This window comes from Streptomyces sp. NPDC024632 (genome assembly GCF_055559175.1).
In genome coordinates, this window is record NZ_JBVHLD010000018.1 from 1 (window position 1) to 56,042 (window position 56,042).

Genomic DNA, 56,042 nt, shown 5'->3' on the forward strand with positions numbered 1-56,042 from the left:
CGGTTACATTCCGAACCCGGAAGCTAAGCCTTTCAGCGCCGATGGTACTGCAGGGGGGACCCTGTGGGAGAGTAGGACACCGCCGAACAATCTTTCAGCTCGGGTCCTCCGAATTTAATTCGGAGGACCCGAGCTTTTTTGCGTTGTACCGTCGGATGATGCGGTACGAGATACGGCCGGTGGCACCGGCGGAGTGGCAGCGGATCCGGGCACTGCGGTTGGCAGCGCTCCAGGACCCGGTCAGCAGCATGGCCTTCGCGCGGACCTTCGAGGAGGAGGCCGTGCTGAGCGACACGGTCTGGCAGCGACGGGCGTCCGGTGCCGGATCCCAGCAGTTCGTCGCCATCGACCGTGACGCGGTCCGCAAACCCGACGAGACCGACGGACACCAGGGCGGCGCCTGGGTCGGCATGCTCACCGTCGTCGTGGAGCGCCCCGACTACTTCTCCGTCAACGCCGTCTATCTGATCCCCGAGACCCGCGGTACCGGTCTGGCCGAGCGCCTGTTCGCCGCCGCCATCGCCTGGGCCTGGGACCGTACCGACCGCGTGTACCTGTGGGTCCACCAGGACAACGGCCGTGCCGAGTCCTTCTACCAGCGCTTCGGCTTCATCCGCACCGGCGAGACGATGAAGTATCCGCTGAACCCGTCCGAGACGGAGTACGAGATGGTGCTCTTCAGGGACCGCTAGACCGCGCCGCCGGACGACGACGAATCCGGCACCGTACCGCTGCACGCCGCCGTACGGGATGCACGCCGCCGTACGCGTTGCGCGCCGCCTTACGCGATGCGCGCCAAGTCGTCCGCCAGCACGGCTCCCAGGAGGGCCTCGCCGCGTGTCCAGCGCTCGACCTCGTCGACGGCGTAGGCACCGAGCCGTTGGACCTCCGTGCCCTGGCAGCCCGCGATGTGGGGGGTGAGCAGGACGTTGCGGAGGCTGTGCAGCCGGTGGCCGCGGGGGAGTGGTTCGGGGTCGGTGACGTCGAGGTAGGCGTCGAGGCGGCCCGCGGCGCATTCGCGGGTGAGGGCCGCGGTGTCGACCAGCCGGCCGCGCGCGGTGTTGATGACGGAGGCGCCGTCGCGCATCAGGGCCAGGCGGCGGGCGTCGAGCAGGTGGTGGGTCTCGGGCAGATCGGGTGCGTGCACGGTCACGATGTCGGAGGTCGCGCACAGCTCGTCGAGGTCCACGAGTTCCGCGCCGAGAGCGGTGGCCTGGGCGGCGGAGACGTACGGGTCGGCGAGCAGGACGCGGAAGTCGGAGGGGGCGGCGATGAGCCGGGCGATCACGCCGCGGCCGATGCGGGAGGCACCGATGACGCCGACGACGGCGCCGTCCGCGCCGCGCCGGTCGCGGTAGCCGAGGAGTTGGCCGTCGGTGTACTCGGCGGCGGTGCCGAGCGCGCGGCGGGCGGCGAGGACGACCGTGGCCATAGTGAAGTCCACGACGGGACCGGCGTTGGCGTCGGCCGCCGACGAGACGGCGATGCCGCGCTGCCAGACCTCGGGCCCGACATGGCCTTTGACGGTGCCGGCGGCGTGGATGACGGCGCCGAGCCGGGGCGCGAGGGCCAGGACTGCGGAGTCGACGGCGGGCGCACCCCAGCCGGTGAGCAGCACGTCGGCGTCGGCGAGCGCCGCCCGCGCGGCGGGCGTCGTGGTGTCGGTGACGAGGGCGGGGTGGACGGCCGCGAGGGCGTCGAGCCGGGTGCGCAGGGGGGCCGGAAGTACCAGGTCGAGGATGTCCGGACGCATCGCCAGCACCAGATTCGGACGCTCCGCCATGTCTGCCCCTCACGTGTCCGCAGGTCTGCGTGGGTCTGTGCACGGTGACGTGCTCGTGTTCGTGGTCCTGCTCGTGTTCATGTTCGTCGTCGTGCGTGTGCGGCGCCGTGCGTGCGGGCCGCTGTGCGCGCACCACGGTGTAATCGGTTTCTTTCTCTGGCTCTGAGATTAGGGCCGACGCCATCAGAGGTCAACGTCTTGGGCTGCGGGAGGGGTTGACCTGTCGTAGTAACCGGTTTAGGTTCCGTCCCACCTTAAGCGTCGAGGAGGACGCGATGGCGATTGCCGAACAGGACGCCACCAGCCGCGCCGATGCGGCGGGCGCGTCCGAACGACGCGTGAGACGCGCGAAACGCCTGGCCCGTCGGGGCGGGGCGAACCGTGTGAAGCCCGAGCCCGGCTCGCGCCGCAAGCGGCTGCGCAGGGATGCCGCCCTCGTCCTGCTGATGGCGCCCGGCGTGGCGTACTTCCTGCTTTTCCACTACGGAGCGATGGTCGGGAACGTCATCGCGTTCAAGGACTACGTGCCCTTCGACGGGCTCTGGGCCAGCCAGTGGGTGGGCTTCGCGAACTTCCAGCGGATGTTCGGCGACCCGGACTTCTGGGCCGCGGTCGTCAACACCCTGTGGATAGCGCTGCTCCAGCTCGTCTTCTTCTTCCCCGTGCCGATCGCGCTGGCGATGCTGCTGCACAGCCTGACCCGCGACAGCGTGCGGCGGTTCGTGCAGAGCGTGGCGTATCTGCCGCACTTCCTGTCGTGGGTCATCGTGGTGGCCCTCTTCCAGCAGGTGCTCGGCGAGACCGGGCTGCTCAACAGCGTGCTCGGCGACGCCCACCTGCACACCGTGAACATCATCGGCAACCCCGACGCGTTCAAGCCGCTGGTCGTGGCCCAGGTGATCTGGAAGGACTGCGGCTGGGGCACGATCATCTTCCTCGCCGCGCTGTCACAGGTCGACGAGCAGCAGTACGAGGCCGCGGCGATCGACGGCGCGGGTCCGTGGCGGCGATTCTGGCACGTCACCCTGCCGTCGCTGCGGCCGATCATCGTTCTTCTGCTGATCATGAGGCTCGGCGACATCCTGTCGGTCGGCTTCGAGCAGATGCTGCTCCAACGGCCCGCGGTCGGGCCCGAGGCGGCCGAGATCATCGACACCTTCGTCTACTACAAGGGCATCATCGGCGGCGACTTCGGCTATGCCGCCGCGGCCGGTCTCTTCAAGGGCGTCGTGGGCGCCGTACTCGTCTTCACCGCCAACAAGGTCGCGCACCGGCTGGGCGAGCAGGGGGTCTACCGATGAGCGCCGTTCAGTCCGCCGGTCGCACGCCTCGTACCGGCCCGTTCCGTTCGGTCCGCCCGCGTCGTTCGAGTCGCCCGGTCCGTCCCGTCCGTCCTTCGTGGATGGAGAAGCCGAAGCCCGTCACTCAGGCGGCCAAGGCGCTGGCCCTGGTCGCCGTCGTCCTGCTGGTCACCGTCCCGTTCCTGATCATCGTGTCGACCAGCTTCGCGTCCAACAAGGACGTGGTCGCCAACGGCGGCTGGGTGCTGTGGCCGGAACACCCCACCCTGCGCGCCTACCGGGAGATCTTCGACGGCAGCATCGTCACCCACGCGCTGTGGGTGAGCGCTGGTGTGACGATCATCGGCACGGCCCTCAGCCTCGCCTGCACGATCGGTCTGGCGTACGCGCTCAGCCGTCCCCAGGTCTTCGGCGGCAAGCCGATCCTGCTGCTGATCCTGTTCACCTTCCTCTTCCCGCCCGGCATGATCCCCGGCTTCCTGCTGGTCAAGGGCCTGAACATGCTCGACAGCTACGAGTCGTTGATCGCGCCCGTCCTGATCAATGTGTTCAACCTCGTCGTACTGCGCGGCTTCTTCCAGTCGATCCCCGAGGAGCTGTACGAGGCGGCCCGGCTGGACGGCGCGGGCGAGTGGCTGATCCTGCGCAGGATCGTCCTCCCGCTGTCCAAGGCGGCCCTCGCGGTCGTCGGGCTCTTCTACGCGGTCTCGTACTGGAACGCCTGGTTCTACGCGTCGATCTACCTCAACTCCGACCACTGGCCGCTCCAACAGGTGCTGCGCACGTATGTCATCGGGGGCGCGCAGCTCGCGGACTCCGGGGGCAGCGAGGCGGGGATGGTCTCGTCGCCCCAGACGATCCAGATGGCGGTGCTGGTGGTGGCGACCGTGCCGATCCTCGTCGTCTACCCCTTCCTCCAGAAGTACTTCACCAAGGGCGTGCTGACCGGCGCCATCAAGAGCTGAGCCGTACGCGGGCCGAGCGGCCGCGTGGCCGCGTGGCCGCGGACCGTGCCGCCGTACCCGTATCACCGCACCCGCATCGCACCCGTACCCCTGAAAGGACTGACCGTGAGCACCTCGTCGTTCTCGCGGCGTACGCTGCTGCGCTCGATCGCCGCAAGTGGCGCCGCTCTGGCCGCCCCATCCGTTCTCGCCGCATGCTCGTCCTCCTCGTCCGGCGGCCACGATGTGAGCAACGCGGGCAAGAAGCTCGCACCCTGGCCGACGTACAAGCCGGTCAACGGGCCCGCGCCCGATCTGCCGGGGACGGCGGACGGGGTGCAGCCGGGTTATCTGACGTATCCCAAGAACCTGGTCAGCGCGGTCGCCGACAAGCCGGGCAACGGCGAGACGATCAAGGTGATGACGATCTCGTACGGGACGCCGCCGAAGCCCGCGTCGGAGAACAAGTTCTGGGCGGCGGTCAACAAGGCGCTGGGGGTGAACATCGAGTTCACGGTCGTGCCGGACTCCGACTACGACAACAAGATGGCCACCTTGATGGCGGGCAACGACCTGCCGGACGTCATCAACCTCGGCGGTGGTCACGTACTGCCCCGCGAGGCGCAATTCGTGCAGGCCAAGTGCGCGGACCTGAGCGAGTACCTGGCGGGCGACGCGGTCAAGGACTACCCGAATCTGGCGAACATCCCCACCTACGCGTGGGAGGACATGGGCCGGATCAGCGGGCGGATCCTCGGCATTCCGGTGCAGCGGTCCGCGCCCGGCACCACGCTGTGGATCAACAACGACATCTTCAGCGCGGCCGGCATGAAGGACGGCTGGACGTCGGACGACTTCATGGCCGTCGCCAAGGAGGCGACGCACGGCAAGAAGTACGCGCTGGGCGCGGCGCAGCAGACCGGCTTCGGCTTCGCGGTGCACACGATGGCGTTCGGCGCGCCGCAGGAGTGGAAGCTCGACGGCGGGCACTTCGTCGACGCGTACGGCACGGACGAGTACAAGGCGGGCCTGGAGTTCATGCTGAAGCTGCGGCAGGCGGGAACGTACCTGCCGAACGCGCTCAGCACCTCCACCGTCGACTGCAAGACGCTCTTCTACAACGGCACGGTCGCGTCGATGGGTGACGGCTTCGGGGCACTGACCACGAGCATCCCGAGCATCAAGGACGCTTTCGTCCTGGACGGCGCGGTGCCGTACACGCCGTCGGGCGGCGGCAAGCCCGGCATGGAGCGGGCGCGCGGGATCTTCGGCTACACGGTGCTGAAGAAGGCCGCGCCCGAGCGGATCAAGCTGATCCTGCGGGTGCTCGACTACTTGGCGGCGCCGTTCGGCACCAAGGAGTACGAGCTGACGCACTTCGGCATCGAGGGCACGCACTTCACGCGGGACGCGGAGGGCTCGCCGATACCGACGGACCTCGGTCTGGTGGAGAGCACCGTCAATCTTCCGATCAAGTACCTGTCCGACGCGCCGCAGGTGCTCTACCTGCCGGGGCGGCCGGACGACGTCAAGCGCAGCCACGCCTGGCAGGTGAAGATCGCGCCGATGCTCGTACGCAATCCGCGGTTCGGCCTCCAGTCGGAGACTTTCACCCGGTCGGGAGCCACCATCGGACAGTACCGGCTCGACACGATCGGCGCGATCGTGGCCGGGCGCAAGCCGCTGAGCGCGTGGGACGAGGCGGTGAAGAAGATGCGCGGCGACGGCCTGAACAAGATCGCCGACGAGTACGCGGCGGATTACGCGGCCAACCACTGACGCCCTGTGCCTGCCGCCCGGCCCCGCACTACTACGCTGGGCGGCAGCGCGGGGGGCGCCGGGCGCCGCGTCGAACGATGTGTCGAACGAAGCGTCGGGCGTGGGGCCCGGTCCTGCGCTGAGCCAGGCGCCGGGCCGTGGGTCGGTCCTTGCGTCGCGTGTTGGCCGTCGCGGATCCGGAGCCGCGGGCCGCTGAGGAATCGGATGGCGGGGATGGCGGAGACTGCACCAGAGCCGGGGCCGGGTAACGGGCCGGGCGCGGGAAGCCCCATGGGTGCGGGGACCGCGGCGGGTGCGGGCGGCGGGAGCCGGCGTGTCACGATCCGCGATGTCGCCGTCCGGGCGGGTGTCTCGGTCGCCACCGTCTCGCGGGCGCTGGCCGGGAACTACCCGACGTCGGCCGCCGCGCGCGCCAAGGTGCTGCGGGCGGTCAAGGACCTCGACTACGTGATCGACGGCCGGGCGCGGGCGCTGGCCGGGACGGGGCCCAAGACGGTCGCGGTGATCATGATGTCGGTCGACAGCTACTTCTTCGCCGCCGTCGCCCAGGGCGTCGAGCAGGAGGCCGCCGCGCGCGGCCGGCTGTGCATGGTGTGCAGCCACGGCGGTGACGAGGCGCGCGAGCTGGCGCTGGTGCAGATGATGCGTGAGCAGCGCGCCGAGATCGTGATCCTGGTCGGCGGCGCGGTCGAGGACGAGGCGTACCGCGTGCGGCTGACCGAGTACGCGCACGGGCTCGCCGCCGCGGGCTCCCGGCTCGTGCTGTGCGGGCGCCCCGCGCCGAGCCCCGACACCCCGGTCATCGCGGTGGAGTACGACAACGAGGCCGGTGCGTACGCCGCCGTCAGCCACCTGCTGTCCGCCGGGCACCGGCGGATCCTCTACCTGGGCACGATGCCGGGGCACAGCACGGCCGAGCCGCGCGTGCGCGGTTACCAGCGTGCGCTGGCCGACCACGGGCTCGGGCCGGAGCACCAGCGGATCGCGGGTATCGGCCTCGGTCGCACCAACGGCTACAACTCCATGCGGGACCTGCTCGTGCGGTGCGACGGCAACCCCGACTTCACCGCGGTCTTCGCCGGTGACGATCTGGTCGCCGCGGGCGCTATGGCCGCCATGCGCGAGCGCGGGCTCCGCACCCCCGAGGACATCTCGGTGGTCGGCTACAACAACGACGATGTTTCCCAAGACCTCAACCCTCCCCTGACCACCGTCAACATCCCTTCCTACGAGCTCGGCCGCGCCGCCGTCCGCCTGGCCCTCGCCGAAGAGGACGCCGGCCTCCCCGGCTCCGCCCGCGGCACCGCCCAGACCCGCCATCTCCTGGGCACGCACATCGTCCTGCGGGAGTCCGTGCGACGGCTCACGGCGGAGGAGTCAGCGCTTTAGGAGCGCGGTCCTTCGCGTTCGCTCCCGCGGTGGGCGGTCCCCGAGTTCTTCTCGGGTGCGGCCCTCTGTGGAGGCGTCCTCATCCCTGGCGGAGCAGTGAACCGAATCCCGCCGCCCGCAGGCGCGAAGCGAATTCCCTCTCGTCCAGCCCGAATTCCTCGGCCGTCCGTCCCAGGTGCCAGTCGTGCGCTGCCAACCGTTCCAACAGATGTCCGCGCCGAATCTGCGTCTCGGACAGACGAAAGGTCTTCAGATACGCGAGCCGACCGTCCGCCGCGGTGATGACCTCACCTATGTGGTTCTCCTCGCGGGGCCGAAAGGCCGGTATGAATCGCGACAGCGTGAACCCGCCCGCCCGGTACACCTTCCGCGTCGCGTACTCGGTATTCAGCAGCCCCGCCGCCATCGTCCCGTCGTGGAATTCCGCCCACGCCCGCTGTTCCGCGGCCACCGCCGCTCGCAGATCCGCCGTCGTCCGCACCCGCGTCTCGTCGATCCTCGGCACGAAGTCCGGCACGGCCGCGCTCAACAGGGCGTATTGGTAGATGAGTTCCCCGTACAGGTCCTGGACGAGCGTGGCGTGCAGCGCCCGGTAGTCCTCCGGGTGCGGTACGACGAAGGCCGCGGCGAGGGCGTCGGCCGTGTAGAGCAGCACCCCGCACTGGCCCGGGTGTATCTCGAACACCTTCAGCGCGTCACCGAGCCCGCGCACGGTCACGCCGATGTACGCCTCCTCCACCCGAGGCGAAAGGCCCTGCCGCAGTGCCCGCTGCGACCACTCCTCCCACGCGATGGTCGGGCCGCCGAAGTGCAGCGCCAGATAACCGTCGAGCGCGAGGTGCAGCGGCAGGAACCGCAGTCGGTGCTTGGCCTCTCGGCGTGCCATCCGGCGGTGGATGCGCAGCGGCATCGCGGTCACGGGCTCGGCGTCCCGGTCGCCGCGCAACTGTGTCCCGTACGCCGCCGCGGCGCCCGCATGACCGCTGTCCGCGCCCCAGTCGGCGACGAAGCCGTGCGGGATGTACGACGTGTAGGTGATGCGTGGCGCGACCGTCACCACACCGATGCCGTCCCCGTACAGCTCGGCGTGCAGCCGCAGGCCCGGCAGCGGTTCGGCGCGGACCAGCGGGACGAGGCGGATGCCGCCCCAGACCTGCGAAGGGCGCGTGGTGAGTCCGGCCAGGTCGAGGCGGAGGGGGCCGGTGGCAGTCATCGGGCCTCCTCGGGTGCGGTCAGGAACGCGGTGATACGGCTGTCCAGGTGGGCGCGCAGCTCAGGCAGGCCGGTGCGGCCGGTGGCGAACCGCGCCAGGCCGACCAGCGACGGCAGATCCTCGGCGTCGCGGATGCCCGCGGTGGGTACGGTCGGGGCCAGGCGGCGCACGTCGAAGTCGTCCGCGTCGTACACGGGGTTGAGGTGTACGACGGTGACCCGCCCGTCCGGGTCGAGCCGGGTCCGCCATACGCGCAGCACCTCGGCGGCCAGCCCCGGCGGTGCGTTGTCCCAGCCGTCGGAGATGATCAGCAACCGGTCCGCGCCGGTCTCCAGCGCGTCCAGAATCCGCTCGCCGAGCGGGGTCGCCCCATGCGGGAACGCCAGCAGCGGATCGCTCCGTCCCGATGTCCACAGGGGTGTGTACGAGTCGGCGAGTGCCTCCAACAGGTGGTGGGCTGCGAGCGCCACCGCGAGCGGGCGGCGCCGCTTCTGGCCGGAGCCGTAGGAGGAGAAGCTGTCGTCCAGGACTGCCGCGACCCGGCCCCAGCCGCGCTCGCCGCGCGCGGCCCGGCGCGCGGCGGCCCGCAGCGCCGCTGTCAACTCCGCCCGCCGCCCGGCTCGTTCGTCCAGGGACAGCCCGAGGACGTACGAGGCAAGCCGGGTCAGCGGCATCCGCGTCAGGTCGGTCCGGACGGCGGTCGCGCCGTGGCGGCGCGCCGAGTCCTGGAAACGGAGCCGTTCGAGCCGGGTCATCCGCGGCGCGATCCGCTCCAGGAAAGCCGCGCGCGCGATGCCGTGCCGGGCCGCGAAGCCCTCCGCGACGGTGAACGGCAGCTCGTAGACCGCCGCCTGCTCGTAGTGCGCGCGGCGCCAGGTCTCCAGCAGCGGCGTCCCGTAGCGCGTGCGGCGGCGCGGGGCGAACAGGAAGTCACCCAACTCGGCTTCTCGTGCGGGCAGGTGGGCGTGCCGCAGCGCCGTCTTCACCCCGGTCCGGTACTTGACGGCGTCGAACGCCGGGTCGGGGCGGGCGGCCAGCCAGTCCCGCATGATCGCGCGGGTGCGGCGGTTGTTGACCTTGGCCCGGCGCAGCGCGGCGAAGAGGGCGTAGACCCGCTGCGGGGGCAGTGCGGTCAGCCGTCGGGCGATCAGCCGGCCTTCGGTGCGGCGCTGTTCGGGGGTCGCTTCGGTGGCGCTCTCCAGCAGTCGGCGGATGATCAGGGCGGCGTTGTGGTCGTTGATGTCGAGGGCGAGCGCGGCGGCGTACAGATCGCGGTAGTTGCCCAGCATGTACGCGTGCAGGAAGTCGAGCGAGAGGTGCTGGGTGTCGGCGTCGGAGTGGAATTCGCGTTGGGCGGTGGATGTGGTCGCGGCATTGGCGAACAGGAGGACGTCCTCGGCGGCGATCAGTCCTTCTGGCTGCATGAGGTGACTCCTGTTCTCGCGTAGGTGTGTTGGGGCGTCGATTGCTGGTGTGTTCGAGGTGTTCGGCGTCGACCGGGGAATGAGGGCGCGAGCTGCGAATCATTGCTTCAGAGGCAGGTTCCGGAAGTCGCGACGGAGTCCCGCGGTCGACTCTCGAACGGTAACAGGGTCGGCGGATTCGCTCGCGGAGTTTTCCACAGGGCGACTTTCGGCGAATGAGTTATCCACAGCCTGGAAATCAGTTGCCCCACGAGGACGGCGTGGAGCGGATACTGATGATCAGTGACAAGCGGACATTGACAACTCAACAGGGAGCAGAGGAATCAGGGGCGCGAACCGGCCGGCCGGGCGGGCGGGCGCCGCGCCCGCGTTCCCGCCGGGGGCATCTCTCCCGTACGTTCTCGCCCGCGTGTGCGCACACGCGGGCGGGCGCGTGGGCGCGGGCGTGCGGCCGGGCGCCCGCGCGCGGAATCAGCGGATGCGGACCGCGTCCGGGATCGACGGCGGGAGCGTGTCGGCCGTCTCATCGCCCAGGGCCAGGCGCATGTCGGCGTGCTGCCACAGCGGCGCGTGCCAGCGCGCGAGCGCCTGTTCGGGGGAGCGCAGGACGGCGAGGGTGGGCAGACCGGAGTGGTGACCGGTGCTCAGCAGGTCCGACAGGCCCGGGAGCGGGGCCAGCGCGGCGACGTCGTCCAGGATGAAGGTCAGTGGTGGGTCGAGCCGACCGGCGGATGACGTTGCGGCCATGCGCCGGCCGTGCTCGACCACGCTGGAGACGAGTGCGGTGAGCAGGGGCATCGCACCCAAGTGGGTCCGCGGATCCTCGATGCGCTCACCCACTACGTAAAGTGTGCCCCTTTCCGCGACGAATGACTCCATGTCGAGGCCACCTGAGCGCGGTGGATTGCAGGCGTCGCGGATGTGTACCGCGTTCAGCGGTTCGAGGGTCTGGCGGATCAACGCCTGCGCCGCGTCCCGGCGTTCGGGGTGGGCGTGCAGCACCGACTCCAGTTCGCCGCTCCAGCCGGAGGCGGCCTCGGTGTCGGTACGCAGGATCCGCACCGCCTCACCGGCCGCTGAACCGCTCGCCGCCCAGCGCTGCACCTGGCGGAAAGGGCCGCCGTCCAGGGCCGCCGCGTGCAGCCAGCAGCGCAGCAGTGTCACGGCGGTGTCGTGGACGATGGCCTCGTCGGCGCGTGCGGGCCGCAGCGGCGCCAGCAGTGCGCCCGCGCGTATCCCGGCGGTCTCCGGTCGCTCGCAGCCGCCGTGCGGCGCCCACCGCAGCCGCCCGGGCACGTCGAGGAGGTGCGCCGGATCGTAGACGTGGACGGGACCGAGCTTGCTGCGGTTGCCGACGGTCTGCTGATAGGTGTCCGGGTCCGCGGTGGTGACCATGGCGGGTCCCGCGGCGGCCAGGACGGCGGGCTGCACGATGCGCTTGGACTTGTCGCCGCGCGGGCTGGCGAACAGGGCATAGGTGCGGGTGACTTCACCGCCGGGCAGTGGGTCGGCGACGGGGTGCGGGATCGGGGCCGCGGCCATGGTGCCGGTGGCTCCGGCGGCGGTGGGCCCGGTCGCTTCGGTGGCCGTGGCGGGGATCGGCTCGAAGACCGTGGTGGGCGCGTCCTCGCGCGGGCCCGCCGCGCCCGGCACGGAGCGGAACCAGGCGTCCAGGCCGTCGTCGCCCGCGGCCTTGGACCCGACCGGCTGGCCGCGGCGGCGGCGCGGCGAGGGCAGCGGGGCGCGCTCCACCGGCGCGGGCGCCGTCTCAGGGGCCGGGGCGGGCGGGGCCTGGCGGGGTGCCCTGAGGCGGGCGCGGGTACGGGCCACCGCGTTCAGCACGAAGACGGTCAGGACGAACAGCACCATGAACTGGCTGATGAAGATGCCCCAGAACAGCCCGGAGCCGGGCAGTTGGCCGGGAGGCGAGTCGGGCCAGGCCGCGGCGACGTCGTGCGGGTCCGCGATCAGGTGCCGCATGGCCTGGGGGGTGCGGGTGAAGTGCACCTCGGCGGGCCAGCCGCCGTGCGAGAGGACCCCCGCGATGCCGGTGGCCGTCCACACCAGCAGCGTCACGCCCAGCAGGAAGCCGAGGACGCCGACGATCAGGCCGTCCGGCAGGCCCCCAGAGGAGTCGCGTTTCCTCCCGGCCATGTCACCCCACCTCTCATGCCACCGCGTCGTCGGCCAACTGCTTGGCCAGCGCCACCTCGGCGGCGGCGTGTGCCTCGGCACGGGCCTCGGCCTCCGCCTCCGACGCCGCTTCGGCCTCGACCTCCGCTTCGTGCTCCAGGGAGGTCTCGGTCATCGCGCGGTCGGTGAAGACCAGGGGCCGTTCCGCCTCGGTGATGAGGTGCTTGACGACCTGCACATTGCCGTTGACGTCCCAGACGGCGATGCCGGGGGTGAGCGTCGGGATGATCTCCACCGCCCAACGCGGCAGGCCGAGCACCCGCCCGGTGGCGCGCGCCTCGTCGGCCTTCTGGGCGTAGATGGTGCGGGTGGAGGCCATCTTCAAGATGGCGGCGGCTTCCTTCGCCGCGGCCCCGTCGACGACGTCCGAGAGGTGGTGGACGACGGCGACGAAGGACAGGCCCAGGCGGCGGCCGAACTTCAGCAGCCGCTGGAAGAGCTGGGCCACGAAGGGCGAGTTGATGATGTGCCAGGCCTCCTCGACCAGGAAGATGCGTTTCTTCCGGTCGGGCCTGATCCAGGTGTGCTCCAGCCACACACCGACGATCGCCATCAGGATCGGCATCGCGATCGAGTTGCGGTCGATGTGGGAGAGGTCGAAGACGATCAGCGGCGCGTCCAGGTCGATGCCGACGGTCGTGGGCCCGTCGAACATGCCCCGCAGGTCACCGTCGACCAGCCGGTCGAGCACCAGGGCCACGTCCAGGCCCCAGGCGCGGACGTCGTCCAGGTCGACGTTCATGGCCTCCGCCGACTCCTCCAGCGGGTGCCGCAGCCGTTCCACGATGTCGGTGAGGATCGGCTGCCGGTCGGTGATCGTCTCGATCACATAGGCGTGCGCGACCTTCAGCGCGAAGCCGGACCGCTCGTCGAGACCGCGGCCCATCGCGACCTCGATGATCGTCCGGAGCAGCGCGAGCTGACCGGTGAGGGTGATCGCCGGGTCCAGGGGATTGAGCTTGATGCCGCCGTCCAGCGCGGCCATCGGGTCCAGCCGGATGGGAGTTAATCCCAGCGACTTCGCGATGAGGTTCCACTCGCCGACGCCGTCCTCGCCCTGCGCGTCGAGCACAACGACCTGCCGGTCGCGGAAGCGGAGCTGGCGCAGCACGTAGGTCTTCTCCAACGCCGACTTGCCGTTGCCGGACTCGCCGAGGACCAGCCAGTGCGGGGCTGGCAGTTGCTGGCCGTAGAGCTGGAAGGGGTCGTAGATGTAGCCCTTGCCCGAGTACACCTCGCGACCGATGATGACGCCGGAGTCGCCGAGGCCGGGGGCGGCGGTGGGCAGGTACACCGCCTGGGCCTGGCCGGTGGAGGTGCGCACCGGCAGCCGCGTCGACTCGACCCGGCCGAACAGGAAGCTCGTGAAGGCGTCCGTGAGCGCCGCAAGAGGGTCCAGCATGGGCATGGCGGTGGCCTCCTCGTACGGGCGGACTAGCGGCGGATGCCGGTCGCGAACGGCAACGTATTAACGAATGCCCGGTGGTGCTCACGATCGCACCACTCAAGCTTCAAATACGACTTACCGGCGGAAGCGCGAATGGTGCGCTTGTCGCGCGCCAGCGCTTCCGGGGAGCGCGAGGACACCGTGATGTAGCCGACGAGGTTGACGCCGGCGGCGCCGCTCGCCAGGTCCTCGCCACGCTGGTCGATCCGCCCGTGGTGGGCGACGTCGCGCGGGTCCACGACCCGGTTCATCTTCGCGGCGCGGCTGGCGTCGGCGTCGTCGTTGGTCTTCTCGGTCAGCATCCGCTCGATGGCCACATCGGTGGGTTCGAGGTCCATGGTGACCGCGACCGTACGGATCACATCGGGGGTGTGCACCAGCAGCGGCGCCAGGAAGTTCACCCCGACCGGCGTCATGGGCCACTCCTTGACCCACGCGGTGGAGTGGTTCCAGGGTGCGCGGGTCGACGACTCACGGGTCTTGGCCTGCAAGTACGTCGGCTCGGTCGCGTCCAGCTCGGCCGGCCAGGCGTTGCGGCGGGTCATCGCCTGGATGTGGTCGATGGGGTGGTCCGGGTCGTACATCGAGTGCACCAGCGACGACAGCCTGGCCTGGCCCAGCGGCTGCCTGACGCGGATGTCGGCCTCGGCGAGACGGGCGCAGATGTCGTTCAGCTCACGGGCCATCACCGCGGCGAGTCCCGCGTCCTTGTCGACCTTCACGCCGCGGCCCGAGGTGGCGCGTGCCATCGCGTTGCCCTCGGCGGCCAGTTCGCGCGTGAAGTGCATGCACGCCACCAGATACGCGCGGTGCTGCTCGGAGGAGGTCGACACCATGGACTGGAGCTGGTCGTAGGAGTCCTTGAGCCAGTTCTCTGCCGCCGGGTCGCCGCGCTGGGCGACGTCCTTGGCGTGGGCGTCAGGGTCGGCGGGCAGGGTGCGGGCGAGCATCTGAAGCCGGGTCACGAAGCCGTCGCCGTTGGCCACATGCTTCAGCAGGGTGCCGAACCGCTCGACCAGGGCTTCCTGGTCCTCGCTGTCGCGCAGCCCGACGCCGGGTCCCTCGATCTCGATGGCGGCCGTCACCGTACGCCGGTCGACGTGCAGCAGCACCGCGATCTCGTCGGGCCCGAATGGCGCCGCCAGCCAACTGATCCGCCCGATCCCCGGCGGCGGCCCGACCTCGACCTCGCGCCCGTCGAGCCCGATTCCGGCCTCCTCGATCCCCGACCGGTAGGTGGGAGAGACCCGCAGCGTACGGCGGAAGGTGCGGTTGATCTCGAACCAGCGGTAGAACGTGCGCCGCCGGTACGGCATGTACACCGCGGCCAGGGCCAGCATCGGCCAGCCGACCAGGCCGACGATGCGCAGCAGCAGCACCGGGACCAGCAGGCCGCACAGCATGCCGAGGCCCGCTCCGGCCACGATCAGCGCGATCTCGCCGGTCTCCCGGTTCTTGCCCACGATCGCGTTGGGCCGGGCCTTGCCGATCAGATACGTACGGCGCGGCTGGGTGAAGGGCTGGGTCGTCACCGGCGATCACCTCCCTGCGAATTGCCGTTGTTCGATCCTGAGCCCGAGCCTCTGCCGAAGTTCGAGCCGAAGTTTCCGCCCCCGAAGCCGTTGCCACCGGTACGTGAGCCACCGCCGGAGCCGCCGCTCCCGCCGGACGGTCCCGGATTGCCGGTACGGCTGCTGTGCGCGGCCACCCCGCCCGCCACCGGGTTCGACGGCTGCGAGCCGCCGCCCTGCGCCTGCTCCTGCGGGCCGCCGCGCGCGCTGTGCGTGTTGATGCCCTGCCGCACCAGCGCCGCGGGCGACGAGATCACCGCGGCGGCCTGGCTCTGGCCGCTGGCCTTGCGGTTGTTCCGCAGATTCACCACGTCGTCGCCGAAGCCGGGCACGAATCGGTAGATCATCGCGCTCGCGAAGATCGCCAGCAGGATGATCGACAGGCCGGACACCACCGCTGAGAACGCGTCAGGCCCGTCCTTGGACGACGACAGCGCCCCGGCCAGACCCAGCACGATCACGATCACCGGCTTCACCAGGATCACCGCGATCATGATCCCGGCCCAGCGGCGCACGTGGCCCCACATGTTCTTGTCCACCAGACCCGCGTACACCGCGGTGCCCAGCAGCGCCCCCACGTACAGCAGGGCCGCCCTGATCACCAGTTCGAGCCAGAGCACACCGGCGGCCAGGATCGACACCATCGACACCACGATCAGCATGATCGGGCCGCCGCCGATGTCCTTGCCCTTCGTCAGCGCCCCCGAGAACGACCCGAAGAACACATCCGTGTTCGACGACGTCCCCGACGAGATCACCTCCGTGACCGCGTCCGTCGCCGTCACCACCGTGTACAGCACGAGCGGTGTGAACGCCGACGCCAGGACCGTCAGCCACAGAAACCCGACGGCCTCCGTCAGCGCCTCCGTCAACGGCACCCCGCGCACCGCCCGCTTCGCCACCGCCAGCAGCCACAGCACCAGCGTCAGAATCGTCGACGCCGCGAACACCACCGCGTACTGCCGCAGAAACGCGGTGTTCGTGAAGTCGACCTGCGTCGTCTTCGTCACCGCCTGGGACAGCTTGTCGATCGTCCACGCGGCGGCGTCGGCGCAGCCCCGCCCGAGGGACGTGAGCGGGTCGAGCGTGGTGCTGGAGTCGGTCCCGCCCTTGGTGGAGGTGGAGGGCGCGCCGTTCTCGCAGTACGACTTGGCCGGGCCGCGGATGAGCGCGCAGGGGTCTTTGGTCGCCGTACCCGAGCCCGGGGCCGTGGCCCTGGGCGAGGGATCGGCCAGCGCGCGCGTGGCGAGCAGCACCGCGGAGACCTGAACACTGCCCAGAACGGCGGCCAGGGTCAGGACACGACGACTACCGGGCATAGGTGAAGCCTCCGAACCCGTTCACTGCGTTGGTCATGTCCTGGGCCGACGAGGCGGCCTGGTCACGTCCTACCGGAGTGGGGCCGTCCTTCTGCTGGAAGGAGACGATCTTCCAGTCGTTGCCGACCCACTTCAGCTCGAACGTGTTCGTGTACCAGCTCTCGGCGACCGGGTTGGTGGACCCCTCGCCTGCCAGACCGAACAGCGACGAAAACCAGACGCTCACGGTGGCCGTGTCCCCGCTGATCTTCTCCGCCTTGGCGCCGACCGGGTTGACCCGGGAGATGAACGTCATCCCGGCCGGTGCCGTGCCGTCGGGCTTGAGCCCTATCCGCTGGAGGAAGGCCGCGTCGGAGTAAGCCTTGTCGAGATCGCTCTGCACCTTCGCGGCGGCGTCGGCCGCGTACACGGTGTCGACGATCTCGTGGCGGCGGGCGGCGGAGTACATGCCATCGCCTCCGAGGAAGACGGCGTAGTTCGCCGCCGCCGACTGCGCCCCCTCCCCGCTGTGCGCGAAGCCGGAGGGGATGCCGCCGCTCTTGCCGGTGACCGGCTTCTGGCCGGAGGGGGCGGTCGGGGCGTCCGTGCCGGTATTGCCCCCGCCCCCGCCACCGCCGCTGGAGCCGGCGGTGGCGCCGGAACCGGCCGCCGTGCCGTTGTCGGCGGAGCCGGAGGAGGACGGGTGGGAGCCGCGGTTGGCGAAGGCCAGGGCCACGACGAGGAGGGCGATGATGCTGACGACGGTGACCAGGGCGCGCCGGGGCTGGGGGCGGCGGCCACCGCCTCCGTGGCCGCCGTGGCCCTCCGGCATCCGGGTCCTGGTCGGGGGTCCGTCCTGGCCGAGGCTCATCGTGCCTTCGCCCCCTGGGGCGCCCGCGCCGCGGGCACGCCGGAGCGGCGTGTGGCACGGACGGCACCGCTGCTTGGTTGAGTGGGCATCAGCACGCAGCCTCAGGTGGGAAGGTGGAGCCTGGGACGGGCTCCAGGGACGTCGACGGAGAAGCGGATACGAAGTGGGACGGGCGGCTGTTTCCAGCGGGTCTCGGGTCTAGACGGCCATCCCGTACACGATGGTGAACAGCGTGCCGAGTGATCCGATGATGAACACGCCGGTCAGCCCGGCGATGATCAATCCCTTGCCCTGCTCCGCGCTGAAGGTGTCGCGCAGCGCGGTCGCGCCGATCCTCTGTTTCGCCGCGCCCCAGATCGCGATGGCCAGGCACAGCAGGATCGCCACCGCCATGACCACTTCGATCATCACGCGTGCTTCATTGCCGAGGGACCCGAAGGGTCCCCAGTCCGGTGCGATGCCACCGATGATGGTGTTGATGTCGCCCTTAGCGGCTGCCACGAACATGTAACTCACCACCCCGCTCGATCAGTTGGCTCCCTCGCCGGGGCGCAAGGGTCCAGGGTCTATCTTGGCCGAGGATGACGCTGTTGCATGTCGACTCAACGACTTTCTCGGCGGATCGTCCTGTGATCCGGCCCGTAGCCGTCAAAATAGTGCGCGGACCGGTGTTCGATAGGACGTAGACGACTACTCTGTGTATCACGAGCGTCACCGTAGGGCAACGATAGGAACGTACGAGACCGTACGAGTGCGTGTTCGGGAACCGAGAGGAAGGGTCGCCCTGTGGCGCGGAAGATCTGGCTCCCCGTCATTATCGGCTGTGGCCTGTGCTTTTCGTTCCTCGCGCTGCTCGTGGTGGGCACGTACTCGGCCGCGGCCGGGCTCGCGGGCGGTGGCGGCGGCGGGACGGTGACGCTCGCCAAGGGATCGGTTCCGGCCATATATCAGTCGCTCGTCCAGAAGTGGGGCAATCTCTGCCCCGCGCTCAACCCGGCACTGCTGGCGGCGCAGCTCTACCAGGAGAGCGGATGGAACCCGCGGGCGCAGAGTCCGGCCGCCGCGCAGGGCATCGCGCAGTTCATTCCGGGCACCTGGGCCACCCACGGCATCGACGCCAACGGTGACGGCAAGGCGGACGTCTGGGACCCGGAGGACGCGATCCCGTCGGCCGCCTCGTACGACTGCGAGTTGGCGTCGTACGTGAAGAACGTGCCGGGCGACCGGACGGCGAACATGCTGGCGTCGTACAACGCGGGCGCGTACGCGGTGATAACGGCGGGCGGTGTCCCGCCGTACGCGGAGACCCAGAACTACGTGAAGATCATCACCAGCCTGTCGAAGAGCTTCGCCGCGCCGGTCGGCCGGGTCGCGCCGTCGCAGCAGGCGGCCGGGGCGATCTACTACGCGCAGCAGCGGCTCGGCACCGACTATCTGTGGGGCGGTGAGGGTACGGCGGCGCAGGGCGGGCGGTTCGACTGCTCCGGGCTGACGCAGGCCGCGTACCACTCGGTGGGGATCGAACTGCCGCGCGTGGCCAACGACCAGTGGAACGCCGGGGCACACCCGTCGCGGGCCGAACTCCTCCCCGGCGACCTCGTCTTCTTCGCCACCGACCTGACCGACCCGCGCACCATCCACCACGTCGGGATCTACGTCGGCGGCGGCTACATGATCGACGCGCCGCACACCGGGGCCAAGATCCGCTTCGACCCGATCGGCTCGGCGGACTACATCGGGGCGACCCGCGTCACGCGCGACGGTGCGGCGGCGCTGCCGACGGCTCTGTAAGTCCCCGCCGCCCGACGCGGCTTTCGTGTCAGCTCTGCGTAAGGCTCTGGCCTGTGCGCCGGGCCGCAAATGGGCCAGATCGTCCTCTCCGGTCACCCTTGGATAACGGCATGGTGATCTTCTGGCGAAGACCGGAACGCTACGTAGCGTGTCGGTCGTTGTACGGGGGAGAATGGCGCGGGACGCAAGCGACGGGGGTTGCAGACGAGCCGAGCCGTACAGGCACAGTCAGTGAGTTGCTAGGTAAGGGGCACCACCCATGGCAGCGGTCGCCAATGACAGCGTGAACCCCGACATCAGCCTGCTCCGCGACATCAACGACCTGGCCAAGCACGCCCCGCGCGGTGTCGACCGGGCCGTGGAGTTCATCGGCGAGTACGGGCTGATCGGCCTCACCGTACTGCTGGCCGCCCTGTGCTGGTGGCGCGTCGCCCGCCGCGCCCCGGTCCCGGACGCCCCGGCCGCCGTCGCCGGTGTGCTGTGGTCCGGCCTCGCCGCCGGCATCGCCCTGCTGCTCAACATCCCGATCCGCGCCCTGGTCCAGCGGCCAAGACCCTTCGTGGACCACGACGGCATCGACGTCCTGGTCCACGGCAAGACCGACTACTCCTTCGTGAGCGACCACGCCACGCTGACCGCCGCCATGGCCGTCGCCCTCTTCATGGTCAGCCGCAAGGTCGGCACCGTCGCCATACTGCTCGCCCTCGGCGAGGGCTTCTGCCGCGTCTACATGGGTGTCCATTACCCCACGGACGTCATCGGCGGCTTCGCCCTCGGCGCCGCGACGGCCCTCCTCCTCGCCCCCCTCGCCCTAGCCCTCCTCACCTCACTCACCACCGCGGTCTCCCACTCCCGCGCGGCCTCCCTCATCCACTCCCGCCACCGCCTCGCCACCACCACCCCCGCACCCCCGCGCCGCGGCCAGCACTACCCCCACCAAAGCGCCCACGACAAGGACCTCGCCGCGTAGGCAGTGTCGCGGGCGGAACGTGTGGGGTCGTGTGAAGCCTGCCGCCGAAGGGGAGGGAACGAAGCGTGGCCGACGATGTGTGGGTCGACGGGATCGACCTTGAGCCAGGTGAGCGCCTGATTGCCCATGGCGGCGTCAAATTCGCCACCGGGCACTTCGGGATGGTCGACGGATTGCGCTTCTTTCGGGACTTCCAACGTCGGGACATCTCGGAGAGCCTGCCGGACTGGCCACCGAGTGACGCCCCCACCGAGGTGCCGGTCAAGCACACCCGACAGACGGCGTTGCGCAAGGCCGGTCGTTTCACCGAGTCCGCCTTGTCGTTGGTCATGTCCCTTGCCGTCGTCAGCCGGGACAGCAACGCCATTCCCGCCAACCTTGACCGGGCCAACGAATACGACGACTTCCCCGTGCTGTGGGCGGACCCTGGCACGGTCGCGTACGGCGCCCCCTGGCAACTGGACCCTGGCCGCAATACGGACAAGCCACAGGCTGTCGTCTGGCTGACGCAGCGGCGCGTGGTGTTCACCGATCCCGTGGGTGAGCCGCTGTGGGAGGTGTCGCGGAGCAAGCTCAAGGCCACGTCGCTGCGAAGGCTCAACAACCTGATTCCGGACGTTGTGCTGACGTTCACGGACGGATCGTGGATCCGGCTCGCCACGACCGACTACAAGGACATCGAATTGCGCGGGCAACTGGCGTCGCTCCGCCCCGAAGTCACACCTGACCAGGCGGAGTAGTTCCCGCTGCCTCGCCCGCCGCGTGCGCGTCCACGGTAGGAAACGCGACGCTCTTCAGGACGGTTCCCAGCATCACCGAGAAGTTCTCCCAGTACTCCATGGCGGCGGTCTCCAGCGTGAGAACGGCCAGGCACGGTCCGTTGGGGAACGGGACGTACGCCTGCAGTCGGCCCATGCGCAGCGGCGCGTCCTTGCCCGTCGCCGTGTAGGCGCCGTTGAAGGTGACTTCCTGTACCGAGATGCCGGCCACCGCCGGGCCGCATGCGAGATCGAGCCGCAGGACGTCGACTCCGGTGGCGGTACGGGTCAGCACTTCCTGAATGCCGTTGGCGGCGATCTCCGGCGAAGCGTGCTGTGAGGGCACGACCGCGATCGTGAACGAACACTGCGCCACGCCGCCCGAGCCGGTGTCGAAGAATCCCATGGCGGCGAACTCCAACCCGGCACCCAGCATCGCGTCCGTGACGCCGTCGTAGACCGGGGCGAAGCCGTTCCAGATCCGGTCGTCGCCGTTCGGGTAGATCTCCCGCACCAGCCGTCCCAGCGCTTCCCGCCGCTCCTCGCCTTCGGCCGCCGTGTCCAGCGGCAACGGGTGGAACCCGTCCGGGAGTTCAAAGAAGAAGGGCGGAATGTTCTGTTCGGTGTCCTGGGTCGTCGTTGACATGGATGTCCGCCCTCCTCGGCTGGATCGGTCTGCCGGGTCAGAATGACGCGGCCCAGGCAAGGGCCTTGCCCGCTACTCGAATGTTCTCGGCTACCTGCGGGTGGGTCTTGTCCAACGTCTTCATGTCCTTGGCCAGTTCCAGCGGGACCGTCACCGCGTGGGTGGTGAGCTTGATGCCGCCGTCGATGGCGCGGGCCGCCGGAGACAGGGCCTCTATCGGCGCGCCACCGAACACCTTGAGCGCGGGGTTGAGCACCTTCGTGCCGATGAGCTGATTCGTACGGTTGAACTGGATGACGCCTTCGAGCGCGGCACGGCTGCGCCCCACCACGCCTGAGCCCTTGATGAACTCCTGCTCGACGCGTTCCCCGAACAGCACGTACGGCTTGACCGCCTTCACCGTCAGCGAGAGCCCCTTCACCGCCGATTCGGAGAAGCGCGCCGCCTCGGAGCCCACTTCTGCCACCTTCGCGCCCGTGGTGAACCCCTGAATGCCCGGCAGCACTCCCACGACGTCGAGACCGAGCGTCAGCCAACTCACGTCCGCTCCGGCGAGCTTGGCCACAAGGTGTGTGGCGAGTGTCGCGGCACCGAAGGTGATGGCCGCGGCCGCGAAGAAGGCGCCGACCGGCTCGAACGGTGCCGTGAAGATCGCGATGGCGCCGAGCAGCGCGGTGGCCGCGCCCAGGAGGTCGCCGATGGTCTTGATGATGTCGGCGTTGTCCTTCACCCATTGGAGAGTGTCGTCCCAAGCGCCCGCGACGCCGTGCGCGATACGGCTGAACAGGCCCGGTTTGTCCGGGGCGATGTCGCCAGCCTTGTCGAGGTCGTGGCTGATGGAGGTGGCGGCGGTGGTGAAGCGGTTGTGGAGTTCTTCGGCGCGGTGGTGTACGCCGTCGAGGGCGTTGGTGGCGTCGGTGACGGCTTGTTGGGCTTTGGCGTCCTTGCCGAGTTGGGCGGGGGTGACGAAGGCGGGCCGGTCGCCTGGGGGGTGGGGCGGGTCGGCGGCGGACTTCGCGTGGTCGAGGGAGCCCTGTTTGGTGGCGGCTTCCTTTTCGAGGGCGTCGGCCTCGGCCTGGAAGCCGTGGAGTTGGTCGGCCCAGCGGGACAGGGCGCTGGAGGCGCGGCCGAAGGAGTCGTGCGCCTTCTTGATCAGGGGCGCGACGTCGCTGTCGATGTGGGAGACGAAGGCCGTGGCGGCCTCGCCCTTCCAGTAGCCGCAGTCGAGCCGGTCCAGCTCGGTGACGGTCGCCGTCAACTCTCCGTGCAGATCGCCCAGTTGGCGCGCGAGCGCGCGCGCCCTGTCCACGTCCCCCGGCGTCGGGTCGAACCCGAGCAGCGGGAACTTCCCCGCCCGCGCGTCCCCCATCGAACCCACCCTCCCCGCCCCGCCCGAAGCTCTGGTGTTCGAGTGATCGACGCTATACGTACGGTGATCGACGTGACAAGTGGGGCCCCTGGGGTGGGCGCGATTCCGGGAGTGAAGGGTGTGTGAAGTGTGCTGCGAACCGGTACCGATCACGGGAGGGCCCTACAGCCCCACGACGCGCGCCGGTAATGTCAAGGGCTACGCGCAACTGACTCGGTAACTGGACGACTCACGGGGGATCTCATCGTGACCCGCTCATCCCTGCCCATCGCCGTCGCCCTCGCAGCGTCGGCGGGCCTGCTGCTGACCGCTTGTGGTGGGGGTGGGTCGGACAGCTCGGACAAGATTCAGCCGTCGGAGACGGTGACGACGGCGGCGCCTACGGCGACATCGGCTTCGCCTACGCAGGCGGCGGGGCCGAACGCTCCGAAGTTCGATCTGCCGTCGGGCATCACCACCGACTTCAAGGGCTTCGACAGCAGTGACCCGAAGAAGCAGGCGATTCTGTCGAGTGCGAAATACGCGGCGCTCTCAATCCTTGAGTTCGAGGCGAAGGTTTACACAAAGGAGACGCCGAACTTCAAGCGCTTCTGGACGGGTGCCCACGGCGCGACCTTCGCGGACTCGATCATCTCGCAGGGCAAGGACGGAAGTGTCATCACAGGTGACTACCCGTACTACAACGCCGTGGTGAAGACGCTTCAGGGCGGGACCGGCAACGTCTCGGTGCAGTACTGCGAAGACCAGCGAAAGGCTTACGCCAAGGACTCCAAGACCGGAAAGGTCACGGTCACGACGCCGTCCCTCTCGGACTTCCGCTTGTGGACGCTGCTCATGACCAAGAGTCCTTCGGGTGAATGGACCGTATTTGACCACACCTGGGTTCAGGGGGCGAAGCAGTGCCAGGTAGCTTGATGCACACACTCGTACGAGGCGGCGTGGTTCTCCTGACGTGCACTGCCGTGCTGACTGCGGGCGTCACCACTGCTTCAGCAGGTAACGGCAAATCAGGCAAAGGCTCTGGAACCACTACTACCACCGGGGACGGGACCACCTATACCGCGCATGTGGACTACGTCCACCGCGGGACGGGGGACGGGGACAATCCGCAGCCGGTGAGGTCGTCCAATGCCAACTTCTCGCCGCCGGTGTGCTGGTACACGGCCATGACTCCGGCGCAGATGAAGGCGGAGATCATGGCGCGGTTCTACAAGGCCGGTCACGACGGGTCGGGCACGACCTACAACTTCTACAACGATCAGAACAACGAAATGGACGGGTACAAGTACAACGAGGGCAAGGACGGTAATTGGTGGGTCCTTACCTGGGACGAAGTACAGTTGAACCAGCCGAACCATGGCTTCTGCCCCTATGACGACGGGTACTTCTGGCGGCCGCCCGCCGACCCGCCGGCCGGACAGATCACGCCGAAGATGTTGGCCGACGCCGCGTACGGGCAGATGAAGCTGCCGTCCAAGGGTGTTGACCTCAGTCCGGCGCCGGAGAATCAGAAGGTCAATCTGCCGACGTATGTGAAGTTCCAGCGGGCGAACGCGCAGGTGTCGGTGACGGCGCAGCTCACGGAGCCGAATGGGCAGGTGCTCGCGGCGACGGTGACGGCGGTGCCGCAGAGCCTGAGGGTGCAGGCGGGGACGCAGTACGCGCGGCCGGGGAGTTGTGAGTACGACCTCGGCGGGGCGGCGGCGTTGAACTCGGCGGGGGCCGGATGCAACGTCACGTACCTGAAGGCGAGCGCGGGGACGTATCCGTTCACGGCGGACATGACGTGGCGCGTGTGGTGGACACCGACCGCGAATTCGCAGCCCAACGGTACGCCGATGGACGCGGGATTCTCCGAGTTCCAGCAGGACGTCACCGTGCAGGAGATTCAGGCTGTCAACCGCTGAACCGCGGTGGGTCGCTTCACCTTTGCTCGGGTTTCCCCCGGGGGGGGCTAGAGGGCCTGGGGGAAGGTGAAGAGGCGGTGGGGGTCGAGGTGGGATTTGAGGGCGGTGAGGCGGGGGGCGTTGGGGCCGTAGTAGGCGGTGCGCCAGGTGGGGAGGGTGGGGTCGGCGTAGTTCTGGTACGCGGCGCCCGAGGCGTAGGGGGACATGGCCTTGTGGGTGGTGTCGAGCCAGCCGGTGGTGGAGAGGGCGTCCGAGGCCAGGTATTGGGTGAGGACGCGTGAGGTGCGGTGGCAGAAGGCGGTGTCCGTGGGGGACGGGCGGTTGACCGCGCCGCCGAGGGCGGTGAGGGCGATGCTGCCGGCGCCGTCGCCGGACTGGGCGGAGAGCCGCTCGACGGCCGAGAGCAGCGTGGAGATGCCCGCGTCCGGCAGGTCCTTGTCGTAGAAGTCGGAGCGCGCGGTGTAGGTCTCGCGGTGCAGGTGCCCGGCGGGGGTCAGACGGCACTGGGCGGCGGACAGACCGGCGCAGCCCGCGTACGAGAAGGTCGCGTCGAGATAGCTGTGCGGGCGCAGCGAGACGGTGCTGGCGTCGGCGCCGATGCCGGCGGCGAGCCGGTCGGTGGCGGCGGCGAGGTCGTCGCGGGAGCCGGTGGAGAGCATCGGGACGGCCACGGTGGGGGAGCCGCCGGCGTCGCAGTCGAGGTGCAGGGCGGACCAGATGTGGTCCGGCTGGTCGGGGCCCCAGCGCTGCCAGGCGCGGATCACGGCGGCGGCCCGGCTCCACGGCCAGGTGAGGTAGCCGGTGACGACGCCGTCGGGCATCGGGTGGGTGGCGAAGCGCAGTGACGTGACGACGCCGAACTGGCCGTTGCCCGCGCCGCGCAGCGCCCAGAACAGCTCGGGCTGGGAGTCGGCGGAGCAGTCGAGGACCCGGCCGTCGGCGGTCACGATGGTGGCGCCGACGAGGCTGTCGCAGGTCAGGCCCATGGAGCGGCTCATGACGCCGTGGCCGCCGCCGAGCGCGAGTCCTGAGACGCCGACGGTCGGGCAGGACCCGGCCGGGATCGTCCGGCCCCGCTTGCCGAGGGCGGAGTAGACGTCGATGAGCTTGGCGCCCGCGCCGACCGTGGCGGTGGTGCCGTCGAGGCGGATCGAGTTGAGCCGGGAGACGTCGATGACCAGGCGGCCGTCGCCGCTCGACCAGCCCGCGTAGGAGTGGCCGCCGCTGCGGATGGCCAGCGGGGTGGCGGTGCGACGGGCGAAGTCGAGGCAGGCGCGGATGTCGGAGGTGCCGGTGACGTACGCGATGCCCGCCGGACGCAGGCCGTCGAAGCGGGTGTTGTACAGGATCCGGTCGGCGGCGTACGCGCTGTCGTCCGGGCGTACGAGGCCGCCGTCCAGGGACGTGGCGAGGGCCGGCCAGTCGGGTTTGACGGGGGGCGCGGTGGTGGCCGCGGTCGGCGTGGCGGAACCGCCGGAGGACGACGAGGGCGCGGACGTACCGCCCTTGGCGTCGTCGCCGCTGTCGGGTCCGCAGCCGGTCAGCCAGGCGGCGGCCAGTACGGCCCCGCCCGCCTTGAGCGCGGTCCTGCGCTCGACCCGGTCGCCCTTGTCCATACGGTCACCCCGGTCACTTCGGTCCTCCGGGTCCGTCAGGACCGCAGGCTCCACACGACTCACTTGCCCCACCGCCTTCGCCTATCCGTAGACGTGCGAATCATGAGCCCGGTTGCGGAGCGCGAGGCGCGGGGCGAGAAGACTACAGCGGGGCGGGGACGGTACGGCGGGGTGAGCGCAGTACAGCGAGGTGGGAACAGTACGGCGGGGTGAGCGCAGTACAACCGGGTGAGCGCAGGACAGCCGGGCGCGACCGGCGCGAAGGGCGGGAACGCGGCGCGCGTCAGCCGGAGATGTGCTCCTCCGCATCGCGTCTCGCGCGGTCCCTGGCCCGCCGGGCCGGACCCTTCCAGCCACACGAGCAGCGGGCGACGGCGAAGGAGCCGCGCTCGACGATCGACGTCCGGTGGCCACCGTCCGGAGCGTCGGCCGGAGTTCCCGACGGAGTTCCGGCTGAAGCTGTGACGGAGGCCCTGGCGGAATCCTGCTCGGCACGCAAGTTGAGCACGAGACCACCGTAGCGGGCGTGACGGGGCACTTCCGACAGTCGTTAGACGCCGTAAGGCCCCGGCCGGTCGAGGCCGGTCCAGGAATGCTCCAGGAATGGTTCAGGGATGGTGGCGGCGATGGCCCCGGGGGTAGCGACGGTACGGCGCGCGACGGCAGTACGGCGGCGCCGAGGACGTACGAAGGCCGCCATGGCCGCGGCGCTCGGCTGCGCCTGCGGGGCCGCCCTGCTCACCGGCTGCGTCGGGCAGGGCGCGGCGGCCGAGAGCGGCAAAGACGCCAAGGGGCACGACCCGGCGCAGGCGGTGCGCGGTGCCGCGGACGTCCTCGTACGGGCGGGCAGCTCGCACGTGGACACCTCGATGCGGATGGCCAGCGGCGGCACCTGGCTGACCATCACCGGCACCGGCGGTTTCGACTACGTGAAGCGGCAGGGCGAACTGCGGCTGCTGCTGCCCAGGGACGCGGCGGGCGCCGAGGAGCACAAGCCGATCATCGAACTGCTCACGCCGGGCGCCCTCTATATGAAGGACCGCGGCGAGGGCGTGCCCGAGGGGAAGTGGGTACGCGTCGACACCGACCGGCTGCCGGACGGCAATCTGGTGACCGGCGGCGCCACCGAGCCGCTGGCCGCCGCCGAACTGCTGCGCGGCGCCCAGGACGTCGAGCTGGTCGGCGTCGAGACCCTGCGCGGTACGAAGGTGTGGCACTACCGGGGGACCGCCGACATCGGGCGCGCGGCAAAGGCCGCCGCGCCCGGCGTACGCGGGCCCTTGCAGGCGGCGGCCAAGGGATTCACGGTCACCCGGGTGCCCTTCGACGCGTGGCTGGACGAGGCGGGGCGGCTGCGCCAGGTGAGCCAGCGGTTCACCTTCAGCTCGGACGACCAGAAGGACAAGAAGATCGACAAGAGGGACGACAAGCAGGCCGGACAGAACGACAAGCAGACCGGCGAGAACGCCAAGGGCGGCCTCGACACCCCCCGTACGACGACCGGTGCCGGCGGCCGTACGACGAGCGCCGCCGCGCCCGACGTCACCGTGGTCTCTACCACTCGCTTCGACGATTTCGGCCGCGCCGTCCCCGTCACCATGCCCCGAGCTGCCGACATCTGGACGGGCAAGATCGTTTCTTCCCAGCAGGGGTAAGGGCTCTTCGCGGTAACGGCCCTCACCGGAAAGGGCGTTGTCGAAATGGTCCATCCGTGCCATGCGCGGACCGGGTGCCGGTCCCTACCCTGGCTTGAGGCAGTGGCAGACAGCCAAGAGCCAGGCACTCGTGGACGAGGAGGTGGTGCGCGTATGGCGCCGTCGCCCGGAATGCTGGTCGTCCAGGACGATCCGGTGGCCCTCGCGGAGATCGAACTCTGCGGTGAGCTGATGATCGCCGCGTCCACCGCCGACGAGGAGCGGCTGAGCTTCGCCCGGATCGACGAGGTGCTGGGGGTCGCGCGCGACCGCGAGTCGATGCCCGCGCTCCTGGTGCGCGCCCCGCTCTCCGACCGCGCAACCGGCTGACACCGGGGCGCGCCGCCCGTACGCCCCCCGGAACGACCGGGAAAGCCGCTCCCGGAACCCCTGGAACCCCCTGGAACCCCCGAACCCCCCGGAAGAGCCGCCCCCGCCTACGTCCGCAGCAGCCGCGCTATGGCCGCCGTCGCCTCCGCCACCTTCTCGTCGATCTCCGGCCCGCCGCCGACCGCCGCCGCGGCCACGCAGTGCCGCAGGTGCTCCTCCAGGAGCTGGAGGGCGAAGGACTGGAGGCCCTTCGTGCTCGCCGACACCTGGGTGAGGATGTCGATGCAGTAGACGTCCTCCTCGACCATCCGCTGCAAGCCGCGGATCTGCCCCTCGATCCGGCGCAGCCGCTTGAGGTGGGACTCCTTGTCATGGCTGTATCCATGCGGCCCCTGGGGGCGCGAAGATGGGCCGGAACCCGTGTCCGCCCCCGCGTCCCGAGGTGACTGTTCCGGCGTGATCTCCGCCTCAACCCCGGCCGGTTCCCTGGCCTCCGTCGTCATCGTCAACCCCGCCCTTCCTGTCCCGTTATACCCCTGCCGGGTATATCGTACCGAATCGACACCTTGTGCGACGCATCCCCGGTGAGGGGGACACTTCTGGATGGGCGACACTGGGTGACGCCCATTAGCCGTGGCCGGATGATGCGCCTAGCATCAACGAGACCGAATCCGATGCACACCGAGGACCTCACGTGCGCTTTCGTCTGACCCCCAGGGAGACGAGCTTCTACGACATGTTCGCCGCGTCCGCGGACAACATCGTCACCGGTTCGAAGCTCCTCATGGAACTGCTCGGGGCCGATTCGGCTACCCGGACCGAGATCGCCGAGAGAATGCGGGCGGCGGAGCACGCGGGGGACGACGCGACCCACGCGATCTTCCACCAGCTCAACTCCTCCTTCATCACCCCCTTCGACCGCGAGGACATCTACACCCTCGCCGGGTCGCTCGACGACATCATGGACTACATGGAGGAGGCCGTTGACCTGGTCGTCCTCTACAAGGTCGAGGAGCTGCCGAAGGGCGTCGAGCAGCAGGTCGAGGTGCTGGCACGGGCGGCCGAGCTGACCGCGGGAGCCATGCCGAACCTGCGCACCATGTCCAACCTCACCGAGTACTGGATCGAGGTCAACCGGCTGGAGAACCAGGCCGACCAGATCCACCGCAAGCTGCTCGCGCACCTGTTCAACGGCAAGTACGACGCCATAGAGGTGCTCAAGCTCAAGCAGATCGTGGACGTACTGGAAGAGGCCGCGGACGCTTTCGAGCACGTGGCGAACACGGTGGAGACCATCGCGGTCAAGGAGTCCTGACCTACGTGGACACCTTCGCTCTGGTCGCGACCATCGGGGTCGCGCTCTTCTTCACGTACACCAACGGGTTCCACGACTCGGCGAACGCCATCGCCACCTCGGTGTCGACCCGCGCGCTGACCCCCAAGGCCGCGCTGGCCATGGCCGCCGTGATGAACCTCGCGGGCGCGTTCCTGGGCAGCGGCGTCGCCAAGACCGTCAGCAAGGGGCTGATCGAGACCCCCACCGGCCGCAACGGCATGGGCATCCTCTTCGCCGCGCTCGCCGGTGCGATCATCTGGAATCTGGTCACCTGGTACTTCGGTCTGCCGTCGAGTTCCAGCCACGCGCTGTTCGGCGGTCTGGTCGGCGCCGCGCTGGCCGGCGGCGTCACCGTGCACTGGTCGGGCGTGGTCGACAAGGTCATCGTCCCGATGTTCGTCTCGCCCGTGGTCGGCCTGGTCGTCGGCTACCTCGTGATGCTGGCGATCCTCTGGTTCTTCCGCCGCGCCAATCCGCACAAGGCCAAGCGCGGCTTCCGTATCGCGCAGACCGTCTCCGCGGCGGCGATGGCGCTCGGCCACGGTCTCCAGGACGCGCAGAAGACGATGGGCGTGGTCGTCCTCGCCCTGGTCATCCACGACCCGAGCAACGGGTACGGCATCCCGATCTGGGTCAAGTTCGTGTGCGCCGCGATGATGTCGCTCGGTACGTACGCGGGCGGCTGGCGGATCATGCGGACGCTGGGGCGTCGCATCATCGACCTCGACCCGCCGCAGGGCTTCGCCGCCGAGACGACGTCCGCGGGCATCCTCTACGCGACCTCGTACATCTTCCAGGCGCCGGTCTCCACGACCCACGTCATCACCTCCGCGATCATGGGCGTCGGCGCGACCAAGCGGGTCAAGGCGGTGCGCTGGGGGGTGGCCAAGAACATCGTGGCCGGATGGTTCATCACGATGCCCGCCGCCGGTCTCGTGGCCGCCATCGGCTTCTACCTGGTGCGGCTGATCTTCGGCTGACCCGTCGCGCGCATCAAGGCGACGCCCCCTGACATGGGTTCGGCCCCGCTTCCCGTCACCGGGAAGCGGGGCCTGCGCCTTGCGGTGGCACCGCCATGCAGCACCGCGCGGCGGTTCTGTCACCCGAAGCGGCCCGAGATGTAGTCCTCGGTGGCCTGGACCGACGGGTTGGAGAAGATGCGCTCGGTGTCGTCGATCTCTATGAGCTTGCCGGGCTGGCCGACCGCGGCCAGGTTGAAGAACGCGGTGCGGTCGGAGACACGGGCGGCCTGCTGCATGTTGTGCGTGACGATCACGATCGTGAAGCGGGTCTTCAGCTCACCGATCAGGTCCTCGATGGCCAGGGTGGAGATCGGGTCGAGCGCCGAGCACGGCTCGTCCATCAGCAGCACCTGCGGCTCGACCGCGATGGCGCGGGCGATGCACAGCCGCTGCTGCTGGCCGCCGGACAGGCCGGAGCCGGGCTTGTTGAGCCGGTCCTTGACCTCGTTCCAGAGGTTGGCGCCCTTGAGGGACTTCTCGACGATGGTGTCCAGCTCGCCCTTCTTGCGGACACCGTTGAGCTTGAGACCGGCCGCCACGTTGTCGTAGATCGACATGGTGGGGAACGGGTTCGGCCGCTGGAAGACCATGCCGACCGTGCGGCGTACGGTCACCGGGTCGACGCCCGTCCCGTACAGGTTCTCGTCGTCCAGCAGCACCTTGCCCTCGACGCGGCCGCCGGGGGTGACCTCGTGCATGCGGTTCAGGGTGCGCAGGAAGGTGGACTTGCCGCAGCCGGACGGGCCGATGAAGGCGGTCACGGTGCGGGGCTCCACGGTCATCGAGATGTCCTCGATGGCCTTGAAGGCGCTGTAGTACGCGGTGAGGCCGCTGACGTCGATTCGCTTGGCCATGGGGATCACTTCTCTTCTCAAGGTCGTCTGATGTCGGCCGCGTCAGCGACCTGCCACGCGGCGGAGCCGCTCATCGATGCTTCGGGGCCTTCCAGCGGGCGATGCCGCGGGCCACCAGGTTGAGGATCATCACGAAGGCGATGAGCACCAGAGCCGCGGCCCACGCGCGGTCGTAGCTCGGCTCGTTGCCGTTGCCGTACTGCTGGTAGATGAAGAACGGCAGCGACGACTGCGGGTCCTTGAAGGGGTCCGTGTTGATCAGGTTGCTGCCGAACACCAGCAGGGCGATCGGCGCGCTCTCGCCCGCGATGCGGGCGATGGCGAGCATGACGCCGGTGGTGATGCCGCCGATCGCGGTGGGGATGACGACCTTGACGATGGTGCGCCACTTCGGGACGCCCAGGGCGAGGGATGCCTCGCGCAGCTCGTTCGGGATGAGCTTGAGCATTTCCTCGGTGGAGCGGACGACGATCGGCATCATCAGGATGGCCAGGGCCAGCGAGCCGGCGAAACCGGTCGCGGGGGCCTTGCCGATCAGCACGAACCACATCGAGAGGATGAACAGACCGGCCACGATCGACGGGATGCCGGTCATGACGTCGACGAAGAAGGTGACCCACTTCGCGAGCGCGCCCTTGCCGTACTCGACCAGGTAGATCGCGGTGAGTATGCCCAGCGGCGCGGCGATGACCGCGGCGATGCCGACCTGCTCCAGGGTGCCGATGATGGCGTGGTAGACGCCGCCGCCGGGCTGGATGGTCAGCACGTTGTTCATCGAGTGCGTCAGGAAGTTGACGTCGAGGACCTTGACGCCCTTGCTGATCGTCGTCTCGACCAGCGAGTAGAGCGGGATGACGGCCAGGATGAAGCTGGACCAGACGAGGCTGGTGGCCACCCGGTCCTTGGCCTGGCGGCGCCCCTCGACCTGCGCGGTGATGACGTACGAACCGGCGACGAAGAGGAGCAGCGCGATCAGGCCCCACTGGATCTTGCTGTCGAGCCCGAAGCCCGCGCCGATCGCTCCGGCGACGACGACGGCTCCGGCCGCGATGGCCAGCGGAGCCCACTTGGGGAGCTGACGGGAGGCCAGCGGCGGCGTGGCGGGAGCCTCCGCCGGGGCCGGCGGCTTGTCGTCCACGATCAGGTCGCTCATGCGTTGGCCCCCGAGTACTCCTTGCGGCGGGCGATGATCAGTCGGGCCGCGCCGTTGACCAGCAGGGTGATGAAGAAGAGCACCAGGCCGGAGGCGATCAGCGCGTCGCGGCCGAACTCGTCGGCCTCACCGAACTTGGCGACGATGTTCTGCGAGAAGGTGCCGCCGAGCGGGTCCAGGATGTGCGCGGACAGTTGCGGCGAGGCGGACAGCACGGTGGCCACCGCCATGGTCTCGCCGAGCGCGCGGCCCAGGCCCAGCATCGAGGCGCTGATGATGCCGGAGCGCGCGAAGGGCAGCACCGACAGGCGGATGACTTCCCAGCGGGTCGCGCCGAGCGCGAGCGCCGCCTCCTCGTGCATCTTGGGCACCTGGCGGATCACTTCGCGGCTGACGTTGGTGATGATCGGCAGGATCATGATCGCCAGCAGGATGCCGACGGTGAACAGCGACCGGGCGGCCGAGTTCGGGTCCTGCTTCTCGAAGATGACGGTCCAGCCGAAGTACTTGTCCAGCCAGAGGTTGAGGCCCTTGAGGTGCGGCACCAGGAAGAGCGCGCCCCACAGGCCGTAGATGATGCTGGGCACCGCGGCGAGCAGGTCGATCACGTAGGCGATCGGACCGCCCAGGCGGCGCGGTGCGTAGTGCGTGACGAACAGGGCGATGCCGACGGCGATCGGGACCGCGATGACCATCGCGATGACCGAGCTGACGACCGTGCCGTAGGCCAGTACGGCGATGCCGAACACCGGCGGGTTGAGGCTGGCGTTCCACTCGAAGGTGGTCAGGAAGTTGCCGTGGTCCTTGGAGATCGCGCTCACCGAGCGGACCGTCAGGAAGATGGCGATGGCCGCCATCACGACGAGGAGGAAGATGCCGGACCCGCGGGAGAGTCCCGCGAAGATCCGGTCGCCGGGCCGGGTGACGGTCTTCGTCTCCACCGGTGGCGCGGTAGGGGGAGGGGCGGTGGTGGTCATAGGGATTTCTCCGGTCTGGGTGGGGGACGTTCGGTCCCCCGGCGGCGGTGCACCGGATGTACGGCGGGCCCCGCGGTCGCCAGGACCGCGGGGCCCGCCGACTCGACTAGGACAGGGCGGTGATGGTGGAGCGGACCTTCGTGGCGATCTCGGTCGGCAGCGGGGCGTAGCCGGCCGCCGAGAGCTTCGCCTGACCGGCGTCGCTGGCGATGTAGGTCAGGAAGGACTTGGTGAGCGGCAGGGTGTCGGCCTTGTTGCCCTTGTCGCAGGCGATCTCGTACGTCACCAGGACGATCGGGTAGGCGTTGTCCGCCTTGGTGGTGTACGCGGCGCCCAGGTCCAGGGACAGGTCGGAACCGGTGCCGACGACCTTGGCGGAGGCGATACCGGCCGACGCGTTCTGCGAGGTGGCCTCGACCGGCGCGGAGGCACCGGTGTTGATCTTCACCGTCGGGATGGTGCTGGCGGTCGCGTAGGACAGCTCGAAGTAACCGATGGAGCCCTCGGTCTGCTTGACCAGCGCGGCGACACCGGCGGACTTCGCGGCGGCCTGGCCGCCCTTGCCCATCCACGCCTTCGCGTGCTCGTACGGCCAGTCGGCCGGAGCGGCGCCCTTCAGGTACTTGGTCAGGTTGTCCGTGGTGCCGGACTCGTCCTGGCGGTGCACGGTCTGGATCTTGGAGCTCGGCAGGGTGACGCCCGGGTTGAGCTTCTTGATCGCTTCGTCGTTCCAGTTGGTGATCTTCGAGTTGAAGATCTTCGCCAGGGTGGGCGCGTCCAGAACCAGGTTGCTCACACCGGAGAGGTTGTAACCGACGGCGATCGGGCCGCCGACCATCGGGATGCTGATGCCCTGGCCGTTGGTGCAGACCTTCTTCGAGGCGGTGACCTCTTCGGGCTTCAGCGGGGAGTCGGAGCCCGCGAAGGCGTCCGTGCCCTGGTTGAAGTCGACGATGCCCTCACCGGAGGACGAGGTCTTGTAGTTGATCGTCGCGCCCGAGCAGGCCTGCTGGTAGTCCTTGACCCACGACTCGATCGCGTTCTGCTGGGCACTGGAGCCGGAGGCCAGGATCTGGCCCTTCTCACAGGCGATGCCGCTCGCGTTGGCGCTGCTGTCGGACGAGCTGGCCGAGGCGCTGCCGCTGGGCGTGGACGTGGAGTCGTTGTTGTTGTCCGAACCACAGGCGCTCAGGACCAGCGCGCCGGTAATCGCGACCGCGCCGACGGTCAGGGCCCGCAGCCCGTTCTTACGCTGAAGCTTCACCTTCGTGTGTTCCTTCCAAAAGCCCGCCGGTGGACGGCGAAGCAGAGGGTTATGGGTTCTGCATCCACCCGGCGTCGCGTGATGCTCACCGGTAAGCCCGAAATTAGGCAGATGAAGTGAAGCGACCGACGGAAGGGAGTGAACGCCAGGTGAACCTCGTCTATCAGGGTGGTGCCGCTACGCGCGTTACGCGCGCCGTGGTGACGAAGTGGTATCCGGGGCTGTCGTTGTGTCACAAAGGAACACGGGCAGGTCACGGGGGTGACACGGGCCGGTTACGGCCGCCGGGCGGGCCGATCGGCACGCGGTGGTACGTCGGTTCACCGGCCGTCCACCCGCTCGGGCGTCCGCTCGTGCCCCCGCTCGGGCCCCGCGAGCCGGTACGGCCGGCCCGGTGAGCCCGTTGTGGGACCGCTCCGCCGACGGCCGTCAGCCCGCCAGCGCGTGCAGCAGCGCGTCCACGAGGGGCCGGTCGCGGTCGTGGGTGAGCCTGCGGCGGGCAGCCGAGGGCGGCAGCCAGATCATCCGGTCCACCTCGTCGTTGGGGACGAAGGAGCCCTCCCACGCCTCGGCCGCCCAGTAGCGGACCTCCTTGGGGCGGCCGTCCACCAGATAGCGCGACGTCGGCAGCGGGGCGCCGAGTGAGCAGCCCAGGCCGGTCTCCTCACGGGTCTCGCGCAGCGCGGCGGCAGGGAACTCCTCGCCGCGCTTCAGCTTGCCCTTCGGCAGGCTCCAGTCGTCGTAACGCGGCCGGTGCACCAGCGCCAGTTCGATCCCGCCGTGGTACGGCGAGACGCGCCACAGCACGACGCCCGCCGCCCGTACGGTCGTTCCGCTCTTGTCGCCCGCGCGTTTCATTCCGTGCGCGCCCCCGGTACGGAATTCGGCCCAGGGCCCGGCACGGGTCCCGGTGCGGCACTCGCCACGGGACCGGGCGGACCGGGCCGAGAGGCGCCGGAGCCCGGCTGCCACAGCCGCGAGAAGGCGAAGCGCGCGGCTTCCACCTCGTGCCGCTGGTCGGCGTGGAGCACGCCCAGCGCGTACGCGGTCGCCGGAGCTATGCGCGGGGTGCGGGCCGCCGCCGCGACGGCCGCCGCGCACTCGGCCGCCTCGCGGTGCCTGGCCAGCAGCACGGCCGCCTCGGCCAGCCGCTGCGCCGCCGCCTCGCCGTCCGGGTCGATGCCCCGGCAGACCTCGGCCGCGTAACGGCTCAGCCGCAGCAGCACCCGCACCTGGTGCCAGGGGGAGTCCTGGAGGTCGGCCGTCAGCTCGGTGCCGAGCGCCGCCTGGACGGCCTCCGCGTTGTACGGGTGCGCCGCGCGCAGCAGCGGCAGCGCGCCCGCCGCGTCGGCCAGCCGCCGGTCGGCCTGCGCGGCGAGCGGCGGCAGTACGGTCGCGGCCGGTCCCTCGGCCGCCGCGGTCAGCGGCACCTCGGAGGCCAGGACGGCGATGTTGTCCGCGAGCGCGTGGAAACGCGAGGAGCCCATCGCCTGGAGCGTCGCCGAGTGCGCCCGGGTACGGGCCAGGGTGAGCTGCCGCTCCAGGAGGGCCCCGGCGCGCGCGGCGCCCAGCGCCAGCGGACCGCTCCCGGCCGGGGGCGGCGGGACCGCGGGCGCGGGCGGCCCCGGGACGTCGCCGGTGTCCGCGGGGGCCTTGCCGCCGGCGTCCGGGTCCGGGTCCGCGGCGGCCGACAGCCGCCGCAGCGCCTCCAGCAGCCGCGCCAGCCGGGCGGTGTACTGCGGCTCGCGGGCCAAGGTGGTGGCCAGCCAGCCCAGTTCGGCGCGGAGCGACTCGGCCCACACCGGGTCGGTCAGCGGCGCGTAGATGTGCAGGACCCCGCCGATCCGCCGGGCGCTGGCCCGCAGCAGTTCGTCGGCGTCGCCCTCGTGCTCGCCCCGCAGGCCCAGGGCCCGCAGGAAGGCGGTGGCCTGGTCGTGCAGATAGCGCGCGAGGGTGCCGCCCGCCGTACCGCCGGGCGGGCCCGCGGGCGTGGGGCCCGCGTCGGCCGTGGGCGCCGCGGCCGTCCGCGACTGCGGTGTACGCGCTTGCGTCGTACGTGTCCCCGTCGTGCCGCCCGGTGCGGGGGCGGCGGCCGGTGGGCCCGGGTCGCCGCTCCCCGCGGGGGTCAGCGGGGGGCTGTCAGGTAGCTGCTGCTGGGCCACGCCGGCGCCTCCGGGCGTCGATGAGCATCTCCTGGACATTGCGCAGCGGCTTCCCGTCCGGGTCGGTGCTGTGCCGGGTCCAATTACCGTCCGCCGCCAGGTGCCAGGAGGAGGTCGTGTCCGACATCCCGTCCTCCAGCAGGCGGTTGAGGGTGGCGCGGTGGGTCGGGTCGGCGACCCTGACCAGCGCCTCGATGCGGCGGTCGAGGTTACGGTGCATCATGTCGGCGCTGCCGAACCAGACTTCGGTCTCGCCGCCGTTGCCGAACGCGAACACCCGCGAGTGTTCGAGGAAGCGTCCGAGCACGCTGCGGACCTTGATGTTCTCGGACAGACCGGCGACGCCCGGCCGTACCGCGCAGATCCCGCGCACCCAGATGTCCACCGGGACCCCGGCCTGCGAGGCGCGGTAGAGCGCGTCGATGATCTGCTCGTCGACGATCGAGTTCACCTTCAGCCGGACATACGCGGGACGCCCGGCGCGCTGGTGCGCGATCTCCTCCATGATCCGGGAGATCAGGCCGTCGCGCAGACTGCGCGGCGCGACCAGCAGCCGGTTGTAGACCTCGCGGCGCGAGTAGCCGGACAGCCGGTTGAACAGGTGCGACAGATCCGCGCCCACCTGCGGGTCGGCCGTCAGCAGACCGAGGTCCTCGTACAGCCGGGCCGTCTTCGGGTGGTAGTTGCCGGTGCCGACGTGGCTGTAGCGGCGCAGGGTGTCGTCCTCCTGGCGGACCACCAGCGACAGCTTGCAGTGCGTCTTGAGGCCGACCAGGCCGTAGACGACATGGCAGCCCGCCTCCTCCAGCTTGCGCGCCCACTTGATGTTGGCCTGCTCGTCGAAGCGCGCCTTCAGCTCGACCAGCACCAGCACCTGCTTGCCCGCCTCGGCCGCGTCGATCAGCGCGTCGACGATCGGCGAGTCGCCCGACGTCCGGTACAGCGTCTGCTTGATTGCCAGGACGTCGGGGTCGGCGGCGGCCTGGTCGAGGAACGCCTGCACGGAGGTGGAGAAGGAGTCGTACGGGTGGTGCAGCAGCACGTCCCGGCGGCGCAGCGCCGCGAAGATGTCGGGCGCCGACGCGGACTCGACCTCCGCCAGGTCGCGGTGGGTGCCCGCCACGAACTTCTGGTACTTCAGCTCGGGGCGGTCCAGGCCCGCGATGGCGAACAGCCCGGTCAGGTCCAGCGGACCCGGCAGCGGATACACCTCGTTGTGCTTCATCTTCAGCTCGTGCACCAGCAGGTCGAGCACGCGCGGGGCGATGGACTCCTCGACCTCCAGGCGGACCGGCGGGCCGAAGCGGCGGCGCATGAGTTCCTTCTCCAGCGCCTGGAGCAGATTCTCGCCGTCGTCCTCCTCCACTTCCAGGTCCTCGTTGCGCGTGACCCGGAACATGTGGTGGTCGAGCACCTCCATGCCGGGGAACAGCTCCTCCAGGTGCGCGGCGATCACGTCCTCCAGCGGCACGTACCGCTGCGGGCCCGCCTCCAGGAAGCGCGACAGGATCGGCGGCACCTTCACCCGCGCGAAGTGCTCGTTGCCCGAGACCGGATTCCGTACCACCACCGCCAGATTCAGCGACAGACCCGAGATGTACGGGAACGGGTGCGCCGGGTCGACGGCCAGCGGGGTCAGCACCGGGAAGATCTGCTGCCGGAACAGCGTGAACAGCCGCGCCTGCTCCTTCTCGGTCAGCTCGTGCCAGCGGATGACGTGGATGCCCTCGTCCGCGAGCTGCGGCGCCACGTCGTTCTGGAAGCAGGCCGCGTGCCTGGCCATCAGCTCCCGCGACCTGGTCAGGATCAGGTCCAGCACCTCGCGCGGCTGGGCGCCGGACGCCGAGCGGGTCGCGACACCGGTCGCGATACGCCGCTTCAGGCCCGCGACCCTGACCATGAAGAACTCGTCCAGGTTGCTGGCGAATATCGCCAGGAAGTTAGCCCGTTCGAGGAGCGGGGTCGCCGGGTCCTCGGCCAGCTCGAGCACCCGCTCGTTGAACGCCAGCCAGCTGCGTTCGCGGTCCAGGAAGCGGCCCTGCGGCAATTCCTCACCGAATTCCTCGCTCGCCTCGCCCAGGCTCGACGATCCCGGGTCCGGATTCGGTACGACGCGGGGGCGGAACGTCCCGGACGCCAACGACTGCTGGGGCTGGGCGGGAAAACTGGGGTGATTCGTCTGGGCCATGGGATGCGAGCCCTCCTCCTGGTCCGGCACGGGGCGGCCTGCGGCCGGCTCGGGGCGACCGTGGGCCGTCGGTCCATTGTCCCGTGTACCCGAGGGTTTCGGCAGGTCGGGCGGGGGAGGGGGTGCGGGGGCAGCGGGCTGCATCCTGCGATGCTCGCAAGCGAGGTTGAATCGCCGGTAACGAGAGCGTTGCCGTCAGGCAAGCGGGACGCTTCCAGCGGGGGTGCCCTCGAATCTCGGCCCGCGCCCCGTCCGAACCCTCCGGTCCGCCCCCTCCACCTCCACCTCGCGCAGGTGAGCCCCTTCCCCTGGGCGCGGCCCCGCGGGTCCCCTGCCGGGGGGGTGAGCCGATCTTCCCAGGGGCCGCCCCTGGACGGTTCTTCTGCCGGGCGCCGGCCCCGTGTTTTTTGGGGCGCGGCCCCCCGGGGGGGTCTTCTGCCAGGAGGGTGGGCCGATCTTTTAGGGCGCGCCCTGGGGCGGTTCTTCTGCCGAGGCGGCACGCCGTGTAGTTAGGGGCGCGGGGAACTGCGCGCTCAGCCCGCGCGGTGGCGCGGGTGATGAACCGGCCCCAGCGGGGCAGATGCGGTTGTTTTCGGGCTGACAGCCCGGTGGGGGCTGGTCGCGCAGTTCCCCGCGCCCCTGAAAAACACGCCCTGCGCAAGGCGGAGGCACGGGGGGCGCGCCCTGAAGGCAGGCCGTGCGCGGGGTGGAGGCACTGGGGGCGCGCCCCCAGAAGGGCAGGCCGTGCGGGGGGTGGACCCAAGGGGGGCGCCCCCCGGAAGGGCAGGCCCTGCGGGGGGGGCGGCTTAGGTTTCGGTGCGGTACATGAGGTCGACCTCATGGGTGGTGAAGCCGAGGCGTTCGTAGACGGAGAGGGCGGCGGGGTTGTCGGCGTCGACGTAGAGCAGGGCGGCGGGAAGGCGGCGGTCACGGGCGAGGTGGCGGAGCCCGACGGCGGTGAGGGCGCGGCCGAGGCCGGAACCCTGCTCGGCGGGGAGGACGCCGACGACGTAGACCTCGCCGAGCCCTTCGGGGTGGACTTTGGTCCAGTGGAAGCCGACGAGGTCCTCGCCGCGGAAGGCGAGGAAGAAGCCGGCGGGGTCGAACCAGGGCTCGGCGAGGCGGTCGGAGAGGTCGCGCTGGGTGAGGGAGCCCTGCTCGGGGTGGTGGGCGAAGGCGGCTGCGTTGACGGCGAGCCACGCGGCGTCGTCGCGCCCGGGGACGAAGGTGCGGACGGTGATGCCGTCGGGCAGCCGCGGCTCGGGGAGGTCGGCGGCGTCCGGGGTCAGGGGCCGCCGCATCTGCCGCAGCTCGCGGAAGAGCTTGAGGCCGAGCTGGACGGCGAGGTGCCGGGCGGCGGGGTGCCCGCCGTGGGCCCAGACGCGTACGCGCCTGCCGGTGGCGTCCAGAAGGGCCGCGGCCAGGGTGCGGCCGTGGCCGCGGGAGCGCCGCGCGGGGTGGACGACGAGTTCGGCGGAGGGCGCCTCGACCGGGTCCGAGCCGTCGATCTGCGCGTATCCGGTGAGGTCGGCCCCGGCCCCGTCGGCCCCCTCGGCCCCGTCCTGTCCAGGCGTCCACAGCAGCAGGTGCCGTACGCCCTCGCGCGCGCCGCCGCGCACATGGAGCCGTCCGCTCTCGGAGACGGCGGGCTGCCCGTCCGCGGCGGTCGCCGCCCCGATCAGGCCGAGCACCGCTTCGGCGGTGTCAGCGGGCAGTTCTGTCAGGGCCTCGATCCGCGCGTCGCTCATGCGGAGATCGTACGGCGGGTGCCCCCGGCATCGGCGGCGGCGGGTGCCCGCGGAGCCGAAAGCGTCGGTCAGGCCGAGACCGTACGGCGGGCGGCCTCGGCGTCGGCGGGGGCGGCGCGGCGGGGGATCGGGATGAGGACGGCGGAGACGCAGGTCGTGGCGGCGGCGAGGGCGAAGCCGGGCCAGTAGGCGGTGGCCGAGATGACGGCGGCCATGACCGGCGGGACGACGGCGGCGGTCAGATTCTGGCCGGTGTTGTGGACCCCGAGGGCGCGACCCGACCAGGCGGGGCCCGCGTGCTCGGCGGTGGAGGTGAAGGACAGGCCGTTGGTGCTTGAGGTGATCGCGATGGCGGCGACCAGCAGCACGGGGGTCAGCGGGGAGGGGAAGGCGGTGCTCACGGCGGTGGCGGCCACCACGGCGGCGGTCAGGACGGCGAGCTGCCGCATCGGCCGCAGCCGGTCGCCGACCCGGTCCGACCAGCGGCCGACCAGGATGCGGGACACCGCGCCCAGACCTTGGGCGACGGCGATGAGCTGCCCGGCGTGCACCGGCGACCAGCCGCGTACGTCGACCAGCAGCACCAGCGCGAAGGCCCCTGCGGTGAACTGCGGGATCACCAGCAGCGCGGCCGACCCGTGGATGCGGGGCAGCAGCCGCGAGCCGCGGTACGGGTTCGGCGCGGGGCCCGCCGCGGCGGCCTCGGCGCGCGCCGGGTCGGCGGCGAAGACCGCGATCAGCACGGCGATGACGGCGCAGATCGCGGCGAGGAAGCCGAAGGCGCCGCGCAGCCCGTGCGCGGCGGCCAGCGGCGGCATGGCGAGGGCGGCCACGCCCATACCGAGCGGGGTGGAGGTCTGCCGGATGCCCATGGCCAGCCCGCGCTCCTCGGCGGAGAACCAGCCCATCACCAGGCGTCCGCTGGCCGAGTAGACCGAGGCGCCGGACGCGCCCGCCAGCACCAGCAGCGCGCCGAGCGCGACCATGCCGTGCGCGGCCCAGGCGGCCCCGCCGAGAGCGCCGGCCGCGATGCCGAGGCCGAGCGCGATCACCACCCGCTCGCCCCACCGGTCGGCCGCCGCGCCCCACAGGTAGAGCGCGAGCACCAGACCCGCGGTCGGGCACGCCACCAGGAAACCGACCCGCGTGAGGCTCAGCCCCTGCTGTCCGCGCAGCTCGTCGGCCAGATACGGGACCCCGTACACGAAGGCGCAGGCCGCGGTCTGCGCGGCCGTTCCCAGCGCCAGCATGATCCAACGACGCACGTCGGAAGCACCTCCTCGGTGAGTGGGTGGTGCATCCAACTATGGCGGCTGCTCCGCAGTTTGAGACAGTTCGTTTCGCATCGTGAGACTCGCTAGGGCGACATCGCGCCACCGGACCTCACCCGGACGATCCCGGCCCACCGGGCGGTAACCGGGTCTTAACCCCCGCCCCCCTGCCGCGCTACGCGCGTTGACTCTATGCTGCCCTCCGCGTGACCCGTATTTGACCAGTTGTTGACTTCATCTGACGGCGGCTGACCCCAGCCGACGCCAGTCCTTGATCCGAGGGGATCCATGTCTCTGACGCGCAGAATCTCCGTCGCGGCCGTCGGGCTCGTGGCCGTCGGCGCGCTTGTCGCGGCCGGGCCCGCCCAGCACGGTGGCGGCCACGACCGGCCCGGCCACCCCGGAAAGCCGGGCCACGGGCAGTCCGGCAACACGGTCGACCTCCAGTTGCTGACGATCAACGACTTCCACGGCAATCTGGAGCCCCCGGCCGGCTCCTCCGGCCGCGTCACCGAGCAGCAGGCCGACGGCACCGTCAAGACCATCGACGCCGGTGGCGTCGAGTACCTGGCGACCAGCCTGCGCAACGCCCGCAAGGGCCATGACCGTTCGCTGACCGTCGCCGCGGGCGACCTGGTCGGCGCGAGCCCGCTGCTGTCCGGCCTCTTCCACGACGAGCCCACCGTCGAGGCGATGAACAAGATCGGCCTCGACGTCACCGGCGTCGGCAACCACGAGTTCGACGAGGGCAAGGACGAACTGCTCCGTCTCCAGAACGGCGGCTGCCACCCGGTCGAGGGCTGCTACGAGAAGGGCAAGAAGTTCAAGGGCGCCGACTACCCGATCCTGTCGGCGAACGTCGTCAACGAGAAGACCGGCCGCCCGCTGCTCGCCCCGTACACGATCAAGAACGTCAAGGGCGTCCGCGTCGGCTTCATCGGCGTCACGCTCAAGGGCACCCCGAACATCGTCACCGCGTCCGGTGTGAAGGGCCTGAAGTTCCTCGACGAGGCCGAGACGGTCAACAAGTACACGGCCGAACTGCGCAAGCGGGGCGTCAAGTCGGTCGTCGCGCTGATCCACGAGGGCGGCTTCCCGGTCTCCGGCAGCTACAACTACGACTGCGACAGCGGTGGTCCCGGCACCGGCATCTCCGGCCCGATCGTGGACATCGCGAAGAAGATCTCGCCGGACGTCGACGCGCTGGTCACCGGCCACACCCACAACGCGTACGTCTGCACCATCCCCGACCCCGCGGGCAAGCCCCGGCTGGTCACCAGCGCCTCGTCCTTCGGGCGGCTCTACACCGAGCTGGACATGAAGGTCGACAAGCGCACCGGCGACATCGTGCGCACCTCGGTCAAGGGCAGCAACCACGTCGTGGACCGCGTCCAGCCCAAGGCCGCCGACATGACCTCGCTGATCACCCGCTGGAACGCGCTGGCCGCCCCGATCGCCAACCGCACCGTCGGCTGGATCAGCGGCGACATCGCCCGCACCGGCACCAACGAGACGCCGCTGGGCGACCTCATCGCCGACGCGCAGCTCGAATACGCCAAGACCCTCGACCCGACCACGCAGATCGCGTTCATGAACCCCGGCGGCATCCGCACCGACCTGGTCTACGCGGCCTCCGGCAGCGAGGGCGACGGCGTCGTCACCTACGCCGAGGGCTTCGCCGTACAGCCGTTCAGCAACACCGTGAACCTGGAGACGCTGACCGGCGCGCAGCTCGTGACCGCGCTCCAGCAGCAGGTCAGCGGGCCGAACGAGGCGGCGACGAAGATCCTCCAGATCTCGGCCGGGCTCACCTACACGCTCGACCTGACCAAGTCCGGCGCGGCGCGCGTCGTCGCGGACTCCGTCAAGCTCAACGGCGCCCCGATCGACCCCGCTGCCAACTACCGCGTCGCGATGAACAACTTCCTGACCGGCGGCGGCGACGGCTTCCCCGTCCTCGCCCAGGGCACGTCCCTGCTGATCGGCGGCGACGACCTGGCCGCCTTCGCCACCTACCTGACCGCCCACTCCACGGCCGCGGCGCCCCTCGCCCCGCCCGCCGCCGACCGGGTCACCGTCATCAAGTAGGGCTCAGAGAACGGTCATTCGTCGAAACCGGCGAATACGGTCGAGCCGCCGGACGACACGGCGGGCCCCTCGGGCGGCGCGGTCGGCGCTCCCGGCAGCCGGAGGGCGGCGAGCGTGCCGCCCCCCGGCGCCCGGGTCAGCGCGACCTCGCCGCCCGACTGCTGCACCGTGCGCGCCACGATCGACAGCCCGAGCCCGCTGCCCGGCAGCGACCGCGCCGACGGCGACCGCCAGAACCGCTCGAAGACATGCGGCAGTTCGTCCTCCGGGATGCCCGGCCCGTGATCGCGTACGGTGAGCTGCCCGTCGGCCAGCCGCACCTCGATCCCGCCGCCGGGCGGGCTGAACTTCACCGCGTTGTCCAGCAGATTGACGATCGCCCGCTCCAACGCGGCGGGCTCCGCCCGCACATACCAGGGCGCCAGCTCCGCGCTGATCTTCAGGTCGGGCCCGCGCAGCCGCGCACGCTCCAGCGCCGTCTCCGCGCTCTCGTGCAGCGCCACCACCTCAAGGGTCGGTACGGCGTCCGGCCGGGACAGCTCCTGCAAGTCGCCGATCAGCGAGGCCAGTTCGGTCATCTGCGCCTTCACCGACGCCATCAGCGCCTTCCGGTCCTCCGGCGGGATCGCCCGGCCGGTGGCCTCACTGCGCTCCAACAGCTCGATGTTGGTCCGCAACGACGTGAGCGGCGTGCGCAGTTCGTGCCCCGCGTCCGCGATGAGCTGCTGCTGCCGGTCGCGCGACGACGCCAGCGCGGCCGTCATCGCGTTGAACGACGCGCTGAGCCGGGCGATCTCGTCCTCGCCCTCCACCGGGATGTTGACGTTCAGATCCTCGGTGCGGGCGATGTGCTCGACGGTCTCGGTCAGCCGGTCCACCGGCCGCAGCCCCGTCCGCGCGATCCACAGCCCCGCGCTCGCCGCGCCGACCACGCCGATCCCGGCGACGGCCAGCAGGACCCAGGCCAGGGTGGTCAGCGGGCGGTCGACATCGCTCAGTGGCCGGGCCACGGAAATCGCCGCCGGCTGGAGATTGATCCGTGCCTGTGAGGTGTAGACGCGCAGCTTCTGGCCGTTGGGCGCGGTCACCGTGTGGAGGGCGTCGCGTCGCTGGCCGTCCGCGACCGCGTGGTCGGCGGGGCCGACGGGGATGGTCGTACGGCCCTGCACCCAGCAGGGCGTGCCGTCGGAGAGCACCACCTGGGCCAGGGTGTTGGTGGTGATGAAGCCGACGGAGCCGCCGTTGGCGCCCTGCGTGCTGTTCATCGCCGGAACGCTCGACTGGCAGCCCTGGGTGTTGAGCGTGCGCGAGATCTGCTGCACCGGCACGATGTCCGGCTGGCGCAGCGACTTGTCCAGCTCGCTCATGAGCTGGTCGCGCACCAGCAGCCAGCAGACCAGCGACACCACCGCCACCGCCACGGCCACCGCCGCCGCGGTGAGGATGGTGAGCCGGGACCTCAGGGGGAGCCGCTTCACGCGTGGCCGCCGTCCGGGGCGCGCAGGACGTACCCCACTCCTCGTACCGTGTGGACGAGCCGTCGCATGCCGCCCGCCTCGGTCTTGCGCCGCAGGTACATGACGTAGACGTCGAGGGAGTTGGACGAGGGCTCGAAGTCGAAGCCCCAGACGGACTTGAGGATCTGCTCGCGGGTGAGGACCTGGCGCGGGTGGGTGAGGAAGAGCTCCAGCAGGGTGTACTCGGTCCGGGTCAGCTCGACCGGGCGCCCGCCCCTGGTGACCTCGCGGGTGGTGGTGTCCATCCGCAGATCGGCGAAGGTGAGCGCGTGGCCGCCACCGTCGCCTTCGTGGCCGACGGTGGCGTAGGAACTGCGCCGCAGCAGGGCTCTGAGCCGGGCCAGCAGCTCGTCCAGCTCGAAGGGCTTGACGAGGTAGTCGTCGGCGCCCGCGTCGAGGCCGGTGACGCGGTCGCCGACGGTGTCCCGCGCGGTGAGCATGAGGATCGGGGTGGTCACTCCGGTGGCGCGCAGGCGGCGCGCCGTGGTGAGGCCGTCCATGCGCGGCATGAGGACGTCGAGCACGATCGCGTCGGGGCGGTACGCCTCCGCCTGGTCGAGGGCGGCGAGCCCGTCCGCGGCCAGGGCGGTGTCGTACCCCTCGAAGGCGAGGCTGCGGCGCAGGGCCTCCCGTACGGCGGGCTCGTCGTCCACGATCAGGATGCGGGCGGGGGCCTCGCCGCTGTCGCCGGGGCTCATGGTGTCGGGTACCTCACTGATGGACATCGGAATGGTGCCGGAACTCTCTCAGCGTCGCACGGCGCGCGTCCCGCGTCGTGCGGTCCCGCGGTGCGCGCGGCTCACGGGTTTCGCGGAGGCGGAGACCTCGGCGGGGCGCGGGGCCGACTCCCGCCGGACGGCCCGGTCCGCCGCCGCGTCGCGGGCCGCGCCGGCGGCGATGTGGGCGAGCGGCAGGTCGAGATCGGCGGGCCCGGTGGCGACGGCCGCGTTGTGCGGACTCCAGGAGACGGCGGCACTGAGGGCGCGGCGCAGCCGGTTGGCGCTGACGGTGAGGGTGCTGCTGCTCATGGCGTTCTCCCAGGGTGGTTCGGGGTGGTGCCGTTCTTTCCGGAGGGGCGGGGGGACGGACGGTTGGGTAGGCGGAGAGTCGGTGATGCGGAGGGTCGGGTGAGGCCGAGAGGCGAGGGCGGCCCCTCAGCTGTTCCGCGTGCCCGCGGTCCCGTCGGCTCAGAAGCCGCCGAAGCCGCCGCTGCTGTTACCGCCGCTGCTGCTCCCGTTGCCGTTCCCGCTGCTGCTGCCGTTGGTGTCGGTCGTGCCGCTGCCGCTGGTGCCGCCCGCGCGCAGGCTCGCGAGGTCGGACTTCACGGTGTTGATCGGGATCGCGAAGCCGAGGCCGACGCTGCCGGAGCTGCTGCCCGAGGAGGACGCGTCCGAGTACATCGCGGAGTTGATGCCGATGATCTGGCCGCTCATGTTGATCAGGGCGCCGCCGGAGTTGCCCGGGTTGAGCGAGGCGTCGGTCTGGATCGCCTTGTACGTGGTGGTGGAGTTGCCGGTGTCGCCGTTGTACTGGTTGCCGCCGAAGGAGAACGGCCACTGGCCGTTGCCCTGGCCGCCCTGGCCTTGGCCTTGGTTCTCGTCGGTGGACACGGTCACGTCGCGGTTGAGCGAGGACACGATGCCGCTGGTGACGGTGCCGGTCAGGCCCTCGGGGGAGCCGATGGCCACCACCGAGTCGCCGACGGCGATGTTCGAGGAGTCGCCGAGCGTGGCCGCGGGCAGTCCGCTGGCACCCTGCACCTTGATCAGCGCGAGGTCCTTGGCGGAGTCGGTGCCGACCACCGTCGCGGTGGCCGTCTTGCCGTGGCTGTACGTCACGGACACCGAGGTCGATCCGGCGACCACGTGGTTGTTGGTGATGATCTCGCCGCCGCTGGTGATGATGACACCGGCGCCGGTGGACTTGCCCGCGCCGGACGTCGCGTTGATCTCGACGACGCTGGGGCTGACCGCCTTGGCCACGCTGCTGACGCTGCCGTTCACGACGCTCGCGTTGACCGCCGAACTGGCCGTCGTCGTCGTGCCGTTGTCGTGCGTCGCGTTGCCGATCAGGGCTCCCGCGCCGCCGCCGATCACACCGGCCGCGAGCGCGACGGCGGCGAACAGCGCGACGGGCTTGCGGGCCTTGCGGCGGGGAGCGGGCGACGCCCCGGCGACGGCGGGCGTGGCGGGGTCGTACGGGGGCGGCGGCGGGAAGCCGGTCGCGGAGGGGGCGTCGTAGTCGGGGGCCTGGCGGTACTGCGGGGCCTCCGGCTCGGAGACCTGGGGGGCCTCATTGCCGAAGTAGAGCGGAAGCTGCGGTTCGTCCGGGTTCTGGTGTTCGCCGCCGGTGCGGCTGCTCTCGGTCATGACAATGACTCTGTGCCCGGAAGATGAGAGCTTCCTGAGCACTCGCTGAGAAGCCCGGCAGAAGTGGGTATGCCCCATATAAACAAGATCGGGAACCCCCGGTCCCGACCGCTCGCGACCGCCCGTACACCGCGGCCCGCCCGCGACCGCCCGTACACCGCCGCCCGTGCACCGCCGCGCGTACGGCTACGCGCGGCGGCCGTGTGCCCCGGCTCCGGCGGCTACCCGTGGCAGCCGCACGACCCCCGCACCACGAGCCGGGAGGGGAACTGCCGCAGCCGCTCGCGCCGGGCGCCCGGCACCCGCAGCGAGTCGTCGAGCACCGCGTCCACCGCCGCCCTGGCCATCGCCTGCCGGTCGGAGGCGACCGTGGTCAGCGGCGGATCGGCGAGCGCGGCTTCCTTCACGTCGTCGAACCCGGCGACCGCGAGCTGTTCCGGCACGTCGATCCGCAGCTCACGCGCGGCGCGCAGCACGCCGATCGCCTGGTCGTCGGTGGCGCAGAAGATGGCCGGCGGCCGGTCGGGCCCGGCCAGCAGGCCCAGCGCGACCTCGTAGGCGTCGTACCGGTTGTACGGGGCCTGGAAAAGGCGGCCCTCCGTGGACCGCCCCGCCTCCTGCATGGCCCGCTGCCAGCCGACCACGTGGTCGGTGACGGGGTCGCCGATCACCGGCGTCTTCTCCATGCCGCCGAGGCAGGCCACGTACGCGTGCCCGTGCTCCAGCAGGTGGCGGGTGGCGAGCTGCGCGCCGCCGATGTCGTCGGTGACCACGGCGATGTCGTCGATCGCCTCGGGCCGCTCGTGCAGCAGCACCACACGCGCGTCCCAGGCGTCGATCTCGGTCGCCGCGTTCTCGCTGGGGCCCTGGCTGATCAGGATCAGCCCGGAGACCCGCATGCCGAGGAAGGCCCGCAGGTAGTGCACCTCGCGTTCGTCGAGGTAGTCGGAGTTCCCGACCAGCACCATCTTCCCGCGGTCCGACGCGGCCTGTTCCACCGCGTGCGCCATCTCCGCGAAGAACGGCTGGCGCGCGTCGGGCACGATCAGACCGATGAGGTCGGTACGGCGGCTCGCCATCGCCTGGGCCACACGGTCCGGGCGGTAGCCGAGCTGCTTGATGGCCGCGAGCACGCGCTCGCGGGTGGCCGGGGCTACCGGCCGGGGTCCGTTGTTGATGACGTAGCTGACGACCGCGGTGGACGTCCCCGCCAGCCTTGCCACGTCGTCACGCGTCACCTTGGGCACGTCGCGCAGTCTACGCGTGTCTATCCAGCCGTCACATGGCTCGTCATACGGTCTGTTCGGCGGATTTCAGCCGCTCGACGGGGACGTCCGCGGGCTCGTCGGAACGCTGCGGCCCGCGGCCCTGCGCGGCCTCGCTCCTGGCGGCCTCCTCGGCGGCCCGCTCGACCTTCTCCGGGGTCACGAAGCGGTAGCCGACATTGCGGACGGTGCCGATCAGCGACTCGTGCTCCACGCCGAGCTTGGCGCGCAGCCGCCGTACGTGCACGTCCACCGTGCGGGTGCCGCCGAAGTAGTCGTAGCCCCACACCTCCTGGAGGAGCTGGGCGCGGGTGAAGACCCGGCCCGGGTGCTGCGCCAGGTACTTCAGCAGCTCGAACTCCTTGAAGGTCAGGTCCAGGACCCGGCCCTTGAGCTTGGCGCTGTACGTGGCCTCGTCGACCGACAGGTCGCCGTTGCGGATCTCCATCGGGCTGTCGTCCGTGGTGATCTGCTGGCGGCCCATGGCCAGCCGCAGCCGGGCCTCCACCTCGGCGGGACCCGCGGTGTCCAGCAGCACGTCGTCGATCCCCCAGTCCGCGGTCACCGCGGCGAGTCCGCCCTCGGTGACGACCAGCATCAGCGGGCAGCCGGGCCCGGTCGAGCGCAGGAGTTGACACAGGCTGCGCACCTGCGGCAGATCGCGGCGGCCGTCGATCAGGATCACGTCGGCGCCCGGGGTGTCCACCAGGGCCGGGCCCTCGGCGGGCGCCACGCGGACGCTGTGCAGCAGCAGCCCGAGCGCGGGCAGCACTTCGGTGGAGGGCTGGAGGGCATTGGTCAGAAGCAGGAGAGAACTCACCGGCAGCTCCCGTCGGTCGTCCGGACGTTTCGTCGGTGTGCTCGTGGCTGTGCGCGGTTTCCGCACGCGGTGCGCTTGCTCATTTCCGAACCCTCCTCGGTCCCTGCGAGGACGTACCTCGTGCCGGAAAGCACGAAAGGACCCGGGGGCGACATTGCCCAGGTCCTCTTGCACGGAAGAATAGCCCACATGGACAGCCCTGCCGAGACCGATGACCAGCGTTTCCGTGTAGCACCGATCACTTCCGGCGACGGTAATGCCGCTGGGCGGAGAACGCTCCTGACGGCCGACGGCGTACGGATCGAGGCGGAACACCGGCCCGCGGACACGGAATCGGCGGTCGATACGGCGGACCGGACAGGTGATGTCCGGCGCGTCGAAACGACCCGTGAATCGGCCGCCGATTCGAGGGGTGAATCGGCGGCCGAAGTGCGCGAATCGATGGCCGAAGAGCGCGAATTGGCGATCGTCGTGGCCCATGGATTCACCGGTGCGCTGGAGCGGCCCGCGGTGCGCAGGGCGGCCCGTGTCCTCGGCGGTTCGGCCGGTGTCGTGACCTTCTCCTTCCGCGGCCACGGGCGGTCCGGCGGCCTGTCCACGGTCGGCGATCTCGAAGTGCTCGACCTCGACGCGGCCGTCTCCTGGGCCCGCCGCCTCGGCTACCGGCGGGTGGCCACCGTCGGCTTCTCCATGGGCGGCTCCGTGGTCCTGCGGCACGCGGCGGGACAGACGGTGCACGCGGCGGTGTGCTCGGCGGCGGGGCCTCATGACGTACGCGGGGCCGGTGCGCGCGGGGTCGGTGTACGTGAGGACGGCGTACGTGGCGACGTACGACGGAACGCGCGGGTGGACGGGCGGGGGGTCGTGCGCCCGGCGCGTGACGGGCGCACGACGGCGCATTCACCGGCGCGTGTGGACGCGGTCGTCTCCGTCAGCTCGCCCGCCCGCTGGTACTACCGCGGCACCGCGCCCATGCGCCGCGTGCACTGGGCGATCACCCGCCCGGCGGGCCGCCTGGTCTCGCGGCTCGGCCTGAAGACCCGCATCCGCGCGGCGGACTGGGACCCGGTGCCGCTCTCCCCGGTCGAGGCCGTCCCGCTGATCGACCCGGACATCCCGCTGCTCATCGTGCACGGCGACCGGGACGGCTACTTCCCGCTGGACCACCCGCTCTCGCTGGCCGACGCGGCCGGGCGGGACCGGGCGGAGCTGTGGATCGAACCCGGTTTCGGCCACGCGGAGAACGCCGCGGACGACGCGCTGCTGCGCCGGATCGGCGACTGGCTGACGGGCCGCGTTCCCGCGAGGTGACGTGGACGGGCCATGATGGACGCCGCACCACACGTCAGACACGCACGGCGAGTGACACGTACGGCGAGTGACACGTACGGCGAGCACAGGACAGAACGAAGGACGGAGCCGCGATGGCCGCACCCGACACGGCCGCGCGCCCGGCGGCGGGCACGATCCGCTACTGGGCCGCCGCCAAGGCCGCCGCGGGCACGGCGGAGGAGCCGTACCGCGCGGCGACCCTCGCCGACGCCCTGGCCGCCGCACGCGAACGGCACGCCCAGCGCCCGGAGTTCGCCCGCGTCCTGCTGCGCAGCTCCTACCTCGTCGACGGCAACCCCGTCGGCACCCGGGACCACACTTCGGTCGTACTGGCCGACGGCGGCACGGTGGAGGTCCTCCCACCGTTCGCGGGAGGATGACATGACCAACGAATGGCACGGCTTCCAGCCCGGCGACGAATCCGGCCGGCGGCCCGCGGACCCGGACACCGCCCAGGGCGACCACGACGGCCGCTCCCCGTCCGACCCGAGCCACGCCAGGCACCGAGCCCCGGGTGACGCGCCAACCGGCGGTGGCTACGACCCCGGCTACGGCGGTCAGCTCCCCGGCACGTACCCGGCCGAGGGCCACGGCGGCACCTACGTCCCTGGCTCCTACGCACCCGAGGGACACGACTCCGGGTACGGCAGCCACGGGGGCCCGTACGGCGGCCAGGCGCCCGAGGGCTACCCGGCCGCGGGGTACGGAGCGCCCGGGGACAACGGCGGGGCCGCGTATCCGGGCGGCGGCCACGGCGCGGGCCAGGACGCCGGGTACGGCGGAACCGGCGGCGGTTCGTACGGCGGCCAGGCACCCGGCGGGCCCGCGGGTCAGGGATACGCGGGCCAGGGATACGCGGGTCAGGGGTACGCGGCGCCCGGTGGCGCGTACGCCGGTGACGGTCAGGACGGCGGCGGCCGGCACGCCGGTCAGGGGGCCGGGGTCTATCCGGTCGGCGGCCACGACGAGGGGTATGGCGCGCGCGAGTACGGGGACCACCCGGACGGGGGCCGGACGTACGTGCCGGAGCCGCTGGCCGGGCCGATGCCGCCGTACTCGGAGCCGGGGGCGCCGTACGCGCCGCCGACGCCCGGGGACGCGTGGGGCGGGCACGCGGGAGGCGCGGACTGGGCCCAAGGGGCGGCGCACCCGCACCCGCAGGCGGGCGGGGTCGAGCAGACCGCCGTGCTGCCGGTGGTCGAGAGCCTGCCGCAGCAGACGCCGGGCAGGCACGGCGACCAGGGCCAGGGCCAGGGCCAGTCCCAGGCCCAGGGGCAGCCGCAGGCACCGGTCAGGACCGGCTCACCGATCATCGCCCCCGGGCTGGAGCCCGCGGCGCTGACGGCGGCGCTCGGCCTGCTGATGGCGGGCGGCGCGGCGCTCGGCAAGCCGGGCCTCGCGGTGCTGCTGGTGGTGCTCCAGGCGGTGACGGCGGCCGGATGGTTCCGGCTCAACGGCATGTGGCCCGCCCGGCAGGGCATCGCGCTGGCGTTCCTGTCCGGCGTGACCGCCGACATCGGCCTGCTGATCGCCGGTGACGACCACGGCCCCGCGGTGCTGATCGGCACCCTCGGCGTATGGCTGCTCCTCGTGCTCGTCCTGCAACTGCGGCACCACGGCTCGGCCGACGAACGCATGTCCTCGCTGACGGCGACCTCCGCGTCCACGCTGCTCACGGTCGTCGCGGCGGGCTACCTCGCCACCGCGGCCTCCGACGCCGGGTCCGATCCGGTCGTGGTCGGCGCCGTCGCGGTGGCCCTGGCGGCCCTCGTCCGCGCCCTCCCGCTGCCGGGCGCCGCCTCCGTCGTCGTGGCGCTGCTGGCCGCCGCGGCCACCGGCTTCGCCACCGGACCGGCCACCGGGATGAGCGGCGGGGACGCCGTCATGCTCGCCGCGGCCTGCGGTGTCTGCGCGCTGATCGGCCTGCGGGTCGCCAGCTACGACTTCCCGTCCCGTTTCGTGCACTTCACCGCGGGTGTGGCGCTGCCGCTGACCGCCGCGGCCCCGGCCGTCTACATCCTCGGCCGCGTCCTCACGGGCTGACGGCGACCACCGGCTCGATCCGCCCGCGCGGTGATCCGTCCGCGCGGGCGGTGATCCGTCTGCCCGGGCGGTGGTCCGTCCGCGCGGGCGGTGAATTGTTCGCACAGGCGGCGCACAGGTCACGTGCGCACCGTGTGAAGGGCGGATTGAGCCGCGGTAACGGTTGGCCGCGCGGGGAACCGTCGGGTCTGCCCCGCCGTCAGGGCTGAGGGGAGATCAGCGGGGAACGAGCGGGGAGCGACAGCACATGCGAGTGGCGCGGACAGTTCTGATCGTCCTGGTGATCCTCGGCGGCCTCTTCGTCGCGGCCGACCGGATCACGGTGTCGGTGGCGCAGAACAAGGCCGCCGACCGCGCCGCGCTCACCGAGGGCCTGACCACCAAGCCCAAGGTGTCCATCGAGGGCTTCCCGTTCCTCACCCAGGCCGCCGGCGGCAAGCTGGACGAGGTCAAGATCTCCGCGAAGGACATCGCGGCGGGCAACGGCGAGCAGACGCTGCGGATCGACTCCTTCCACGCCGACCTGCACGGTGTACGGCTCTCCGACAGCTACCGGCGGGCGGTCGCGGACACCGCCGACGGCATCGCCTTCCTCACCTACGAGGACCTGACGAAGGCCGCGCCCACCGGGATCACGGTCTCGTCGGCGGGCGACGCCAAGAGCAAGGACGGCGGCGCGCTGGTCAAGATCACCGGCGAGTTCATGGGCGCGAGGCTGAGCGTGCTCAGCGAGGTGACGGTGCGCGGCGCCGACGAGATCGGCCTCCAGGCGGCGGAGCTGCCGAAGGCGTTCACCGAGCTGGGCCTGGAGGACCAGGTGCGGCAGCAGATCGACTTCACCGGGCAGCTCACCCACCTGCCCTCCGGGATCGCGCTGACGTCCGTGACCAGCACGCCGGACGGGCTGTCGGTGGCGGCGGGCGGCAAGAACGTCGTTCTCGCCAACTGAGACGGCGGTGTCCGTACCGCAGTCCTCCGCAGGTGGGCGGGGTGACCGTATCGCCCGATCGGGTGGTTCGGAACGGTCCGGCATGGGGTATTAAGCCGCTCGTACGCCGTCGGCAGGCCGCCGGACGGGCCGAGACGCGGGTTGCGTGGCATGGTGATCCCGCCATGCGGACAATCTTGTCTCGGTATATGACACGACGGTGACACCTACGGGTTGATATCCCTACGATCGGGACCATGAAGCGACAGGCGGATCTCACGAAGCGGCGGGCAGTCGACCTGTGCCGCGTCGCCGCCATGCTCTGTCGCATGCCCTAGGGGTGGCGGTTCCTCCGTGCCGATGCCGGCCGTAACGGCCCCCGGCGCAGCCTGCCTCCCCTGCCTGCCAGGCGAATCCCCGCGCATCACGCGCATCGCGTATCCCTCGCAAGCCCCGCGCGCCCGTCGCGCACCGCACATCCGTACTGCCCCGGAGGAGAAACAAGATGAGCCGCAGTGACGTCCTGGTGGACGCCGACTGGGTCGAGGCCCACATCGACGACCCCAAGGTGGTCATTGTCGAGGTCGACGAGGACACCTCGGCCTACGACAAGAACCACATCAAGAACGCCGTCCGCATCGACTGGAAGACCGACCTCCAGGACCCGGTCCGCCGCGACTTCGTGGACCAGGCCGGCTTCGAGGCGCTGCTGTCCGCCAAGGGCATCGCCAACGACGACACCGTGGTGCTCTACGGCGGCAACAACAACTGGTTCGCCTCCTACGCCTACTGGTACTTCAAGCTGTACGGCCACGACTCCGTGAAGCTGCTCGACGGCGGCCGCAAGAAGTGGGAGCTGGACTCCCGCGACCTGGCCGTTGACGTGCCCGAGCGCCCCGCGACCACGTACAAGGCCAAGGAGCAGGACACCTCGATCCGCGCCTACCGCGACGACGTCGTGGCCGCGATCGGTTCGCTGAACCTGGTCGACGTCCGCTCGCCCGACGAGTTCTCCGGCAAGCTGCTCGCCCCGGCGCACCTCCCGCAGGAGCAGTCGCAGCGCCCGGGCCACGTGCCGAGCGCCCGCAACATCCCGTGGTCGAAGAACGCCAACGACGACGGCACCTTCAAGTCGGACGACGAGCTGACGGCGCTGTACGCCGAGGAGCAGGTCGACCTGGCCAAGGACACCATCGCGTACTGCCGCATCGGCGAGCGCTCCGCGCTCACCTGGTTCGTGCTGCACGAGCTGCTCGGCCAGGCCAACGTCAAGAACTACGACGGCTCGTGGACCGAATACGGCTCGCTGGTCGGCGTTCCGATCGAGCTCGGCTCCAACTGACCCCGGAGGACTGAACGTTATGTGTGGAGCCAAGGCCGGTGGGCCCGATCTGGCAGGAGTTGACGTGGC

General features: G+C 70.7%; 50 protein-coding genes and 1 rRNA gene (1 of these 51 running past the window's edge). 23 read left to right on the forward strand and 28 right to left on the reverse strand.

The annotated features are described in order from the left end of the window. Nucleotides 1-88, forward strand: a 5S ribosomal RNA gene (rrf, locus tag ACZ37P_RS30195); the annotation flags it as partial. Between the two features lie 70 nt (nt 89-158). Further along, entirely contained in the window at nt 159-692 is a 534-nt protein-coding gene (locus ACZ37P_RS30200; protein ID WP_467349511.1) for a GNAT family N-acetyltransferase, read from the forward strand. An 89-nt stretch (nt 693-781) separates the two neighbouring features. Here ACZ37P_RS30200 and ACZ37P_RS30205 read toward each other — a convergent pair whose 3' ends face one another. Beyond that, nucleotides 782-1,783 (reverse strand): hydroxyacid dehydrogenase, encoded by a 1,002-nt coding sequence (locus ACZ37P_RS30205; protein WP_467349512.1) that lies wholly within the window; start codon nt 1,781-1,783, stop codon nt 782-784. Nucleotides 1,784-2,229: 446 nt separating this feature from the next. On the opposite strand from ACZ37P_RS30205, the gene ACZ37P_RS30210 reads away from it, so the two are divergent. The 4 genes from ACZ37P_RS30210 to ACZ37P_RS30225 all read left to right on the forward strand — a co-directional run bounded on the left by ACZ37P_RS30210 (nt 2,230) and on the right by ACZ37P_RS30225 (nt 7,196). After that, on the forward strand, nt 2,230-3,084 hold the full coding sequence (locus ACZ37P_RS30210) for an ABC transporter permease (RefSeq protein WP_188285565.1): 855 nt from the start codon (nt 2,230-2,232) through the stop codon (nt 3,082-3,084). Between the two features lie 101 nt (nt 3,085-3,185). Further along, nucleotides 3,186-4,049 carry a carbohydrate ABC transporter permease gene (locus tag ACZ37P_RS30215; protein ID WP_467349513.1) on the forward strand — a complete coding sequence of 288 codons (864 nt, stop codon included), beginning with the start codon at nt 3,186-3,188 and terminating at the stop codon, nt 4,047-4,049. A 105-nt stretch (nt 4,050-4,154) separates the two neighbouring features. Further along, the gene (locus tag ACZ37P_RS30220) at nt 4,155-5,807 is read left to right on the forward strand and encodes an extracellular solute-binding protein (protein ID WP_391049777.1); all 1,653 of its coding nucleotides are present in this window, start codon (nt 4,155-4,157) and stop codon (nt 5,805-5,807) included. A gap of 270 nt (nt 5,808-6,077) precedes the next feature. Further along, a complete protein-coding gene (locus ACZ37P_RS30225; RefSeq protein ID WP_391164012.1) occupies nt 6,078-7,196 on the forward strand; it encodes a LacI family DNA-binding transcriptional regulator in 1,119 nt (372 codons plus the stop codon). Nucleotides 7,197-7,275: 79 nt separating this feature from the next. On the opposite strand, the gene ACZ37P_RS30230 is transcribed toward ACZ37P_RS30225, so the two are convergent. The 8 genes from ACZ37P_RS30230 to ACZ37P_RS30265 form a co-directional block, all read right to left on the reverse strand. Continuing rightward, nucleotides 7,276-8,409: an ARPP-2 domain-containing protein gene (locus ACZ37P_RS30230; protein WP_467349516.1), complete on the reverse strand. Its 1,134-nt coding sequence runs from the start codon at nt 8,407-8,409 to the stop codon at nt 7,276-7,278. After that, entirely contained in the window at nt 8,406-9,833 is a 1,428-nt protein-coding gene (locus tag ACZ37P_RS30235) for a hypothetical protein (RefSeq protein WP_467349518.1), read from the reverse strand. Before ACZ37P_RS30235 ends, ACZ37P_RS30230 begins: the two co-directional genes overlap by 4 nt. Before the next feature lie 471 nt (nt 9,834-10,304). Next, complete coding sequence (locus tag ACZ37P_RS30240; RefSeq protein WP_467349520.1) at nt 10,305-11,987, reverse strand: type IV secretory system conjugative DNA transfer family protein; 1,683 nt, start codon at nt 11,985-11,987, stop codon at nt 10,305-10,307. 13 nt (nt 11,988-12,000) lie between these two features. Further along, complete coding sequence (locus ACZ37P_RS30245; RefSeq protein ID WP_188285564.1) at nt 12,001-13,428, reverse strand: ATP-binding protein; 1,428 nt, start codon at nt 13,426-13,428, stop codon at nt 12,001-12,003. A 32-nt stretch (nt 13,429-13,460) separates the two neighbouring features. After that, entirely contained in the window at nt 13,461-15,005 is a 1,545-nt protein-coding gene (locus ACZ37P_RS30250) for an SCO6880 family protein (protein WP_188285554.1), read from the reverse strand. Then, nucleotides 15,002-16,363, reverse strand: coding sequence for a hypothetical protein (locus ACZ37P_RS30255; protein WP_391164017.1), 1,362 nt, complete (start codon nt 16,361-16,363; stop codon nt 15,002-15,004). The genes ACZ37P_RS30250 and ACZ37P_RS30255 overlap by 4 nt, the downstream gene beginning before the upstream one ends. Continuing rightward, nucleotides 16,353-17,213, reverse strand: coding sequence for a DUF8175 domain-containg protein (locus ACZ37P_RS30260; RefSeq protein WP_467349522.1), 861 nt, complete (start codon nt 17,211-17,213; stop codon nt 16,353-16,355). The genes ACZ37P_RS30255 and ACZ37P_RS30260 overlap by 11 nt, the downstream gene beginning before the upstream one ends. Before the next feature lie 198 nt (nt 17,214-17,411). Further along, a complete protein-coding gene (locus tag ACZ37P_RS30265; protein ID WP_093717809.1) occupies nt 17,412-17,720 on the reverse strand; it encodes a hypothetical protein in 309 nt (102 codons plus the stop codon). A gap of 279 nt (nt 17,721-17,999) precedes the next feature. Here ACZ37P_RS30265 and ACZ37P_RS30270 point away from each other — a divergent pair, with 279 nt between their 5' ends. The 3 genes from ACZ37P_RS30270 to ACZ37P_RS30280 all read left to right on the forward strand — a co-directional run bounded on the left by ACZ37P_RS30270 (nt 18,000) and on the right by ACZ37P_RS30280 (nt 20,714). Next, entirely contained in the window at nt 18,000-19,004 is a 1,005-nt protein-coding gene (locus ACZ37P_RS30270; RefSeq protein WP_355341827.1) for a C40 family peptidase, read from the forward strand. A gap of 259 nt (nt 19,005-19,263) precedes the next feature. Beyond that, complete coding sequence (locus tag ACZ37P_RS30275; RefSeq protein ID WP_391049765.1) at nt 19,264-19,974, forward strand: phosphatase PAP2 family protein; 711 nt, start codon at nt 19,264-19,266, stop codon at nt 19,972-19,974. Between the two features lie 65 nt (nt 19,975-20,039). Beyond that, complete coding sequence (locus ACZ37P_RS30280; RefSeq protein WP_467349523.1) at nt 20,040-20,714, forward strand: hypothetical protein; 675 nt, start codon at nt 20,040-20,042, stop codon at nt 20,712-20,714. On the opposite strand, the gene ACZ37P_RS30285 is transcribed toward ACZ37P_RS30280, so the two are convergent. Together ACZ37P_RS30285 and ACZ37P_RS30290 are read right to left on the reverse strand one after the other, a co-directional pair. After that, nucleotides 20,692-21,378 (reverse strand): hypothetical protein, encoded by a 687-nt coding sequence (locus ACZ37P_RS30285; protein WP_467349525.1) that lies wholly within the window; start codon nt 21,376-21,378, stop codon nt 20,692-20,694. The two genes, ACZ37P_RS30280 and ACZ37P_RS30285, sit on opposite strands and share 23 nt — an antisense overlap. A 37-nt stretch (nt 21,379-21,415) precedes the next feature. After that, nucleotides 21,416-22,747: a putative T7SS-secreted protein gene (locus tag ACZ37P_RS30290; RefSeq protein WP_467349526.1), complete on the reverse strand. Its 1,332-nt coding sequence runs from the start codon at nt 22,745-22,747 to the stop codon at nt 21,416-21,418. A 246-nt stretch (nt 22,748-22,993) separates the two neighbouring features. Here ACZ37P_RS30290 and ACZ37P_RS30295 point away from each other — a divergent pair, with 246 nt between their 5' ends. Together ACZ37P_RS30295 and ACZ37P_RS30300 are read left to right on the forward strand one after the other, a co-directional pair. After that, on the forward strand, nt 22,994-23,662 hold the full coding sequence (locus ACZ37P_RS30295) for a hypothetical protein (RefSeq protein ID WP_467349527.1): 669 nt from the start codon (nt 22,994-22,996) through the stop codon (nt 23,660-23,662). Nucleotides 23,663-23,685: 23 nt separating this feature from the next. Beyond that, nucleotides 23,686-24,654, forward strand: coding sequence for a hypothetical protein (locus ACZ37P_RS30300; protein WP_467349528.1), 969 nt, complete (start codon nt 23,686-23,688; stop codon nt 24,652-24,654). A gap of 47 nt (nt 24,655-24,701) precedes the next feature. Here ACZ37P_RS30300 and ACZ37P_RS30305 read toward each other — a convergent pair whose 3' ends face one another. Beyond that, nucleotides 24,702-26,270, reverse strand: a complete 1,569-nt coding sequence (locus tag ACZ37P_RS30305) for an FAD-binding oxidoreductase (protein ID WP_467349529.1) — start codon at nt 26,268-26,270, stop codon at nt 24,702-24,704. A 698-nt stretch (nt 26,271-26,968) separates the two neighbouring features. On the opposite strand from ACZ37P_RS30305, the gene ACZ37P_RS30310 reads away from it, so the two are divergent. Both ACZ37P_RS30310 and ACZ37P_RS30315 read left to right on the forward strand, forming a co-directional pair. Beyond that, on the forward strand, nt 26,969-27,925 hold the full coding sequence (locus tag ACZ37P_RS30310) for an SCO4651 family lipoprotein (protein ID WP_467349530.1): 957 nt from the start codon (nt 26,969-26,971) through the stop codon (nt 27,923-27,925). A gap of 153 nt (nt 27,926-28,078) precedes the next feature. After that, nucleotides 28,079-28,294 carry a hypothetical protein gene (locus tag ACZ37P_RS30315; RefSeq protein WP_391049753.1) on the forward strand — a complete coding sequence of 72 codons (216 nt, stop codon included), beginning with the start codon at nt 28,079-28,081 and terminating at the stop codon, nt 28,292-28,294. 107 nt (nt 28,295-28,401) lie between these two features. Here ACZ37P_RS30315 and ACZ37P_RS30320 read toward each other — a convergent pair whose 3' ends face one another. Then, nucleotides 28,402-28,797: a metal-sensitive transcriptional regulator gene (locus ACZ37P_RS30320; RefSeq protein WP_391049799.1), complete on the reverse strand. Its 396-nt coding sequence runs from the start codon at nt 28,795-28,797 to the stop codon at nt 28,402-28,404. A gap of 191 nt (nt 28,798-28,988) precedes the next feature. Here ACZ37P_RS30320 and ACZ37P_RS30325 point away from each other — a divergent pair, with 191 nt between their 5' ends. Together ACZ37P_RS30325 and ACZ37P_RS30330 are read left to right on the forward strand one after the other, a co-directional pair. Beyond that, nucleotides 28,989-29,609 carry a DUF47 domain-containing protein gene (locus tag ACZ37P_RS30325; protein ID WP_188285542.1) on the forward strand — a complete coding sequence of 207 codons (621 nt, stop codon included), beginning with the start codon at nt 28,989-28,991 and terminating at the stop codon, nt 29,607-29,609. A gap of 5 nt (nt 29,610-29,614) precedes the next feature. Further along, nucleotides 29,615-30,610, forward strand: coding sequence for an inorganic phosphate transporter (locus ACZ37P_RS30330; RefSeq protein WP_355341853.1), 996 nt, complete (start codon nt 29,615-29,617; stop codon nt 30,608-30,610). Nucleotides 30,611-30,729: 119 nt separating this feature from the next. On the opposite strand, the gene pstB is transcribed toward ACZ37P_RS30330, so the two are convergent. The 9 genes from pstB to ACZ37P_RS30375 all read right to left on the reverse strand — a co-directional run bounded on the left by pstB (nt 30,730) and on the right by ACZ37P_RS30375 (nt 42,263). After that, entirely contained in the window at nt 30,730-31,506 is a 777-nt protein-coding gene (gene pstB, locus ACZ37P_RS30335; RefSeq protein ID WP_188285540.1) for a phosphate ABC transporter ATP-binding protein PstB, read from the reverse strand. Between the two features lie 70 nt (nt 31,507-31,576). Next, nucleotides 31,577-32,659, reverse strand: a complete 1,083-nt coding sequence (gene pstA / locus ACZ37P_RS30340; RefSeq protein ID WP_355341857.1) for a phosphate ABC transporter permease PstA — start codon at nt 32,657-32,659, stop codon at nt 31,577-31,579. Continuing rightward, nucleotides 32,656-33,636 carry a phosphate ABC transporter permease subunit PstC gene (gene pstC, locus ACZ37P_RS30345; protein ID WP_355341860.1) on the reverse strand — a complete coding sequence of 327 codons (981 nt, stop codon included), beginning with the start codon at nt 33,634-33,636 and terminating at the stop codon, nt 32,656-32,658. Before pstC ends, pstA begins: the two co-directional genes overlap by 4 nt. Nucleotides 33,637-33,742: 106 nt before the next feature. Continuing rightward, complete coding sequence (gene pstS, locus ACZ37P_RS30350; protein WP_355341863.1) at nt 33,743-34,900, reverse strand: phosphate ABC transporter substrate-binding protein PstS; 1,158 nt, start codon at nt 34,898-34,900, stop codon at nt 33,743-33,745. A 429-nt stretch (nt 34,901-35,329) separates the two neighbouring features. Continuing rightward, nucleotides 35,330-35,758, reverse strand: coding sequence for an NUDIX hydrolase (locus ACZ37P_RS30355; protein WP_355341866.1), 429 nt, complete (start codon nt 35,756-35,758; stop codon nt 35,330-35,332). Continuing rightward, entirely contained in the window at nt 35,755-37,062 is a 1,308-nt protein-coding gene (locus tag ACZ37P_RS30360) for a CHAD domain-containing protein (RefSeq protein WP_467349534.1), read from the reverse strand. Before ACZ37P_RS30360 ends, ACZ37P_RS30355 begins: the two co-directional genes overlap by 4 nt. Next, the gene (locus ACZ37P_RS30365) at nt 37,040-39,250 is read right to left on the reverse strand and encodes an RNA degradosome polyphosphate kinase (RefSeq protein ID WP_355341872.1); all 2,211 of its coding nucleotides are present in this window, start codon (nt 39,248-39,250) and stop codon (nt 37,040-37,042) included. Before ACZ37P_RS30365 ends, ACZ37P_RS30360 begins: the two co-directional genes overlap by 23 nt. Before the next feature lie 806 nt (nt 39,251-40,056). Beyond that, complete coding sequence (gene mshD, locus ACZ37P_RS30370; protein ID WP_467349535.1) at nt 40,057-40,998, reverse strand: mycothiol synthase; 942 nt, start codon at nt 40,996-40,998, stop codon at nt 40,057-40,059. Nucleotides 40,999-41,066: 68 nt separating this feature from the next. Continuing rightward, nucleotides 41,067-42,263 carry an MFS transporter gene (locus tag ACZ37P_RS30375; RefSeq protein ID WP_391049747.1) on the reverse strand — a complete coding sequence of 399 codons (1,197 nt, stop codon included), beginning with the start codon at nt 42,261-42,263 and terminating at the stop codon, nt 41,067-41,069. 294 nt (nt 42,264-42,557) lie between these two features. On the opposite strand from ACZ37P_RS30375, the gene ACZ37P_RS30380 reads away from it, so the two are divergent. Further along, entirely contained in the window at nt 42,558-44,357 is a 1,800-nt protein-coding gene (locus ACZ37P_RS30380; RefSeq protein WP_401856727.1) for a bifunctional metallophosphatase/5'-nucleotidase, read from the forward strand. Nucleotides 44,358-44,371: 14 nt separating this feature from the next. Here the strand turns inward: ACZ37P_RS30380 and ACZ37P_RS30385 are convergent, their stop codons facing one another. From ACZ37P_RS30385 to ACZ37P_RS30410, 6 genes are all read right to left on the reverse strand, one after another. Beyond that, nucleotides 44,372-45,835 carry a sensor histidine kinase gene (locus ACZ37P_RS30385; protein WP_355341884.1) on the reverse strand — a complete coding sequence of 488 codons (1,464 nt, stop codon included), beginning with the start codon at nt 45,833-45,835 and terminating at the stop codon, nt 44,372-44,374. Continuing rightward, nucleotides 45,832-46,572, reverse strand: coding sequence for a response regulator transcription factor (locus ACZ37P_RS30390; RefSeq protein ID WP_355342328.1), 741 nt, complete (start codon nt 46,570-46,572; stop codon nt 45,832-45,834). The genes ACZ37P_RS30385 and ACZ37P_RS30390 overlap by 4 nt, the downstream gene beginning before the upstream one ends. Before the next feature lie 48 nt (nt 46,573-46,620). Continuing rightward, nucleotides 46,621-46,902 carry a hypothetical protein gene (locus ACZ37P_RS30395; RefSeq protein ID WP_355341887.1) on the reverse strand — a complete coding sequence of 94 codons (282 nt, stop codon included), beginning with the start codon at nt 46,900-46,902 and terminating at the stop codon, nt 46,621-46,623. 159 nt (nt 46,903-47,061) lie between these two features. After that, nucleotides 47,062-48,243, reverse strand: coding sequence for a S1C family serine protease (locus ACZ37P_RS30400; RefSeq protein ID WP_467349538.1), 1,182 nt, complete (start codon nt 48,241-48,243; stop codon nt 47,062-47,064). A gap of 221 nt (nt 48,244-48,464) precedes the next feature. Continuing rightward, a complete protein-coding gene (locus ACZ37P_RS30405) occupies nt 48,465-49,490 on the reverse strand; it encodes a LacI family DNA-binding transcriptional regulator (RefSeq protein WP_355341893.1) in 1,026 nt (341 codons plus the stop codon). Nucleotides 49,491-49,533: 43 nt separating this feature from the next. Continuing rightward, nucleotides 49,534-50,328: a response regulator transcription factor gene (locus tag ACZ37P_RS30410; RefSeq protein WP_355341896.1), complete on the reverse strand. Its 795-nt coding sequence runs from the start codon at nt 50,326-50,328 to the stop codon at nt 49,534-49,536. A 441-nt stretch (nt 50,329-50,769) separates the two neighbouring features. Here ACZ37P_RS30410 and ACZ37P_RS30415 point away from each other — a divergent pair, with 441 nt between their 5' ends. From ACZ37P_RS30415 to ACZ37P_RS30445, 7 genes are all read left to right on the forward strand, one after another. Then, nucleotides 50,770-51,639, forward strand: a complete 870-nt coding sequence (locus tag ACZ37P_RS30415; protein WP_467349541.1) for an alpha/beta hydrolase — start codon at nt 50,770-50,772, stop codon at nt 51,637-51,639. 113 nt (nt 51,640-51,752) lie between these two features. Beyond that, entirely contained in the window at nt 51,753-52,040 is a 288-nt protein-coding gene (locus ACZ37P_RS30420) for a MoaD/ThiS family protein (protein WP_391164030.1), read from the forward strand. Between the two features lies 1 nt (nt 52,041). Continuing rightward, nucleotides 52,042-53,703 carry a hypothetical protein gene (locus ACZ37P_RS30425; protein WP_467349543.1) on the forward strand — a complete coding sequence of 554 codons (1,662 nt, stop codon included), beginning with the start codon at nt 52,042-52,044 and terminating at the stop codon, nt 53,701-53,703. Nucleotides 53,704-53,950: 247 nt separating this feature from the next. Further along, nucleotides 53,951-54,652: an LmeA family phospholipid-binding protein gene (locus tag ACZ37P_RS30430; RefSeq protein WP_467349544.1), complete on the forward strand. Its 702-nt coding sequence runs from the start codon at nt 53,951-53,953 to the stop codon at nt 54,650-54,652. A gap of 236 nt (nt 54,653-54,888) precedes the next feature. Then, nucleotides 54,889-54,969 (forward strand): putative leader peptide, encoded by an 81-nt coding sequence (locus ACZ37P_RS30435; RefSeq protein WP_355342331.1) that lies wholly within the window; start codon nt 54,889-54,891, stop codon nt 54,967-54,969. 167 nt (nt 54,970-55,136) lie between these two features. Continuing rightward, nucleotides 55,137-55,973, forward strand: coding sequence for a sulfurtransferase (locus ACZ37P_RS30440; RefSeq protein WP_355341911.1), 837 nt, complete (start codon nt 55,137-55,139; stop codon nt 55,971-55,973). A gap of 19 nt (nt 55,974-55,992) precedes the next feature. After that, nucleotides 55,993-56,042 carry the 5' portion of a DUF1416 domain-containing protein gene (locus ACZ37P_RS30445; protein ID WP_355341914.1) on the forward strand. 241 nt of this gene lie beyond the right edge of the window, so 50 of the gene's 291 nt are visible here — the first part of the coding sequence; the start codon lies at nt 55,993-55,995; its stop codon lies beyond the right edge, outside the window.

What these genes read in the sequence shown, in the direction of transcription:
- ACZ37P_RS30315 (WP_391049753.1), top strand. Translation starts at nt 28,079, where the DNA reads ATGGCGCCGTCGCCCGGAATGCTGGTCGTCCAGGACGATCCGGTGGCC.
- pstC (WP_355341860.1), bottom strand. Translation starts at nt 33,636, where the DNA reads ATGACCACCACCGCCCCTCCCCCTACCGCGCCACCGGTGGAGACGAAG.
- ACZ37P_RS30255 (WP_391164017.1), bottom strand. Translation starts at nt 16,363, where the DNA reads ATGCCCGGTAGTCGTCGTGTCCTGACCCTGGCCGCCGTTCTGGGCAGT.
- ACZ37P_RS30365 (WP_355341872.1), bottom strand. Translation starts at nt 39,250, where the DNA reads ATGGCCCAGACGAATCACCCCAGTTTTCCCGCCCAGCCCCAGCAGTCG.
- ACZ37P_RS30440 (WP_355341911.1), top strand. Translation starts at nt 55,137, where the DNA reads ATGAGCCGCAGTGACGTCCTGGTGGACGCCGACTGGGTCGAGGCCCAC.
- ACZ37P_RS30390 (WP_355342328.1), bottom strand. Translation starts at nt 46,572, where the DNA reads ATGAGCCCCGGCGACAGCGGCGAGGCCCCCGCCCGCATCCTGATCGTG.
- ACZ37P_RS30205 (WP_467349512.1), bottom strand. Translation starts at nt 1,783, where the DNA reads ATGGCGGAGCGTCCGAATCTGGTGCTGGCGATGCGTCCGGACATCCTC.
- ACZ37P_RS30305 (WP_467349529.1), bottom strand. Translation starts at nt 26,270, where the DNA reads ATGGACAAGGGCGACCGGGTCGAGCGCAGGACCGCGCTCAAGGCGGGC.
- ACZ37P_RS30290 (WP_467349526.1), bottom strand. Translation starts at nt 22,747, where the DNA reads ATGGGGGACGCGCGGGCGGGGAAGTTCCCGCTGCTCGGGTTCGACCCG.
- ACZ37P_RS30430 (WP_467349544.1), top strand. Translation starts at nt 53,951, where the DNA reads ATGCGAGTGGCGCGGACAGTTCTGATCGTCCTGGTGATCCTCGGCGGC.
- ACZ37P_RS30275 (WP_391049765.1), top strand. Translation starts at nt 19,264, where the DNA reads ATGGCAGCGGTCGCCAATGACAGCGTGAACCCCGACATCAGCCTGCTC.
- ACZ37P_RS30425 (WP_467349543.1), top strand. Translation starts at nt 52,042, where the DNA reads ATGACCAACGAATGGCACGGCTTCCAGCCCGGCGACGAATCCGGCCGG.
- ACZ37P_RS30230 (WP_467349516.1), bottom strand. Translation starts at nt 8,409, where the DNA reads ATGACTGCCACCGGCCCCCTCCGCCTCGACCTGGCCGGACTCACCACG.
- ACZ37P_RS30235 (WP_467349518.1), bottom strand. Translation starts at nt 9,833, where the DNA reads ATGCAGCCAGAAGGACTGATCGCCGCCGAGGACGTCCTCCTGTTCGCC.
- ACZ37P_RS30240 (WP_467349520.1), bottom strand. Translation starts at nt 11,987, where the DNA reads ATGGCCGGGAGGAAACGCGACTCCTCTGGGGGCCTGCCGGACGGCCTG.
- ACZ37P_RS30320 (WP_391049799.1), bottom strand. Translation starts at nt 28,797, where the DNA reads ATGACGACGGAGGCCAGGGAACCGGCCGGGGTTGAGGCGGAGATCACG.
- ACZ37P_RS30215 (WP_467349513.1), top strand. Translation starts at nt 3,186, where the DNA reads ATGGAGAAGCCGAAGCCCGTCACTCAGGCGGCCAAGGCGCTGGCCCTG.
- ACZ37P_RS30310 (WP_467349530.1), top strand. Translation starts at nt 26,969, where the DNA reads ATGGCCGCGGCGCTCGGCTGCGCCTGCGGGGCCGCCCTGCTCACCGGC.
- ACZ37P_RS30380 (WP_401856727.1), top strand. Translation starts at nt 42,558, where the DNA reads ATGTCTCTGACGCGCAGAATCTCCGTCGCGGCCGTCGGGCTCGTGGCC.
- ACZ37P_RS30265 (WP_093717809.1), bottom strand. Translation starts at nt 17,720, where the DNA reads ATGTTCGTGGCAGCCGCTAAGGGCGACATCAACACCATCATCGGTGGC.
- pstA (WP_355341857.1), bottom strand. Translation starts at nt 32,659, where the DNA reads ATGAGCGACCTGATCGTGGACGACAAGCCGCCGGCCCCGGCGGAGGCT.
- mshD (WP_467349535.1), bottom strand. Translation starts at nt 40,998, where the DNA reads ATGAGCGACGCGCGGATCGAGGCCCTGACAGAACTGCCCGCTGACACC.
- ACZ37P_RS30355 (WP_355341866.1), bottom strand. Translation starts at nt 35,758, where the DNA reads ATGAAACGCGCGGGCGACAAGAGCGGAACGACCGTACGGGCGGCGGGC.
- ACZ37P_RS30395 (WP_355341887.1), bottom strand. Translation starts at nt 46,902, where the DNA reads ATGAGCAGCAGCACCCTCACCGTCAGCGCCAACCGGCTGCGCCGCGCC.
- ACZ37P_RS30225 (WP_391164012.1), top strand. Translation starts at nt 6,078, where the DNA reads ATGGGTGCGGGGACCGCGGCGGGTGCGGGCGGCGGGAGCCGGCGTGTC.
- ACZ37P_RS30400 (WP_467349538.1), bottom strand. Translation starts at nt 48,243, where the DNA reads ATGACCGAGAGCAGCCGCACCGGCGGCGAACACCAGAACCCGGACGAA.
- ACZ37P_RS30415 (WP_467349541.1), top strand. Translation starts at nt 50,770, where the DNA reads ATGGCCGAAGAGCGCGAATTGGCGATCGTCGTGGCCCATGGATTCACC.
- ACZ37P_RS30285 (WP_467349525.1), bottom strand. Translation starts at nt 21,378, where the DNA reads ATGTCAACGACGACCCAGGACACCGAACAGAACATTCCGCCCTTCTTC.
- ACZ37P_RS30435 (WP_355342331.1), top strand. Translation starts at nt 54,889, where the DNA reads ATGAAGCGACAGGCGGATCTCACGAAGCGGCGGGCAGTCGACCTGTGC.
- ACZ37P_RS30260 (WP_467349522.1), bottom strand. Translation starts at nt 17,213, where the DNA reads ATGAGCCTCGGCCAGGACGGACCCCCGACCAGGACCCGGATGCCGGAG.
- ACZ37P_RS30210 (WP_188285565.1), top strand. Translation starts at nt 2,230, where the DNA reads ATGGCGCCCGGCGTGGCGTACTTCCTGCTTTTCCACTACGGAGCGATG.
- ACZ37P_RS30200 (WP_467349511.1), top strand. Translation starts at nt 159, where the DNA reads ATGCGGTACGAGATACGGCCGGTGGCACCGGCGGAGTGGCAGCGGATC.
- ACZ37P_RS30420 (WP_391164030.1), top strand. Translation starts at nt 51,753, where the DNA reads ATGGCCGCACCCGACACGGCCGCGCGCCCGGCGGCGGGCACGATCCGC.
- ACZ37P_RS30245 (WP_188285564.1), bottom strand. Translation starts at nt 13,428, where the DNA reads ATGCTGGACCCTCTTGCGGCGCTCACGGACGCCTTCACGAGCTTCCTG.
- pstB (WP_188285540.1), bottom strand. Translation starts at nt 31,506, where the DNA reads ATGGCCAAGCGAATCGACGTCAGCGGCCTCACCGCGTACTACAGCGCC.